The sequence below is a fragment of the Rhodococcus sp. FG69 genome (assembly GCF_057808915.1).
The window spans coordinates 57672-112941 of sequence record NZ_JBMDIX010000010.1; the positions used below are offsets into that span (position 1 = coordinate 57672).

A 55270-nucleotide genomic window follows, 5' to 3' on the forward strand; every position below is an offset into this window, starting at 1 on the left:
GTCGGCGCAGTGTTGTCGTTCGTGTTGGTGATGCTGCTTGCCACCGGCGCCGGAGGCGGTACCGATCGAGTAGTTCTCGCCGGAGTCGCGGGCACGCAGCTTTTCTCGGCGCTGACCTCGTTCATCGTGATCTCATCGGCGGATGCCGAGCAGACGCGTGGAATTCTGTTCTGGTTGCTCGGTTCGCTCGCCGGTGCAGACTGGGCCGATGTCGCAATGTGTGGATCCATCTGTGCCGTAGGCATTGTCGTGTGCTTGCTGAATTCGGCGGCGCTCGACGCCTTCACATTCGGCAACGACGCTGCAGCCACACTCGGTGTGTCCGTGAAGTGGATTCGGCTACTGCTGCTCGTGATCACGGCACTGATCACCGCGACGCTCGTCAGTGCCGCGGGTGCAATCGGATTCGTCGGCCTCGTCCTACCGCACGCGGCCAGATTCCTCGTCGGAGCCAGCCACCGTCGACTGCTGCCGACGACGGTGCTCGTCGGCGCCATCTTCATGGTGTGGGTCGATGCGGTCGCGCGCACCGTATTTCAACCGCAGGAAATTCCGGTCGGAGTGGTGACTGCGCTGGTCGGTGTACCTGCATTCGCGGCGATTCTGTATCGGATGCGGAGAAGTCGATGACTATTCGAGCTAGGGGAATTCACTGGTCGAGGGGTTCGCAGCCGATCCTCGGCGGCGTCGACTTCGAACCGGAGCCCGGCGAGACGGTAGGTCTGATCGGTCCCAACGGATCGGGGAAGTCCTCGCTGCTGCGCATTCTGGCCGGCATCGTCGCACCCGACGAGGGAATCGTGTCGCTGGCCGACACTGCGTTGACGTCGATGCGGCGTAGGCAGATAGCGCGACGGGTCGCGATGGTCGATCAGCACTCGGACACCGACGTCGACATCTCGGTGCAAGAAGTGGTGCGCTTGGGGCGGATCCCGCACCAGGGCATCTTCGGCGGTGACTCGGCGGTGGACGATCGAGCTGTTGCGCGCGCGCTCGAGCAGACCGGCATGACGTCGAGATCTCATCGGATGTGGCACACACTGTCCGGAGGTGAACGGCAGCGCGTGCAGATTGCTCGGGCTCTGGCTCAGGAGCCGACGGAGCTACTGCTGGACGAGCCGACCAATCATCTCGATATCCAACACCAACTGGACATCCTGGCGTTGGTGTCGGAACTGCCGTTGACGAGTTTCATCGCGTTGCACGACTTGAATCTGGCGGCGATGTTCTGCGACCGCATCGTGGTGCTTCGCGAAGGCACGGTCGTGGCCGTCGGGGCTCCGGCGGAGGTGATAACGGAAGGACTCGTCCAGGATGTGTACAACGTGCAGGCCGACGTCGAGCTCGACGACACCGGAACATATCCCCAGGTGACGTACAGGAGACGGCGGGTTCCACCCCCAGTGGCGCGCTCGAGTGCATCGGAACGCACTTAACCGTGCCACTGCGGCGCAGCCGCCTTAGCCGACTGCGGCGGAGCCGCCTTAGCCGACTGCGGCGGAGCCGCTGGAAGCCTTAGCTGTCCGGGTTCCGCTGGTTCCGCGCTGCCCGACGCTGTTCCTCGGCGCGAGCCCGGCACTGACGCAGGAATTCCTCGTCCGCGTCGGGGCTGGTTGCGACGGCTCGGCCGGGTTTGGCGTCGTACTCGGGAAACGCAGAGTTGCTTCTCTGTCCCGAACCGGCGCCGCCCCAGATACCGCCGTCGATCGGCCGTCCGACCAGCAGCCACACGATCGACCCGGCGAGCGGAATGAAGATCACCAGCAGTAGCCACAGCATCTTGGGAAGGTGTCGCACTCCTGAGTCGTCGGCGGTGATGACGTCGATGAGGCAGAACACCCACAGGATCATGATGATCAGGCCGAGATATGGCACGTACGTCCTCCCCAACGCGACCGGGGAGCCTGAGCGGTGCAGCCTCCCACAAGAAAGACCGGTCGGTCTTTCGCGTGGGAAACTATACATATGCGCGTTACCTTGCGCAGTTCGAATCAGACGAGTCGATGCAGACACCGCTCGATGGCGTCGACTCCTCGCGCCAAATCGGCTTCGGTCATCGTCAGCGCCGGTCGGAACCGTACGGCGCTACCGCCGCATCCGAGCGCGAGTACGTGCTCGGTATCGCGCAGGTCATCGACGAGCCGATCGCGCAGGGCGGCGTCGGGCAGCGTGAACGCACACATGAGCCCACGCCCGCGCACCTCGGTGACGATGTCGTGCCGAGAGGCCATCTCGTGCAGGCGTCGGAGAAGCGAGTCGCCTAGAACTGCGGCCCGCTCGATCAGGTTCTCCGATTCGACGACCTCGAGGATTCGACGCGCCCGCACCATGTCGGTGAGGTTGCCGCCCCACGTCGAGTTGATGCGCGACGACACTGCGAATACGTGGTCGTCGATATCGTCGACGCGTCCGCCGGCCATCACTCCGCAGACCTGCACCTTCTTCCCGAACGCCAGGACGTCCGGCACCACACCGAGTTGCTGGAAGGCCCATGCGGTTCCGGTCATGCCCGCGCCGGTCTGCACCTCGTCGACGACGAACAGGGCGTCGAACTCATGGCACAGATCGCGAAGTTGCTGCAGAAACTGCGGACGGAAGTGGTTGTCACCGCCCTCGCCCTGGATGGGCTCGACGATCGCACACGCGATGTCGTGCGGGTTGGCCTCGAAAGCGAGCCGCGCCGCAGCGAGGGCGTCGGCTTCGAGTGCATCCATGTCTGCGCCGGCGCGGATGTGCGGCGACGGAATGCGGGGCCAGTCGAACTTGGGGAATCGCGCGACCTTGTTCGGGTCGGTGTTCGTCAGCGACATCGTGTAGCCCGAACGACCGTGAAACGCGTGCTCCAGGTGCATGACCTGGGTGCCTAGTGCAGGGTCGATACCGTGCGCTTCGTTCCAGCGGCTCTTCCAGTCGAACGCGACCTTCAGAGCGTTCTCGACGGCAAGCGCCCCACCTTCGACGAAGAAGAGATGCGGTAGGCGCGGGTCACCGAGGACCCGGGCGAAAGTGTCGACGAACTGTGCCATCGCCGTTGTGTAGATGTCGGAGTTGCTCGGCTTGTTCAGTGCGGCCTGCAGCAGATCGGCCTTGAACGCCTCGTCCTCGACGAGCGCCGGATGATTCATCCCGAGCGCGTTGGAGGCGAAGAAGGTGAACAGATCGAGGTATTCGGTGCCGTCGCGGGCGTCGACGAGCGTCGATCCGCTCGACGCCTCGAGATCGAGCACCATCGCGAAGCCGTCCGCCAGCATGTGACGGCCGATCGTGGAATGCACCGCACCCGGAAGCACAACAGTGGGTTCGGTCCGGATAGCGGGAGAGTGCAATACCTGCGTCATGATTGCCAAGATACCCGTTAATATTCCGTATGCAACTGCCTATGACAGGAAATTTTACTGCCACACTGTCGTCGACTAGATTGGGAATCACTGCCGACTTGCCCTGACTCGCTCGACTGCACACGGAAGGTGGAAGTACATGTCCTCACCCGTCACCCACGATGAGTTGAGCGTTCGGACTCGTTCGATCCTGGATCGGCTCGGTGTGCATGCCGACCTGGACGTCTCGCAGTCGCATCTGCCGATCGTGGCGCGTTCGCCCATCACCGGTGGCAATCTGGGCTCGCTCGCCGCGGCGACCGTCGCGGATGTGGATGCCGTCATCGCCGACGCGAAGACCGCATTTGCCGAGTGGTCCTCGGTCCCTGCGCCGGTTCGCGGCGGACTGATCCGGGAGCTCGGGGAATTGTTGCGCGAGTACAAGGAGGATCTGGGAGCGCTTGTCTCCATCGAGGCAGGCAAGATCGTGTCCGAGGGCCTCGGTGAGGTTCAGGAAATGATCGATATCTGCGACTTCGGGGTCGGTCTGTCCCGCCAGCTCTACGGCAACACCATCGCCACCGAGCGACCTGGCCACCGAATGATGGAACAGTGGCACCCCCTCGGCGTCGTCGGCGTCATCACGGCGTTCAACTTCCCGGTCGCCGTCTGGTCGTGGAACACGGTGCTGGCCCTGGTCGCCGGAGACACCGTCATCTGGAAGCCGTCGGAGAAGACGCCGCTGACCGCGCTCGGAGTGCAGGCGTTGTTCGAACGGGCTGCCGCCAATGCAGGCGTCGATCCCAAGGTTGCTCAGCTCGTCATCGGTGATCGGGTTGCGGGTGAAGCACTCGTCGACGATTCGCGGGTGGCGTTGCTGTCGGCGACCGGTTCGACACGCATGGGCCGCGCAGTCGCTCCCCGCGTCGCCGAGCGATTCGGCCGAGTGTTGCTCGAGCTCGGTGGTAACAATGCCGCGATCGTGACGCCGTCTGCCGACCTCGACCTGACCACGCGCGGAATAGTGTTCTCCGCCGCAGGCACTGCAGGACAACGGTGTACGTCGCTGCGTAGGGTCATCGCGCACTCGTCCATCGCGGAGGAACTTGTCGAGCGCATCACACGAGCGTACGAATCGCTGTCCATCGGTTCGCCTCTGGATTCCGATACGTTGGTGGGGCCGCTGATAGATGCCCCGGCGTTCTCGGGATATGCGAAGGCTGTCGATGCGGCGGTGGGCGCCGGCGGCACCGTTCGGGTCGGCGGTCAGCGCGTCGACATCTTCGGTGAATACGCCTATTACGTGCAGCCGACTGTCATCACGATGCCTGCGCAGACCGATATCGTCAGACACGAAACGTTTGCACCGATCCTCTATGTGCTCACCTACGACACCCTCGAGGAAGCGATCGCGTTGCACAATGATGTGCCGCAGGGGCTTTCGTCGTCCATATTCACGACCGATCTTCGCGAGGCAGAGCAGTTCCTCTCGGCGGCGGGATCCGACTGCGGGATTGCCAACGTCAACATCGGTCCGTCGGGCGCGGAGATCGGCGGTGCGTTCGGTGGTGAGAAGGAAACCGGTGGCGGGCGCGAGTCCGGTTCGGACGCATGGAAAGCCTATATGCGTCGGGCGACGAATACGGTCAACTACTCCAACGAGCTGCCGCTCGCTCAGGGTGTGGAGTTCGGGTAGGTCAGTGCAGCAATCCCGCGACGAGGGAGTCCACGATGTCGTCGGTCGAGGTGTCCGGATCGATCGGGTATGTGAGTCGATCGAACAGCAGCCCGTCGATCGCGTAGTGGAAGAGCGCGACCTCGCGTGCACCGCCTGGTAGGCCGGCGGCGAGGTTGAACTCGACGTCGCTGCGAAAGTTGGATCGCTGCCAGCTACCGAGAACGTCTCGAATTTCCGGGCGCCGTGACGCTTCCAGGCGGAGTTCGAACAGAGCAAGCGTGACGTCGCGATTGCCGAGCAATCGGGCGACGATGTCGCGCATGTAGTCGGCGAACAGTTCGGGACTGGGTGTCTTCGACGCCAGCGATCGGTGGATCGTCGGGTCGGGCGCGAGACGTTCTCCGATGCGTTCGATCATGCCGGCGATGACGTCCGATCGCGATCGAAAGTAGTTGGAGCTCGTGCCTTTCGGTACCTTCGCTTCCTCGTCTATCGCACGGTGTGTGAGCCCGCGTGCGCCTTCCCGCGCAAGTATGCGTAGTCCGGCGTCGGCGAGCTCGGATCTGCGCTGAGGGTTGCGTGCCATGCGAAAAAGACTAGCTGAACCACGACAGATGTCGTAGTCTGAGTTCGCATCCACTACAGCCGTCGTGATCGGAGAACCTCATGCGTGAATTGGTCTACTACGTGGCAGTCAGTCTCGACGGATACATCGCCGCGCCCGATGACACCTTCGATGCGTTCCCACAGCAGGGCGACCACATCGACATGATCCTGGCGGACTACACCGATACGATCCCCACGATGGGCCTGCAGATGATGGGTCTCGAGCCGCCGTTGACGCGTTTCGACACCGTCGTCATGGGGTGGAACACCTACGACGTCGGACGGCCACATCCGTCGGACGGCCCGTACGGTCATCTGCGGCAGTACGTGTTCTCACGCGATCACCTCGGCGCCGACGTCGAACCTGCAGTGACCGTGACGGATCGGAATCCGGTCGAGACTGTGCGAGAGCTCAAGCAGGACAACGGCAGTGCTATCTGGCTCGCCGGAGGAGGGGTCTTGGCTTCGGCGCTGATCGACGAGATAGACCGATTGATTCTCAAGGTCAATCCGATACTGCTGGGCTCGGGAAAGAAGATCTTCGCGGAACGGGACTACGCGGTCGGTCGTGCTGACCTCGTCGCCAGCACGCCTTTCGGGTCCGGTGTCGTCGTCAACGAGTACACCATGGTCCGCTGAACCCGTCAGTCGATCGAAATACTGTGCGCACGAAGCTGTTCGACGATCCCAGCTGGTGGCCAGGTGGGGACGCGATAACGAACGGGGTCGAGCCCGTCCATCGGTCGCATGCCCGTGATCGACGATACGTCCTCGAACTGCACGTAGAACGGCGGCGATCCGTCGCGGTAGAACGCGACGAGATCGGTCTGGGGCAATGTGCAGTCGACGTCGTCGGCCCAGATCGTCACCGTCCGGGGCCCGAACGAGGTTGCCTTGACGCTCGCCGCCGCGACATCGGAGCTGATCCGATCCAGCTCGTATTGTCGTGTGAGCCAACTTTCCTGCGCTGCATACTCTTTGGCAATGTGCACGCAGCGGGCTCGACTGCTGCCCGGATCCTCGGGGCGGACCTGATCGAATGTGACGACGGTACCTTTGTCGTCGACGGTGTACGCCTGCGGAGACAGTGACCGTGACGTATGCGTGTACTGGTCCTCGATCAGTCGGAAGTGCTTGGCGAGCAATGCGGAATCGTCGCTCGGCACGACGTAGAGGGTATCGACGTCCGGTACGAAGGCGACCGGCGCACAGCCGAAGCGGCGACGGTGGGATTCGAGCCAGCCCGGATCCAGAAGCCACGAGGTGAAGTACTGTCCGCCTTTGTCGACGAGCCGTTGAGTCGCGCGACCCTTCGTCGGATCAGCGTGTTGTGTGATGGTCGCGAGATTGGATCGCGCTGCGGCGAAGACCGTGGAGGGGTCGACGCCCCACTTGCCGATCGTCTCCCACGAGACGACTTCGCGATGGGCAGGCATGTCGACCACGACGAGCTCGTCGACGAGAGGGAAGACGCGACGGGAGAGCAGCAGGCCCGACGGGGATCCGAGCGTGTACGTCGACGGCTTCAGAACCGGCCTGAGCCGCGGAAGGGCGTCGTTCCAGTTTCCGGGCCACTCGTTGGAGGACATAGTCGTCGCTACGAAGTGTGCGACGTGGGATTCCAGGTCCAGTTCGGACGCATCCGCGGTGTCCCGAAGAAGATGGTCCAGAGGGAGCACGGCATTGCCGTCGTACCGGACGGCGAACGCGGAGGTATCGAGACGCGGATCGGACCCACCCTCGTTCTGGACACGCTCTATGACCAGGCGTGCCAAACGCTCCTTCGGATTCTCGTTTCCCCCCACCTGGGTGATGGTAAGGGATGTGCGTCCCAGGTGGGCAGCTGATCCGACCGGTTTGGAGAAATCCCGATACGAAATCAGCACGCCGGGGAGTGGCGCACCCTCTACTGTCCGCCGACGTCAGCTGCGATTGCACCGACCAAGCCGTCGAATTGGTGCCCACCGGCCGGGTGCTCGACGAGCCGAGCGGACGGTAGCCGCGCTGCGTGCAGCGATAGGTGGGCGAAGTCGACTATCTCGTCGTCCCGGCAATGGTGCAGCGTCAGAGCCACCTCGGGCTCGGGCCCGAGGAACGCGTAGTCGGCCACGGCCCAGCCGTCCGGGCCCCAGTCGGGCATCGCCAGCAACGTTGCTCTCGCCGGGACATCCCACGTCGTCTCCGCCAGCACACGCAGCAGAATCGACGCCCCGAAGGAGTGCGCGACGACAATATCCTCCGGGTCCAGTTCGCGAATGTACGACCGGACTGGCCCCGCCCACGCCTCGTACGACATGTCCTCGTCGGGGAGCTGTGGCATCGTCAGAGCAGCACCGAGTGCCTCGGACAGTCCGTCGGCCAACACGCGATCTTCGACATATCCGCCGGCGCCGTGAAAGAACATCAGCCGAGCCATTGCGCTCGCTACCTCCCTACGTACGCGGCCAGGTGTTCGCCGGTGACGGTGGATCCTGCGGCGATCAGATCGGCAGGCGTCCCCTCGAACACGATCCGGCCACCGTCGTGACCTGCGCCTGGGCCGATGTCGATGATCCAATCGGCGTGCGCCATGACGGCCTGGTGGTGCTCGATCACGATGACGGACTTGCCCGAGTCGACAAGCCTGTCCAGCAGCCCCAGGAGTTGCTCGACGTCGGCGAGGTGCAAGCCCGTCGTCGGCTCGTCGAGGACGTAGATGCCGCCCTTGTCGCCCATGTGGGTTGCCAGTTTGAGGCGCTGCCGTTCACCGCCGGACAGAGTCGTCAACGGCTGCCCGATCTTGATGTAGCCGAGTCCGACGTCGACCAGTCTGGTCAGAATCTTGTGTGCTGCAGGAAGTTTCGCATCACCGTCGCGAAAGAACTCCTCGGCCTGAGCTGCGGACATCGCCAGTACCTCGCTGATGTCCTTGCCGCCGAGGTGGTAGTCCAGTACCGCGGCCTGGAAGCGCTTGCCTTCGCATTCCTCGCAGGGGATGGCGACGCCGGCCATCATGGCCAGATCGCTGTAGATGACGCCGTTGCCGTTGCATGTCGGGCAGGCGCCCTCCGAATTGGCGCTGAACAGAGCGGGTTTGACGCCGTTCTCCTTGGCGAACGCCTTGCGAATCGGTTCGAGCAGCCCCGTGTACGTTGCCGGATTACTGCGGCGTGATCCGCGTATCGCGCCCTGGTCGATCGCGACGACGTCGTCGAGGCCGGAGAGTGAGCCATGGATCAGTGAGCTCTTACCGGACCCGGCGACACCGGTCACCACGACGAGCACGCCGAGCGGGACGTCGACGTCGACGTTCTTCAGGTTGTGCGTGTCGGCTCCGCGAATCTCGACGACCTCGGTGTACTCGCGCACCGAATCCTTCACCGCGGCCCGGTCGTCGAAGTGATGTCCGGTGATGGTGTCACTCGAACGCAGGCCGTCGACGGTACCTTCGAAACATACGTTTCCGCCGTTGGTCCCCGCGCCGGGACCGAGGTCGACGATGTGGTCCGCGATGACGATGGTCTCGGGTTTGTGTTCGACGACGAGGACGGTGTTGCCTTTGTCGCGCAACTGCAGAAGCAGGTCGTTCATGTTCTCGATGTCGTGCGGGTGCAGGCCAGTGGTCGGCTCGTCGAACACGTAGGTGACGTCGGTCAGCGAACTACCCAGGTGCCGAATCATTTTCGTGCGCTGCGCCTCGCCGCCGGACAGCGTGCCTGCGGGCCGTTCGAGCGAGAGATAGCCCAGACCGATCTGCACGAACGAGTCCAACGTCTCCGACAGCGACTCCAGCAACGGGGCCACCGAAGGCTCCTTCAGGCCACTGATCCAGGTCGCGAGATCACTGATCTGCATGGCACAGGCGTCGGCGATGTTGATTCCCTTGATCTTCGACGATCGAGCCCCGTCGTTGAGGCGCGTGCCATCGCAGTCCGGACAGATGTCGAACGTGACCGCGCGTTCGACGAACGCCCTGATGTGCGGCTGCATCGCATCGACATCCTTGGACAGGAACGACTTCTGGATCTGCGGAACCAATCCGAGGTAGGTCAGGTTGATGCCCTCGACCTTGATCTTCGTCGCTTCGCGGTAGAGCAGGTCGTTCAGTTCACGCTTGGTGAACTTCGCGATCGGCTTGTCGGGGTCGAAGTAGCCGCAGCTGCGGAAGATTCGGCCGTACCAGCCCTCCATGCTGTAACCCGGGATCGTGATGGCGCTGTCGTTGAGTGACTTGCTGTCGTCGTACAGCGCCGTCAGATCGATGTCGCTGACCGAACCTCTGCCCTCGCATCGCAGGCACATTCCGCCGGTGACGCTGAACGTGCGCTTCTCTTTGCTTTCCCGACCACCCTTGTTCACCGTCACGGCGCCTGCACCGGATGCCGATGCGACATTGAACGAAAATGCCTGTGCAGTACCGATATACGGCTTACCGATCCGACTGAACAGGATGCGAAGCATCGCATTGACATCGGTGGCGGTCCCGACGGTGGAGTGCGGATTGGCGCCCATCCGCTGCTGATCGACGATGATGGCGGTGGTCAGACCGTCGAGAAGGTCGACGTCGGGCCGGGCGAGGCTTGGCATGAACCCTTGGACGAAGGCGCTGTACGTCTCGTTGATCATGCGTTGTGACTCGGCGGCGATCGTCGAGAACACCAGTGAACTCTTCCCCGAACCGGACACCCCGGTGAAGACCGTCAGCCTGCGCTTGGGGATCTCGACGCTGATGTCCTGAAGATTGTTCACCCGTGCGCCCTTGACCCGAATGAGATCGTGGCTGTCGGCAACATGGGGTTCGGGTGCTGCGGTCGACGTTCGTGCGGCCATGATCTCGTCTGTCTCCATCTTGTGGGCGGTGCTCGAGTCTGCGAGGTCTTCTACGAACGAAGTCGATCTAACCAGGACGCGGGAGCCCGGTCAGCTCAACGGACTTCCTGTATTCGGAGGAGGTTGCCCGCCGGATCTCGAACTGCGCAATCGCGCACTCCGTACGGCTGCTCGGTCGGCTCCTGGACCACGTCGGCGTCGGCTGCCTGGAGCTTGTCGAACGTGACGTCCAGGTCGGGCGTCGCGAGTAGAAGGCCCGCGTAGGTGCCTTTCGCCATCATCTCCAGGATCGTGCGGCGCTCGTCGTCGGTGATCCCTGGATCGACGGCGGGAGGCGTCAGGACGATGGAAGTGTCCGGCTGGCCAGCTGGTCCGACGGTGATCCAGCGCATGCCGTCGTACCCGACGTCGAGGCGTACCTCGAACCCGAGCAGGTCACGGTAGAACGCCAATGCGGCGTCCGCGTCGTCGTGGGGGAGAAACGAGGAGTGAATTGTGATGTCCATGCCCGAGAACGCTAGTGCCGCATCTCCGGTCCCGCTTCTCGATTCCTGATCGAACCCGAGGGCTGGCTGCTACCGAGTGGGCGTGATCGTCGTCGTGGTCGGGACTGCTGCCGTGTTCGGCGCGACCGAGGCGGCGGCCCCCGGGGTCACGGCGACCGACGCTGCGGCGGGATCCTGTACGGGCAGCTGACCGTCGACCGGGAGTGCCGGATCGACCGGGAGTGCCGGATCGAAAGGGACGACCGGGGCGATCGGTACCACGGCGCCTGGCTGGACTGCGACGCTCGCCGTGGTGGTCGGGGCTGCCGTCGCGGTCGTAGTGCTGGCCGTCGTGGTGGTGGCCGTCGTGGTCTCGGACAGCACCACGATGCGCGCCTCTTCCTGTACCTCCTTGGACTTGATCGGCTTGCCGGCCTCGGCGTCCTTGGCGAGCTGGGTCAGCCAGGCCGCTGCGTACTGGGCCGAGGTGAGGGGCTTGCCATTGGATGCGTCGGAGTCGCGCCAGTAGTCGAAGTGGGCGCCCGTTCCCGGTTCGAGGGTCTGGCCGTACGGATCGTTCATGACGACCGAAACCGTGTCGGTGTTGGATCCGATGAATCCGATGATCTCCTTGGCGACCTTCGACGGTAGGTACGCGAGGTTGACGGCCGTTTCCGCGGGAAGCGGCTCACCGTTGTCGTCGGTCTTGGCGGCAACCTTGGTGGTCGGGTCGGCCGGCGTGTAGCCGGGCTCGGACACCTTGATCAACACTTCGAGGAACGTCTCGTCACCGGCGAGCCAGTTGTCCTGGCTGCTGATGTCGGCGAACGCTGCAACGGCGATGCGGCCCAGGACCATAGCCAGGTCGGCGCCCGTCGCTGGCGTGAGGGTGTTGTCGCGCTGGATGGCGTCGACGTCCAGTTGGCGTCCCACGTTCGCTGCGAGATGCAGCAGTGACGTGTTCTGGGGCATCGCGCAGGTCAGGTCGTTCTGCGAGCAGAACGAGGCGACTTTGCCGTCGAGCGCACCGAAGCTTCCCGAGGTGGACGGCAGCGCGCCCGCCCCGTTGGGTCCACCGGTCCCGTTCTGATATTTCGTGTCGAATCCGTCGGGGTTGGTTCCGGATTCCGAACCAGGGAACGGACCTTCACCATCGGTGCGTCCGGCGTCGGCGAGAATCACGACGCCGACGACGTTGTTGGGGTCGACGATTCCGTACCGGCCGTTCTCGGGTGTCTGGTTGCCGATTTCCATCGCTGCACGGCGGGTGACGTCCGCGCCTTCGCTGTAGCCGACGATTGCGAAGCGGGTATCGGGGCACGAGGCGGCAATGGCGTTCATGACCGACTTGGTGTTCTCGACGCCGGTGTCGACGGAATCCTCGTAGCTCGCCATGTCGGCGGGGTACTCGATGTACACCGCGGCGTAGGAGCCTTCCTGGACTGCGCCGTCGGGAGCGCCGACCATCTGATCGATCCAGTCGCTCTGAAAGTCGTCGGCGAGTGCAGCCGGGAGGGACTTGCCGTCGGGCGTGGTGAGCATCTTGGTTTCACCGGTGCGAGGTGAGTCTCCGCGTCCGCCGACGGCGATACTGACCATGTCGTAGCACGTCGCAGTCGATGCGAGTTCGACCTGGGCGTCCGATGTCGACAGCTTGTCGGTCGTCAGCACGGCGGCGCCGACGGCCATTGCTCCCAGGGACACGAACGCGACAGCACTCGTGGCGAGTCGTCGACGGTTCGCCGGTCTGCGGGTCGTGAAGCGTGAAGACAATGGACCATCCCAATCAGTCGTTTCCCGTTGCGATTTCGAGCTTGCGTTTCGGGTGGTTCCGGGCTGCACACACGCATTCCCGGCACCGACACCGTGCGGTGGGTTACTTGGGATTCGCCGCAGGAACGCCGCGCGTTACACATTCGAGAGAGCCGAATTCGTCGACCGAGACCGGATCGAGACGCCGATACCCTAGGGGGGTATGGTAGACAGAGTGACGAGAAGAGGGGTGCAGAACGTGACGACGACGATCAAGCTCGCGGGCTTCGTGCTCGGAATTACAGCGGTGTTCTTTCTTGCCTATGCGATCGGTACTGCGGTCGGACCTGTGGGCGTGGAAGCGCCTGCGAGTCATGAGCATGCGCAGGTCGAGCATGCGGAGGTAGGGCACCGATGACCGAGACGGAACTGATCCTGGGCGGTATGACGTGCGCGTCGTGCGCCAACCGGATCGAACGCACACTGAACAAGCTCGACGGCGTGACCGCGACGGTCAACTACGCCACCGAGAAGGCGCGGGTGACGTCCGACGGCATCCCGACCGAGGATCTGATCAAGGCTGTCGAATCGGCGGGCTACACGGCCACGCTCCCGGCGGAAGAGCCCGAACCCGAACCTGAGACGGACCCGATGAAGCAGCGCCTGTTGGTGTCGGCGACGCTCTCGATTCCGGTGATCGCGATGGCAATGATCCCGGCGCTGCAGTTCACCAACTGGCAGTGGTTGTCGCTGACGCTCGCTGCGCCGGTCGTGGTGTGGGGCGCATGGCCGTTCCATCAAGCCGCGTGGACCAACCTCCGCCACGGCACGTCGACAATGGACACCCTTGTCTCCATGGGCACACTCGCTGCGCTCGGTTGGTCGCTCTACGCACTGTTCTTCGGCACCGCTGGGACCCCCGGCATGAAGCACCCGTTCGAACTCACGATCGCCCGGATGGACGGATCCGCCAACATCTATCTCGAGGCGGCAGCAGGGGTCACGACATTCATCCTGGCCGGCCGCTACTTCGAGCAGCGGTCGAAGCGTCGGGCGGGAGCTGCGCTGCGCGCCCTGCTCGACATGGGCGCCAAGGACGTCGCAGTGATGCGCGGTGGCGTCGAGCAGCAGATACCCGTCGGGGAACTCGCGGTCGGTGACATCTTCGTCGTCCGTCCCGGTGAGAAGATCGCGACGGACGGTGTCGTCGAATCGGGTGCGTCGGCAGTCGACGCCTCGATGCTGACCGGCGAATCCGTACCGGTGGAGGTCGGCGAGGGGGATTCGGTCGTCGGGGCGACGGTCAACGTGGGCGGACGGCTCGTCGTGAAGGCCACCCGGATCGGTTCCGACACCCAGCTCGCGCAGATGGCGAAGCTCGTCGAGGACGCGCAGACAGGTAAAGCGCAGGCACAGAAGCTGGCCGATCGCATTTCGGGCGTATTCGTCCCGATCGTCATCGCCATTGCCGTCGCGACCCTCGGGTTCTGGCTCGGCACAGGCGGATCTGTTGCCGCGGCATTCACCGCGGCAGTGGCGGTTCTCATCATCGCGTGCCCGTGTGCACTCGGTTTGGCGACCCCGACTGCGCTGATGGTCGGCACCGGCCGCGCTGCTCAACTCGGCATCCTCATCAAGGGACCCGAAATTCTCGAGTCGACGCGGCGCATCGACACCGTCGTTCTCGACAAGACCGGCACGGTCACCACCGGCGAGATGACGCTGCTGGCAGTCCATGCCACGGACGGTGAGGATTCCGACGAGGTTCTCGCGCTGGCAGGTGCACTCGAGTCCGGATCCGAGCATCCGATCGCTCGGGCGATCACCAGGGCGGCTACGGACAAGGCAGCGGTCCCCGGCGTCGAAGAATTTGCCAACCAGGCGGGGCTCGGCGTCACCGGGATCGTCGACGGTCGGGCCGTGGTCCTCGGACGTGCGACGCTGCTGGCCGATTGGTCCTCGCCGCTTCCGGCCGAACTGTCCCAGGCCATGGCCGACGCCGAACGCGACGGTCGTACCGCAGTCGCCATCGCGTGGGACGGAAAGGCTCGCGGCGTGCTTGTCGTCGCAGACGCCGTCAAGCCGACGTCGAAGCAGGCAATCGCCGAATTGCGCGCGCTCGGCCTCACTCCGGTGATGTTGACCGGGGACAACGAAGCGGCTGCGAAGAAGATCGCCGCCGACGTCGGTATCGACGAGGTCGTCGCCGGGGTCCTCCCGCAGGGCAAGGTCGAGGTGATCGAGCGGTTGCAGGCCGAGGGCAAGGTGGTGGCGATGGTCGGCGACGGCGTCAACGATGCCGCGGCATTGGCCACTGCCGACCTGGGATTGTCGATGGGAACCGGCACCGACGTCGCCATCGAGGCAAGCGACCTGACCCTCGTACGAGGTGACCTTCGGGCCGTCGGCGACGCGATCAGACTCTCGCGAAAGACGCTGACGACGATCAAGGGCAACCTGTTCTGGGCGTTCGCCTACAACGTCGCCGCTATCCCGCTCGCTGCTGCGGGCCTGCTCAATCCGATGTTGGCGGGTGCAGCGATGGCGTTCTCCTCGGTGTTCGTGGTGACCAACAGTCTGCGTTTGCGGCGGTTCGCTGCCGCATAGGTCAAGATGGAGGTATGGCTGACGCAGAGGACATACCGATCCGCGACGAGTCGATTCGGCTCGGGCAATTCTTGAAGCTGGCAAACCTCATCGAGTCCGGTGCGGAGGCGAAGAGCTTCATCGCCGACGGCCTCGTCAGCGTCAACGGTGAGGTCGACATCAGACGCGGGCGACAATTACATCAGGGTGACGTCGTCTCGATCGAGAATGGTCCCGCCGCTCGCGTCGCCAAGGAGCCGGCCCTGTGAGCGGAACTGTCGGCAGGAGCGGGCTGCCGAGGGCTCAGGTGCCCAGCGCGTTCGACCAGGATGCCACGTCCTACGACCGTCTCGTCGGAGCCAACCCCGGCTACCACGAGCATCTCGCCAAGTCGGCGGAGCGCCTGCGGCTTCCCGGGCTCGGTGACGGTCTGCGACTGCTCGACATCGGTTGTGGCACAGGTGCATCGACGGCAGCGCTGTTGAAGGCCGCGCCGCACGCGGAGATCGTCGCGGCGGACGCGTCGGCGGAAATGCTCGAGGTCGCGCGCGGTAAGAAGTGGCCGTCCAACGTGACGTTCGTGCACTCTCGCGTCGAGGACCTCCGTGACAATGGCGTCGACGGCCCGTTCGACGGCATTCTCGCGGCGTACCTGATCAGGAACGTGGACGATCCGGACACCGAGCTGAAGTCGTTGCTCTCTCTGTTGAAGCCGGGGTCGTCCATTGCGTTCCACGAGTACTCGGTCAAAGAGTCACTTCGTGCCAGGATCGTCTGGACGCTCGTGTGCTGGGCCATCATCATTCCGCTCGGCTACGCAGCCACCCGCGACCTCACTCTCTACAAGCACCTGTGGCGCAGCGTGGCCAGCTTCGACGGCGTCCGCGAGTATTCGCGCAGGATGCAGCGAGCCGGATTCACCGGCGTCAGCAACGAAACCATGACAGGTTGGCAGAACGGCGTCGTACACACGTTCCTGGGGGCGCGGCCGGAGGAGATGACATGAGTGACCGTCGGCGAGTAGTGCATACGGCTTCTCCCGGATACTCGTCCGCGGAGTCGCTGTCCGAGGTTCCGCGGGTCGCCGTGGTCGGCGGCGGCATCGCCGGACTCAGCGCGGCAACAGCTCTGGCAGAGCGTGGAGTGTCCGTGGTGGTTCTGGAACGAGAAGCGTATCTGGGTGGACGCGTCGGCGGATGGTCGACGACGTTGGACGACGGCTCCCCGGTCACGATGAGCCGCGGCTTCCACGCATTCTTCCGGCAGTACTACAACCTGCGGAACCTGTTGGAGCGCAGTGATCCTGGCCTGACGCGACTGCATGCGGTCGAGGACTACCCGCTGATCGACGGTGACGGCCGAGTCGACGGATTCAAGGGACTGCCGCCGACGCCGCCGTTGAATGCGTTTGCGTTCGTCAAGCGAAGTCCGACATTCAAGTGGCGCGATCTCGGCAACCTGAGCGGCTTGGCGGCGCTGCCGTTGATGACGGTCAGTGTGCCCGAGACGTTCGACAAGCTCGACGAGGTCTCTGCCGCCGAGTTCCTGCGTCGCATCAACTTCCCCGAAGCCGCCCGACATCTCGCGTTCGGGGTGTTCTCGCGCAGCTTCTTCGCCGATCCGGAAAAGATGTCGGCGGCCGAGCTGGCGATGATGTTCCACATCTACTTCCTCGGCTCCTCCGAAGGCCTCGTCTTCGATGTTCCGACCGGCCCCTATCCCCAGACATTGTGGGATCCGTTGGGGGAGTATCTGTCCGGGCTCGGCGTCGAGATCCGGACCGGCGTGACGGTCGAGAAGATCGAGCGTGGGTTCACCGTCGACGGGGAGAAATTCGACGCGGTCGTCCTCGCGACCGACGTCGGTGGGCTTCGCACGCTGGCCGGGAACCTGGGGACCGACGAGTGGCGTAGCGACGTCGCAGCGTTGGAGAACACGCCTCCTTTCCTCGTGCATCGCGTCTGGCTCGACAAGCCTGTGAACGCTGATCGGCCGGCGTTCATCGGAACCGGCGGAATGCCGCCCATCGACAACATCAGCATTCTCGAACGATTCGAGGACGAGGCTGCCGAATGGGCCGCCCGCACCGGCGGATCGGTCGTCGAACTGCACGCCTACGCGGCATCCGATTCCGAGGAAGTCACGCGCGAGCAACTGATCGCGCGGATGCACGAGATCTATCCGGAAACCGAGTCGGCTGCGATTGTCTCCTCGCGCTCCGAGTGGCGGGACGACTGCCCGATGTTCGGGCTCGGCCATTTTGCTCGTCGGCCCACTGTGCGGACCCCCGAGCCTGGCTTGGTCCTCGCGGGCGACGGGATCCGCATCGATCTGCCGGTGGCACTGATGGAGCGCGCCGCGACGACAGGTCTGCACGCGGCCAACACCCTGCTCGCGAGCTGGGGAGTCGCCGGGCACGACATCGTGACAGTCCCCGTCAAGGGGCGGTTCCGGATGTTCGACAAGATCGACTCGTGGACGGCCGGGTTGCAGAAGGCCTGACCGGGCCCGGGGCCCATCGAGGGGAGCTAGCACTGTTTTTGCTGACCTAGCACCCCTGCTAGCCTCCGAGCGCGTGTGCTTGCTCGGCAAAAAGGGTGCTAGGTCCCCTGCCCGGGTCGACCCGGCCGGCGCTACAGACCCCTCGACCGCAAGTCGTACCGACGCTCCGCGTAGTCGAGGTCGTCCTTCCACAACCGCGCGGCCGTCCAGCCCATCGCGGGGCGTAGCAGCGGCGCAATCTTGCGTGCCATCTTGAACCCCGGGCGGTCCGAGCTGGCGACCGTTGCTTCGATGACCGCGGTGCGTGGCTTGCCATCGGGACCGGGAGCCAGGGGTGTCGCGTGCGTCTCGACGACGCTTCCCGCGCCCTCGCCTTCAAGAATCCGCATCACGATGGTTCGTGGACCGGGGCACACGAATTCGGCGCGCACCGGTACACCGATTCCGCGGCTGACGCGGAACGTGACGTCGACGAGGAACCGGTCGTCCTCGTCTGGGACATCGATGTCCGTCGGCGCCTCGATGACCTTCAACCTCGCGAACGAATACGGATGGAACCAGGCGCCGTGCCACGGATCGAGGCGATTGGCGACGACGTCGTCGGGCTCGCAGATGCCGGTCAGGGTGACTACTGCGTCCACGCTCGTCGACGACGGCGGTCTGATCGGGACCACGGGCACGGGCGTCGGCTCCTCACCGCCGAGTTCGTCGAGACGCACCCACACCAGGATGCCGTCGTCGAATGCCGGTAGAGGCCGCCACCCTGGACGACCTTTCGGCCCGAGCGGCATGCCGTGCCATAGGCAGATCAGGGTGTCGCACTCGATCTTTGCCTTGTCCAGGGGTGCGCCAAGGTGTGGGCACGCGCCGGGGGCGATGTGGATGCCGCCGGTCTCGTCGCGCCACGCCACGAGCTCGGTGGTGCCGATGCTGCGGCCGAACGGTTCTTTGGTGCCGATGTCGCGGCTCGCGGCGAAGACGAACCAGTTTCCCGACGGTCTGGTCTTCGCCCGTTTGAGGGCAGATTCGATGACTTGGGGGTTGGCGCCCTTCCAGGTGGGCTCTTGCTTCGCCCACGCTTCGGAGGGCAGCGGCTGCAGCGGTAGGTTCTTGGGCCACCGGTTACGGAGTGCGTCGAGTGCGACCATGCCTCCAGTATGCGGAACGAGCGGCTGGGGCGCCCGTGAACAGGAGGCTTCGATGCAGTAAGGATTGCCTAATTCTTGCAGGTATGCTGCCGGAATGACCGCAGCCTGCTTCCCGTCGCGAGACGTGCCGATGGGTAGACTCGTACCGCTTCCGTTCTCGATGACGACATCGCCGATACGCCGCGACGACGCCCGCACCTACGGATCGCATTCCCACGAGGAGCATTGCCTGCTGTGGGGTGCAACGGGCGACCTCCGTGCGGTGGTCGACGGGGTCCGTTGGTCGGTGCCCCCGACAGTAGGGCTGTGGATCCCCGCGCGTTCTATGCATGAGGTGACGGCTGGGCCGAGCACCGAGTTCCATGCGACCTACTTCCGTCCCGAAGTGTTCCCGCACTCTTGGAAGGACACGGGCTTCCTGGCCGTCAGCGGAGTCCTGCGTGAAGTGATCCTGCATCTGCACCGACGCGATATGCCGGAGGATGCTCGACTGCGCGCCGAGAGGGTCGTCTTCGACACCTTGACGCCGCTCGACGTGGTGGCTATCGACATACCCATGCCCGAGGATCCCCGTGCCCTCGTCATCGCCCGCGCACTCGTCGCGAATCCGGCCGACCCGCGCAGTCTGGGCGAATGGGCGCAGTCCGTCGGCGGTAGCGTCCGAACGCTCACCAGGGTGTTCGCGCAGGGTACTGGAATGTCGTTCGCGCAGTATCGAATTCACGTGCGGGTGCGAGCCGCGATGACGTACCTCGCTGCCGGTGTGCCCGTCGCGGTGGTGAGCAGGCGCGTCGGCTACGACGCTCCGAGCGCATTCGTCGCGGTCTTTCGCCGGGTCACCGGTCGCACGCCGGCGAGCTACTTCGCGGTTGTGCCGGATCTGGCCGACCCGGACTGGTCGCTCACCGACTCTGCATGACTCGGCTGGCCGACCACGCATCCCACAGTGCGGCATAGTTCCCGCCGCGCTCGAGCAGGGCGTCGTGGGGCCCCTGTTCGACGATCTTGCCGTCGTCCATCACGACTACGACATCCGACTGCTCGGCCTGTGAGAGCCGATGGGCGATCGTCAACGTGGTGCGTCCGACCGCCACACGTGCCGCAGCGTCGTCCAGTTCTTGGGCACCTGCGCTGCCCGCCTCCGCTGTCGCCTCGTCGAGGATCACTATTGCGGGATCGAGCAGCGCAACCCGAGCGAGCGCAAGCTGTTGAGCAGCAGTCGAAGTCAGTGCCCGACCGCCGGAGCCGACCGTCGTGTCGAGCCCGTCGGGCAGGGCACCGACCCAGTCGAGCGCGCCCGCGATCTCCAGGACTTCGTGCAACCGGGAGTCGTCGGCGTTCGGATCCACCAGGTGTAGATCCTGACGAATAGTGCCGGCGAACACGTGCAGCTCCTGCGTGACGAGCGCGATTGATCGAGTGGCGTCTCGGCCGATTGCTCGACGGTCGACGCCCCCGATGTCGATCCGCCCCGCATCGGGAACATGCACGCCCGAAATGAGCCTCGCAAGAGTCGATTTGCCAGCGCCGCTTGCGCCGACGACAGCGACATGGGTGCCATCCGGAATCGACAAGGATACGTTCTCGAGTGCAGACTTCGGCGAGCCACTGTATCGAAAAGTGACGTTGTCGAACGTGATCGAGCTATCGATCGGAGTGCGAGCATTCACCGGCTCCAGCGGCAGTGGAATCTGGGTGACCCCGACGAGTCGCGCCAACGCGATGCCGCCCTCCTGCAATTCGTCGAACGTACCCAAAGCTGCTCCGATAGGGTCGAACAGGCGAAAGAAGTACAGCGCCGCCGCGGTGGCCGCTCCGAGAGAGATGGTGCCCCGTCCAACGAGCACGAACGCGACTGCGAGCACCGCGGAAAGCCCGAGAAACTCGGCGAGGTTCAGTCTGCCGACGAAGCGCGTGCGTAGTCGAGTTGCCAACAGTGACAGTGATACTGCGGCAAGCGATCGTTCCTCGATCCGCGCAAGATGCGTCGTGCTCAGCTGGAATGCGAACACGGTGTCGGTATTGCTCAGCGAGTCGAGCATCTGCTGAGCGCGCTCACCCTCGGCCTCGCGTTCCCGCCTGTAGACCGGTTCGGACTTCTTCAGGTACCACTGCAGTGCGCGAATCTGGATCGGTGCCGCGACGAGGGCAGCCACAGCGAACCTCCAATCCAGACTGCCGAGAGTCACCACCGTCAGAACGATCGTCAGTCCGGCGCCGGCGAATGCTGGAACCGCGCTACTGACTGCGCGCGTCACGAGCCTGACATCGCTGGTCACCCGGGACACGATGTCGCCACGGCCGGACCGCTCCAGCACACTCTGCGGGAGTTCGAGACTGCGGTGCATGACCTGTTCTCGGAGGTCGGCAACCGTTCCCTCTCCTACCTTTGCGATCAGGAAGTCGCTGGCTGCACCGAGCACGGATTGACCTACCGCGATCGCAACCAGCAGCATGGTCAGCACGGTGATGTTGCGCTGCATGGCGTCACCGCCCTCGGTGACCACATCGACCATGAGGCCGAGCATGGCCGGGGTGGCAAGTCCGACGACGGTCGTCGCCACGAGCGCCAGCGAGGCCCCTGCCGCCCCGTACTTGCGGGTCCGCAGAAGCGCGAACGCCGCGCGTCGGGTATAGCGCCAGTCGGCGGTCGGGAGTAGCTCGGTAGTCATTCGAAGGCGCCAGCGGTCAGAGTCACCACGGAGTCGCAGACAGCAAGGAGAGCAGGCGAGGACGTGATGATCAGGGTGAGACGGTCGCGTCGCACCGCGGCGAGTCCGTCGGCGATGGATGCTTCTGTCACCGAGTCGACGGCTGTGGTCGGATCGTGCAGAACGAGGACTTCGGGGTCGGTTGCGATAGCTCGCGCCAGTGCGAGCCGCTGACGCTGACCACCGGACAGCGAAAGCCCGTCCTCGGTGACGTGTGTATCGAGGCCGTGAGGGAGTGTCGCGACCACGTCGTCGGCAGCGCTGGCGGCTATTGCCGTTGCAATGACTGTGCAGTCGCTGCCGGGAAGGTTGTCACGCACCGAGCCGACGAACAGCACGCTCTCGTGTGGGACGGCCAGTACGACGCGGCGAAGCTCGTCGAGGGCGAGTGCGTCGATATCGATTCCGTCGAGAAAGATGCTGCCACCAGCGGGCTTCCGACCGGAGAGTCGGTCCATCAGCTCGGCGGATTGGGCGGGGTTCGAGGTGCGGACTCCGACGATGTCACCGCGCCTGACTGCGATGGGAGGTTGCGTTCCGATGTCGAGGGCCGTCGGCCCCAGTGGCACGGTTGAGTGTCCTGGGGCGCGCTCAGCCGTGCCACTGTTCATGAATGCCGCGATCCGCCCACCCGACGCCCGGGCCCATGCGAGACCTTCGCCGAAGTAGACGATGTCGATCAGCGGCCCGCTGAGGAATTGGGCAAGACCGACGACGGCGATGAATTCGCCGACGGTGATGGACCCGCGCACGGCGAAGGTGGCTCCGACGAAGGCGATGACGGCAAGGAAGCCCCGCGTCATCAGGACGTTGAGCGCCGAATAGAGAACTTGGTAGCGCTCGGCACGCATCGTCGCATCGAGGGAGACCCGGCTGGCGCTGGCATAGCGCTTCTGCGCATTGACCTCTCCGCCGATGCCGCCGAGAACACGAAGGCCGGTCAGGAGATCGGTGGCCAGGGCGCCCGCCAGTGCAGCCTGATGCTGATCTTGTTCTCGACGGCGTTCGAGCGGGCGCCCGAGCGCGAGCATGATCGCGAGAACGGGCGGTGTGCCGAACACGACGAGTAGGCCGAGTGGAACGGAGATGACGAACAGCGCAGTGGCAGCTGTGCATACGCCGAACACTGCAGCGAGTTTGGTGGAGATGGTGCGGGCGAAATTCGCGACGCCGGCAGCATCCGACGTCGCGATCGAATACAACTCGCCGGGCATGCGTCGTCCAGCGGCGCCGGTGGGATCCAATGCCAGGCGGGCGACGGACATCCGCAGCGAATGCGCGCTGTATTCCATCACCGATGCGCAGAGGCGCGCGCCTACTCGCCAGCTCAGTAGCAGCCCGGTGAAGACGAGTCCGAGTACGAGCAACCATCGGCCGAGAGCTGCCGAGTCGCCCGTGGCGACGGCGCGGTCGATGACGGCGCCGATGACGACGGGGACCAGCGCCTCGCCTATCTGATGGCCTGTGAATCCGACCGAGGCTCCGAACAGACGTGTGCCGCGTCCGTCGGACGTGATCGCGGAGCGGATGACGGACGTCGTCGTCGCCGATGAGGTAGTCACCCCATGACCGTATGGCTCGGACATCTCCTGCGAGAGGCCGACTTCGGCCAGATCGTATGGCGTTCGAGCCATGGCCGGATAGGTGTATCGGTTGGCCGGATCGAACACTGTTCGCGGCACCGCAGCCGGTAGAGTCAGGTGAGGCTTGCCTACATCGGGTGCGCAAGGATTGGAGACGGAACCATGACCACAACCTCGGCCCCGTACGACGCTGCCTTTACTGCGATCGTCGGCAACCTGAATCGTCGACGATTCGGCTTCGGTCTGGCCGCAGCGGGTCTCGGCGCAGCCCTAGCCGCGTGCTCGACCGACGAGGCCAGGTCCGCGGCCGAACTATCCGATGCCTTCCCGTTCGCCTACAGTGCCGACACGGTCGACGTTCCGCGCGATCCGCAGCGCGTCGTCTCGATCCAGGGGCGAGCCGACCTCGAGTTCGGTCTACTCGCCGGCTACCCGATGGTGGCCAGCGGTGCCTCGTTCCTTCCCGACGAACCCGTCGGTGCACAGTTCGGTTCGTTGGTGCCGAACGAGTTGCCACGCCTCGGACTCGGGGATGGCACCGATGTCGACTACGAGCAACTGCTGAGTCTGGAACCGGATCTGATTCTCGTCCCGAGCTACGGGTACCAGGTCGACTGGTACGGCAACGACCGGCTTCGTCAGATCGCGCCCGTGGCTCCCATTTCCGACAATTTCATCGGTTGGCGTGAGGACTTGACCGCTCAGCTCGCCACCCTCGGTCGACCGGGCGTCGGGCCGGAGTTGTTCAGCGAGTACAACCGCGCGCTTGCCTCGATCCGGACCGACCTCGGTGACACTCTGAGTGGAAAGAGAGTCGCCATTGCCGCTGCGGGCAACGGGTTCCTCGGTGTTCAACACAACGGAATACAGGTCAGCACTGCGATGGATGCAGGGCTTGTCGTACCGAACTTCGACCCGACAGTCGACGGCGGGCTCGAACTGGCCCCGGAGAACTTCGACCGACTGCAGGACATCGACCTGATGATTCTGCAGGTCAACGACGGTAGTGGCCAGGCGCCCGATTTCGGGCCGACCTGGACGTTGCTTCCGTTTGTCCAAGAGGGTCGAGTGCACGTTGTCGACGGTCGGTTCAATCAGGGTTTCGTCGTCACCGCTACCAACTTCATATCCGAAATCAGAACTGCAACAGCACTGTTGTCCTAGAAAGGCGGGTAATGAGCACCGCGATCGACATGGAGATCTCCCGCCGCAACTTCGGCATCGGCATCGGCGCCGTCGGGATTGCGACGTTTCTCGCAAGTTGCAGTACCGGGAGCACAGGGTCTGCAGACGTCGCCACCAAGACGGTCACCACCCCGCTCGGCACATACGACATTCCAGTCGAACCCAAGCGTGTCGTCGCGATCGATTCACGGCTCGACTTGGAACCTGCAGTCGCACTGGAGCTTCCTGTGATCGGATACAACTACGCCCCGGCGACTCCGTGGGTGCCGGTGGGACCTGACGCGAAGTACCTGACGGAGATTCCGAATCGCGAGCAGATTCTGGGACTCGAACCGGATCTCATCATCTGCCTCAACAGCGACAGTGAGTGGTGGCCCGTGAGCGAACTGTCGTCCATCGCGCCGGTCCTGACCACCGAATTCGACGAGACGTGGCGTACCAACCTCGACAACCTGGCTGGCTGGCTCGGTCGCTCAGCCACGATGGACAAGTTGATTCTCGACTACGACGGGCTCGTCGAGGACATCAGAGCACGTCACGCGGCGAAGATCGCGTCGAGGGTCGTCGCGAGTGTGTCGTTCCTGCCCGACACGAACATGCTGTACGTCAGCAGTATTCGAAGTTCGAAGACCGGCGACAAACCGTCGGACATGACGTTGACCGACATCGGCGGGATGACGCCGTCGATGGATGGGCTCGACGGGGAGGGCGGAATTGCCATCGAGAAAGTCGACGTGCTCTCGGGCGTCGACGGGTTCATGGTGACGGACGAACCGGGCAGTGCGGAATTCGAAGCGCTGTCGGCGAGCACGCTGTGGCAACGGCTTCCCGCGGTGCAGGCGGGGAACGTCACCACCCTCGGCGGTTCGACGTACTACGGGTCGATGTACACGGTGTCGTACGTGGCCAAGGGCTGGGATGCCCTCTATTCGGCGATGACCTGACCGTATTGACAGTGTGCTGTCAAATTTCTAGACTGACAGCACACTGTCAACCACGGAGGTAGCTATGAAGACCATCGCGCTCTACGCAACGGACACCATGGCCGATTGGGAGTACAGCTACATCGTGGCCGGGATTGCGATGGCGCGGGAGCAGGGTTCGGATCGGTATCGACTTCAGGTTCTGTCCGACGGCGGGGGTCCGGTGACCACTCTCGGTGGCATACGGATCCTGCCCGACGGTGATCTCGCGGATCTGACCGATGTAGCGGCTCTGGTTCTTCCGGGCGGCGCCTCGTGGGGGCAGGGTCATGCGAAGGTTCTCGATCTCGCCGTGGATCTACTCGCGAAGGGCGTTCCCGTCGGCGCCATCTGCGGTGCGACGCTGGGGCTGGCTCGTGTCGGTGCGCTCAATTCCATCCCGCATACGAGCAACGCTCCCGAATTCCTTGCTGCGGCAGACGAATACACAGGTAGCGAGCTATATCGAGACGAGCGAACTGTCGTGGGCGGCAATCTCGTCACCGCACCGGGAACGGCGCCACTCGAATTCGCGAAGGCGCTGTTCGAGATCCTCGAGCTCTTCCCGCAGCCCATCATCGATGCCTGGTACGGGCTGTACACCACAGGTGAGAAGAAGTACTACGAGCAACTGCAAGGCGCCCAATGAGAACGCCTGCCGGGGATGCCTTGACGTCCATCGTCCTGCCCGCCTTCGAGCTCAACGGTGAATTCCTCGCGGCAGCAAAGGATATCGCCGAACCTGCCGGTCTGACACCCGCGTGGTGGCAGGTGCTCGGTGCGACGCTCGACGAGCCGATACCGGTGGCCGAGATCGCGCGTCGAGTAGGACTCGGCCTTGCCCGGCAGAGTGTGCAGCGGACCGCGGACATTCTCGTCGAGAAGGGTTGGGCGGAGTACGTCGAGAATCCGAACCACGCCCGCGCCAAGCTGGTGCAACCCACGCCGGAAGGACATGACACGCTCGCGAAGCTGCGGAAGAATCAGCATGCCTATGCCGATGCTGTGGGCAACGAGGTGGGTGAGGACGAAATTCTTAGGGTGCTCGAGGGTATGCAGAGGATCATCGCCGCGTCGAGGCGCTACCGAGGCAAGAGTGACGAGTAGTACTCCTGCTGGGAGGGGTAGTAGTCGTCGAAGTTCGGCAACGTGAGGCCGTCCCGGGACGCGATCAGCATGTCGAGGTAGTACTCCCACCCGGGTCCGATCTCGCCCAGCCCTTCGGCGTCGCGCATGTGCTGGATCAAAGTGACGGTAGTGCGGTCTCCGTCTTCGGCGAGCACTGCCTCCAAATCCCAGCCATCGGAGGTCACGGCCAACCGGCGCGGCGACTCACAGGCCTCGACGTGCATGTCCATCCACGGTGAGCCTTCCTCGAAGACCATCCGAGTCCGAATGTCATTGTCGGAAACCCGTTCCCACGGACCGAACCACAGCGCGGTGCGGTCGGATTCGGTGAGGCTGGCCCACACGTCCTCGCGGGTTGCGGCGATAACTCTGGTGATCTCGAGGTCGATACCGGTGTCGGTGGTGCGAAGACTGCCGCTCGGAGTTGGGCTCATGGGGTGCATTATGCAACTCCGGCGAACCGAAGCGCAGCCGTTACCCCGGCAGCGGCAACGACGATTACCACGAACGGCGCCTTCTTCCATGCGAGCACCGCTGCGACGAGGACTCCGGCGGGGCACGCGAACCCTGCGAAGCCGTTGTCGACGACGAGCGCGGACGTGGCGACCAGGGCAACGAAGATGACGGCGACACCGATGGACGCGAGTTGCTCGACGCGGGGCGAGAGGGCAGTCCGGGTTCGGAGCAGCGGGCCGGCAACTCGAAAAGCCATCGTGCCCACGGCGAGAGCGACAATGGGGAGGACGAGATTCATGCGTTCACCTTCGTTGCGACGTAGGCCGGTATCACTCCGAGAAGCGCGAGCAGGACCGGGAGGCCCGGTGGGAGGACGAGCGCTGCGGCCACTGCGATCGCCGCGCCGATCAACGCGGCGTTCCTGGTGAGAGCGTCGCGCAGGGCGGGCATGACAAGGGCGATCAGCACGGCGGGGAACGCGGCGTCGAGTCCGAGGGCGGCAGTGTCGGTGATCTGGCCGCCGAGAACGGAGCCGATCAGCACGCCGAAGTTCCAGGCCACGAACAGTCCGATTCCGCACAACCAGAACGCCGCGCGCCGCCGGGTGCGCTCGCCTTCCATCGCTGTGAACGCCACGGCTTCGTCGGTGATCAGGTGTGATCCGAGGAGCTTGCGGGGCCAGGACGTGCCGTCGAACGTGTCGCTGATGGAGAAGCCGAGTGGAACGAGTCGAGTGTTGACCAGCAACGCGCTGGCTACCGCAGCCAGTGGATTACCGCCTGCGGCAAGCACTCCTACGAGAATGAACTGTGCTGCACCGGCGAACACGAACACCGACATGGCGACGGGAACCCAGATCGGCAAGCCCGCACTCACCGCAATAGCGCCGAACGACGCACCGACGAGACCGTCGGCGAGACAGACGAGCGCGATGTCGCGAGACAGAGACGAGGGCGGTGTTCGCCAGATCGAACGCATGGACGTAATAATGAACGAAACACTGGTCGTTCGTCAAGGCGAACGATCGACCGATAGAGTGGACTCATGACTCAGCCCAGTGCTCCTATCGCTGCGATTGCGGCCTCGCTGCAGCGTGAGCGCAAGCGTGTCGGGCTCTCCCTGGCGGAGGTCGCTCGCCGAGCGGGAATCGCCAAGTCGACGTTGTCGCAGCTCGAAGCCGGCACCGGGAACCCCAGTGTGGAGACCCTGTGGGCGTTGAGCGTGACGCTCGATGTGCCGTTCGCTCACCTGGTCGAGCCGGCCAAGCCTCGAGTTCAGTTGATTCGCGCCGGTGAGGGTCCCGGAATCGCCTCGGACACCGCGGACTACGTCGCGACTCTATTGGCGTCGTGTCCACCGAATGCGCGTCGAGACATCTACCTCATCAACGCGCAGGTGGGGGAGCCGAGAAGGGCAGATCCGCATTCGCCCGGCGTTGTCGAGCACGTGGTTCTGTCCGCAGGCCGCGCACTGGTCGGGCCGACCGACGAACCCGTCGAACTGCACCCGGGGGACTACATCAGCTACCCGGGGGACCTCCCGCACACCTTCGAGGCGCTGGATCCGAACACTGCGGCGGTGCTGGTGTCGGAGCATGTGTAGGGGCGGAGCCCCCACTAATCCCGGGCGACCAGCTGCCGACGCCACTTTCCGAACGACCGTGGGGACGACACGGCGAGCACGGCCACCGGATGCCCGTCCCTCCGATAGACCGCCACGAACGGACCCAGCTCCGGATCCCCCTCGACGATGTCGGCCGAGCAGTCGAGACCGTGGTGACCCGCGAACTGGATGCGCGACTGGTACTGATCGGACCACACATACGGAACCCCGGAGAACGTTTCCACTCCTGACCCCAGCAGCGCTTTCATAGCCACCGATGGCCTCGTCGCCGCTGCCGTCCAGTGTTCGTCGCGGATCGTGCCACCGGTCGTAGGATCCCGGACGGCCGCGCAATCGCCGACAGCTACGACGCCTGGAATCGAGGTCACCCCTCGCTTGTCGGTGACGACGCCACCGGACAGTTCGATCCCGCTGCCGTCGAGCCACCGAGTGTTGGGCCGAGAACCGACGCCGACCACCACGACATCGGCCGGCAGCAACCGCCCGTCCCGTAGTTCGACGGCGGTGACGCGTCCGCTCGACGTCGCGAACCCGGACACGGTCACCCCGGTGATCAAGTGGGCGCCGCCGCGGTTGTGCCAGGCCGCGACGAGTGCGCCGATCTGTGTCCCGAACACCCGTTCCAGCGGCGAGGCGGACGCCTCGACGACGGTGACGTCGCATCCCAGTTCGACTGCGGTGGAGGCTACTTCGCTACCGATGAACCCTGCGCCGACGACTACGACCCGGGCGCCGGGAGTCAACTCCGCGCGCAACGCCAACGCATCGTCGAGTGAACGCAGCACGTGTACGCCGTCTGCGGACCCGGCCAAGCGGATGGCCGACGCCCCGGTGGCCACCACCACGGCGTCGGAAAGCACTTCGGTGCCGTCGGCCAGCAGAACTGCCCGGCCCGACGGATCCAGCCCCACCGCTGCGTTCCCCAACCGATAGTCCAACTCGAGCGCGGAGTCCTCCTCGGTCTCGAGGGACATACCGTCGTCGATGCCTTTGAGGAACTGCTTGGACAGCGGAGGTCGGTCGTACGGACGGTGAATCTCGTCGCCGATCATCGTGATGCGGCCGTCGAAACCCTGCTCACGTAGTGCGCGCGCGGACGACAGGCCGGCGAGCGACGCGCCGACGATCGTCACGGACCTCACGGGGAGACCGCGACGCGGATGACACCGTCCTCGACGTGCACAGCATGGGTTCGAACGGGGATCTTGGCCGGAGCACCTAGTGCGGCTCCCGTGCGAAGGTCGAAGCACGCGGTATGAAGTGGGCATTCGACGGCGCAGTGCTCGACCCATCCCTCGGACAGAGATGCGTCCTGGTGGGTGCAGGTGTCGTCGATCGCGAAGTACTCACCCTCGACGTTGAAGATCGCGATGGGGGCAGTTCCCTGCGGCGTGATGCGGAGTGCTTCGCCCTCGGGGAGGTCGTCGACTCGCCCGGCGTCGAGGAGTGTGGGGGTGGGGAACGTCGCGGTCATGGTGGCCTCGCAGTCGAATGCGGCGTCGGTGGTGGATCTTCTCTCGACTCACAGCATGGAGGCCCTCCGTTGCAGCGGTGGGAACACTCCATGTCGATTGTGTGAATCTGTTGCGTTATACGAATCGCAGTTCGTATTGTGCAACTAAATCGTTCTCACGTACAGCCCCCAGGAGCAAGTAATGGCATCGAATTCGCCCAGGGTGGTGATCGTCGGCGCAGGCATAGTCGGCTGTAGCCTCGCCGAGGAACTCACCTCACGCGGTTGGACCGACGTCACCGTGCTCGACAAAGGGCCCATCGAACTGCCGGGCGGGTCCACCTCGCACGCACCCGGCCTCGTCTTCGCGACCAACGCTTCGCGCTCGATGTCTCGTTTCGCGGCGTATACGGCTGCCAAGTTCAAGGACCTCGGATGTTTCCTGAGTGTCGGCGGTCTGGAGGTCGCAACCACCCCGGAGCGCGTCGACGAGCTGTATCGGCGGCACGGGTTCGCGACGTCGTGGGGACTGCCGTCGGAGGTCGTCGACACCGAGCGATGCCTCGAGCTCTACCCGTTGTTGGACTGCGAGTTGATCCTTGCCGGCCTCCACACCCCTGACGACGGGCTGGCCAAGGCGGTCCTCGCCAGCCGCGCGCAAGCCGCATCGGCAACCGAACGCGGCGCCCGGTTCATCGGCTCCATGGAGGTCACAGCCATCGAGGAGGTGTCCGGGCGGGTCACCGCGGTGAAAGCCGGCGGAGAGACCTTCCCGGCCGACGTCGTCGTATGCTGCGCCGGGTTCTGGGGGCCGGAGCTGGGGGACATGCTCGGCATCACCGTGCCGCTGTTGCCGCTTGCGCATCAGTACGCCCACACCACGGGGTTGGACCTCCCAGCGAAGGCGGCAGGGAAGGAGGCCGTCCTGCCGATCCTTCGCCACCAGGACCGCAGCCTCTACTACCGCGAACACGGCGACCACCTCGGGATCGGCTCCTACCACCACCGACCGATGCCCGTCGACTCACGGACGCTCCCGGGCAGCGAGAACGTCACCGAAGCGGACATGCCGTCGTCGATGGCTTTCACCGAAGACGATTTCGCCGACGCGTGGCGCTACAGCACCGAGCTCATCCCCTCACTCCGCGGCGGTGGCCTCGAGCGCGCGTTCAACGGGATCTTCTCCTTCACTCCCGACGGCGCTCCGCTGGTCGGTGAGTCCCGGGAGGTCGCAGGCCTGTGGACGTGCGAGGCCATCTGGGTGACGCACAGCGCTGGCGTCGCGAAATCACTGGCGGAAACTCTCGTCGACGGGACGAGCGAGATCGACATGCACGAGTGCGATCTGTACCGCTTCGAGAAGACGGACCTCGTTCCCTCGAACGTCGCCCGGACGAGCGCGCAGAACTTCGCCGAGGTCTACGACATCATGCACCCACTCCAGCCCAAGGAAGAGCCGAGACCGCTACGAGTGACGCCGTTCTACGGCAGGCAATGCGAGCTCGGCGCGGTGTTCCTCGAAGGGGCCGGTTGGGAGCGGCCGCACTGGTACGAGTCGAATGCTTCTCTGTTGGAGCAGCTTCCGGAGCAGTGGCAGGCCCAGAAGCGGGAACCGTGGTCGTCCAAGTTCTGGTCGCCCGTGGTAGCCGTCGAGGCCTGGAAGACGCGAGAAGCCGTCGCGATGTACGACATGACCCCGCTACGACGCCTCGAAGTGGGCGGCCCGGGAGCCCTCGCCCTGCTGCAGAAACTCACGACGAACCAGCTCGACAAGAAGGTCGGGAGCGTCACGTACGCGCTGATGCTCGACGCGAGTGGCGGGGTTCGTAGCGATATCACGGTCGCGAGGGTCGCGCACGACCGCTTCCAGGTCGGAGTCAACGGTCCGCTCGACGAGGATTGGATGCGGCGTCACGCGGGGCCCGACGCCTATGTCCGCGACATCACCGGGGGCACAGCGTGTATCGGACTGTGGGGACCGCACGCTCGGGACGTGCTCGCGCCGCTCACGAATGCCGATATCTCGCACACCGGCCTGAAGTACTTCAACGGACGGGCCATCCACGTCGCCGGCATCGATGTTCTGGCACTGAGACTGTCATACGTCGGCGAACTCGGCTGGGAGTTGTACACCGACGCCGATACCGCTCTGAGGCTATGGGATTCACTGTGGGAGTCGGGACAGGAATTCGGGGTCGTGGCTGCCGGACGCAGCGCGTTCAACAGCCTGCGACTCGAGAAGGGGTACCGGTCCTGGGGAGCCGACGTGACCGCCGAACACGACCCCTATTCCGCGGGATTAGGTTTCGCGGTACGAAAGACCGAAGGGTTCATCGGGGCCGAGATGTTGGGCGCTGAATCCTCGACAAGGCTGGTGTGTCTGACCCTCGACGACCCGTCGCACGTGGTGATGGGCAAGGAACCGGTGCTGATCGACGGCACAGTGTCGGGCTACGTGACGAGCGCCGCCTACGGGTACACGATCGGGAAGACGATCGCCTACGCGTGGTTGCCGTCGTCGACGAAATCGGGTGATCACGTTGCAGTGCAGTACTTCCGCGATCTTCTACCAGCGACGGTGATGGCCGAACCGCTGTTCGATCCCGAGATGACAAGGATCAGGCGATGACGATCGTGGAGCCGACACGCACACTGCTCAACACCCTCGGTGGACACACCTACGTCGACCCGGCGTACTTCGAGAGAGAGCAGGAGAAGATCTTCGAGGAGATGTGGATCTGTGCGATCCGGTCCGACGACATCCCGCTTGCAGGTGACTTCCGAACCGTGCAGGTGGGACGTGAATCGGTGCTCATCAGCCGAAATCGTAAGGGCGGCATCCGGGCGTTCTTCAACGTCTGTCGGCACCGTGGTGCGCTGGTGTGCACGGAGGCGGCGGGAACCGTCAAACGCAATTTCCAGTGTCCATATCACGCGTGGACCTATGATCTCGACGGAAAGCTCATTGCGGCACCGAATTTGATCAACATGCCTGACATCGACCGCACCGAGTACGGTCTGCGCGGCGTACACGTCAGAGAATGGCTCGGCTACGTCTGGGTGTGTGTCGCCGACGAACCACCGTCGTTCGAGGAGAGCGTGCAGGGCGAGGTCCGCGAACGACTCGGCGAACTCGGCAAGATCGACAGCTACGGCACCGAGAAGCTCGCACTGGGGCGCCGGATCACCTACGACGTCAGGGCCAATTGGAAGCTCATCGTCGAGAACTTCATGGAGTGCTATCACTGCGCGACGATCCATCCCGAGCTCACCGAGGTCCTTCCCGAATTCGCCGACGGTTATGCCGCGCAGACGTACGTCGGGCACGGCGCCGAGTTCGGGGCCGAGATCGAAGGGTTCACCGTCGACGGTTCGGCCGGGTTCGATGCGCTCGGCGGCGTTGGAGAGGATCAGGACCGCAGGTACTACGCGATCACGATCAGGCCGACGGTCTTCGTCAACCTCGTGCCCGATCACGTGATCATCCATCGCATGTTTCCGATGGCAGTCGATCGCACTGTCGTCGAATGTGACTGGCTCTATGCGCCGGGTGTCGTCGCGGATCCGGCGAACACCGAGACGATGAACCGCTCGGTCGAGTTGTTCCATCGCGTCAACGAGCAGGATTTCGACGCCTGCGAGCGGTGCCAGCCGGCGATGTCGTCACGGATGTACCGCAACGGTGGCGTTCTGGTGCCGTCGGAGCATCACATCACGCAGTTTCACGAATGGGTGTCGCGCTTCGTGACCGGCGGAGTTGCCTAGACCGCTTCTTACCACGGCGACGATTGCCTATTCCTTCCTGAACGTGCGACTTCCCTCCCTGCCGGGTACTTCCGTCGCATCTCGAGCACAGAGCGTCATCGAACTCAGGGGCGCAGAGTCAATCCCGTTTTCGTCGAGAAATAGTGCACTGACTCGGCGCGGGGCGCGAGCTTGATGACGTCACCTTGTGCCGGCGTGGCGATGTCGGGGATCCGCGCGACGATCTGGGCGCCTGAATTGCCGTCGGCTCCGATATCGCCGAGGGCGTGGCCGTAGATGTAGGAATCCGCGCCGAGTTCTTCGACGACGTCGACCTGCACGTCGGTGCCGGTGTCGGCGACGGTCCACGACTCGGGCCGCACACCCATCGTCACCCGCGTGCCGTCGATCCGGTCGGCGACCGCGCGCTCGATGGGGACGGACAGTGAACCGAGTCGAGCAGAACCTGCGCTGACGTCGACGTCGAACAGGTTCATGGCAGGGGAGCCGATGAATCCGGCAACGAAGGCATTGACCGGGTTCTCGTAGAGCTCCTTCGGGCTGGCGCACTGCTGCAGCACACCAGCTTTCATGATTGCAACCCGGTCGCCCATCGTCATCGCCTCGACCTGGTCATGCGTGACGTACACCGTGGTGGTGCCGAGTCGGCGCTGCAGCAGGGAGATCTGCGTGCGGGTCTGCACTCGGAGCTTGGCGTCGAGGTTGGACAGCGGCTCGTCCATGAGGAACACCTGCGGGTTGCGGACGATGGCTCGTCCCATCGCAACGCGCTGACGCTGACCGCCGGAGAGCGCCTTGGGTTTACGAGAGAGGTAGTCCGTCAGATCGAGGATCTTCGCGGCCTCCTCGACGCGTCGGCCGACCTCTGCTTTGTCCATGCCGGCGATCTGCAGCGCGAAGCCCATGTTCTTGGCGACGGTCATATGCGGGTACAGCGCGTAGTTCTGGAACACCATCGCGATATCGCGTTCCTTCGGTGCGAGCGAGGTGACGTCGCGGTCACCGATCTTGATGGCGCCGTAGTCGACGTCCTCCAAACCGGCGAGCATGCGCAGCGACGTCGATTTTCCGCAACCCGACGGGCCGACCAGGACCAGGAACTCGCCGTCCTCGATGGCCAGATCCAACGACTCGACCGCAGCGACGTCCGAACCCGGGTAGAGCTTGGTGGCGCCTTCGTAGGTGACCTGTGCCATGAGAATGCTCCTTGTTTGTGTGTCTAGAGTCGGTGCGCCGAGCGGGAAGGCTCAGCGGTGAGGAAGGTGGGGACCGGAAGTGCTGATTCCATTGCACGCGTGACGATCTTGTCGGCCACTGCTTCGGCGCGCTCGGTCGGGACCAAAGCAATGGCGGATCCGCCGAATCCACCGCCGGTCATACGCGCTCCGTACGCACCGGCGGCCAGGGCCGCGTCGACCGCGCTGTCGAGCTCGACCGAGCTGACCTCGAAGTCGTCTCGCAACGACCGGTGCGAGGCAGTGAGGAGCTCGCCGAGCTCGGGACCGGCCGCACCGTGGTCCAGCAGATCCGCGGCACGCTCGACGCGTCGAATTTCGCTGGTAACGTGCCGAACTCGTGATCGCAGCGTGGAATCGGCGAACGACGCCGTGGCAGTCTCTGGGTCGAGCCCGCGAAGGGTGGTGACGCCGAGTTCGGCGCATGCCTTCTCGATCGACGCTCGACGCTGACCGTACTGGCCGTCGACCAGGCGGTGGGGTGCGTTGGTGTCGATGATGAGCAGGGTGATTCCCGCCGCCGCCAGGTCGAGGGGGATCTGCCGCGTCGACCCATCTCGGCAGTCGAGCAGCACGGCGTTGCCGGCCTCGGCGAGCATTGCGACGGACTGATCCATACCGCCTGTCGACGCACCGGCGATCTCGTTCTCGGCGCGAATGCAGGCATCGATCAGAGTCTTCCGACCGCCCGGGAGATCAAGAAGCTCCTGAAGGGCAAGGGCGAAAGCGCATTCCAACGCCGCAGAGCTGGACAGACCCGAACCGACCGGAACCGACGAATGCACTGCAACATCGACACCGTCAGTCACGCCGAGTGCCCAGGAGACTCCGGCGACGTAGGCCGCCCACCCTGCCGGGTACCGCGGTGCAACGGTTCCGAGATCTCCGGTCCACGAATCGTCGGTGTGAGTGGACACCGCGCGCATCGTCGAATCCGGCCGCAGACGCACGGCGACGGCAGTCACGTACGGCAACGCGAACGGAAGTACGAGTCCCCCTGCGTAATCGACGTGTTCGCCGATCAGGTTGACACGCCCGGGTGCGATCCACACACCGTCCGGCTCGCCGCCGAACGACTGTCGGAACTGTCCGATCGCCCCGTCGGCGAGTTCACCCTCGGCGACGATGGGCAACCACGTAGCGGCGCTCATGCGATGACCTCGCGCAGTCGGTCGGCGATCCGCTCCGGCGTCGTGTCGTTGACCCAGGCACCCATGGCGGACTCCGAGCCGGCCAGGAACTTCATTCGACCGGGCGAGCGCATCATCGAAAACAGTTGTAGGTGCAGCCGTCCCAGCTTTCGATCGCCGCCCACCGGTGCCTGATGCCACGCAGCGATGTACGGCACCGCATCGACGCCGTCGAAGAAACTGTCCACCGCGCGCAGCAGATCTCGGTAGACCACTGCCAGTTCGTCACGTTCGCTGTCGGCCAGATCAGCCAGGTCTGCCACGTCACGACGCGGCGCGAGGTGCACCTCGAGCGGCCAGCGCGACGCGGCAGGCACGTACGCGACCCAGTGTTCCGCGTCGACGACGATACGTCGCCCGGACCGCAGTTCGGCCGCGAGAACATCTGCCAACAGCACTCGACCGGTCCGCTCGAAGTGACCGCGGGACTGACGCATCATCGCGTCGGTCCGGGGCGGCAGGTACGGGTACGCATAGATCTGTCCGTGCGGATGCGTGAGCGTGACGCCGATTTCCTTGCCCCGATTCTCGAAGCAGAACACCTGCTGCACTCCGTCTATCGCGGACAGTTCCGCGGTTCGATCTGCCCAGACGTCCACGATGGTCCGAACCCGGTGTAGGTCGAGGGAGGCGAACGAAGCGTCGGGGTCACTGGCGAAGCAGACCACCTCGCACCGGCCGGTGCCCGCTGCCAGCGGCCACAGTGCGTCACCATCGACCCCGGTCGGAAGATTCTGCTGCGCAGCAGTTTCCGACAGCGACGGAAACCGGTTCTCGAACACCACCACGTCGTAGTCCGACGCCGGAATCTCGGTTGCCGGTCGATCCGGCCGCGACGGGGCCAGGGGGGACGCGTCGGCGGGCGGGAGGAAAGTGCGATCCATCCGTTGGGCTGCGATGACCACCCAGTCGCCGGTCAGCACGTCGAATCGCATCTGTGACTCGGATACCGACGGCGGCAGTGACCGCGTGTCCACCAACTCCCGTGTTTCCGAGCCGGATACGTAGGGCTCGGAGTCGTCGTAGTAGATCAGCTCGCGGCCGTCGGCCATTGTGGTCGAAGTCTTGCGTACAGCGTGTCGGGAGATCGCGGCGGCGTCATGCGCGGTCATCGAGTTCTCGTTCCTGCGTGACGTCGAGCGCCTGCGTAATCTCGTGGGCCGGTTCGCCGGCGATGACGACGTCGTCCACAGCTTCGACGAGCGCGTCACGGGCGCCGGCGTCGAGGCCGGAGTCGGTGACGAACACGTCGACGCGCGAGAGGGGAATGGTGTTCGCGAGAGCTCGGAGCCCCCACTTGGTGTGGTCGGCCACCACGATGATGCGTCGCGACGAGGCGACCAGCGCCTGATTGGTCTGTGCCTCCATCAGATTGGGGCACGTCAGCCCGGTCTCGACATCGACACCGTGCGTGCCGAGGAACAGCAGATCCAGGTGAATGCCCTGCAGAGCGCCGACGGTCAACGGACCGACCAGAGCGTAGGACGGAGTCCGCTGGCCTCCGGTGAGCAGAATCGTCTGATCCGTCCGGCCCTCGGTGTTGAACAGATCCGCTACCGGCAGCGAGTTGGTGACGACGGTGATGTCGGGGACGTCGAGGAGTTCCTGAGCAAGCGCGTGCGTCGTCGTTCCACCGGAGATCCCGATGGACGTCCCCGGTCGGACGAACCGCGCCGCAGCCCGTGCGATGGCAGTCTTGGCCTCTTGATCGAGCCCGGACTTCGCGGAGAACCCGGGCTCGAACACGCTGGCGGACCGGGGCAGGGTGACCCCCCCGTGCACTCGCTCGACCAGGCCGCGCTCGACCAATTCGTTGATGTCGCGTCGAATGGTCATGTCGGAGACGGACAGCGACGTACCCAGATCGGCGACCTTCACAGCGCCCATGGCAGTGACCTGATCGAGGATGCGCTGCTGCCGCTGATGAGCCAGCATCAGCCGGCCTGTTCGGCGATGACGGCACTGCCGCCCGCGTGGACGATGACCTGGCCGTCGACGCTCTCACCGGTGATCAGTTCGGTACCGAAGGCAGGGACGGTGATCTTGTCGACACCGTGGTTGAGGACGAACAACCACGATCTGTCGCCGGAAGACCGGCGCACGACCTCGACGTCGCCACCAAGGTCGCGTCGAACGTCGATTTCTGCAGCGGTACAGACCGTATCGGCGATCTTCTCCCACCCGGCGGCGTCAGGGACGGTGGCCAGATACCAGGCGTCACCACTGCCCACCGGCCGCTTCGTCACAGCGGGTACTCCGCCAAGATGACCCTCCGTGTGCCGTGCGAGAACATCGACGTCATCGGCCACCGTGAGGTATTCGGTCCAGATCTCGGCAACTGTGCCGTCGTCGAGATGCCTGATTTCGTTTTCGGCCAACGGGAAGAACTCCTCGACACGAATGCCGAGCAGATCACGGAATGCGCCGGGGTAGCCGCCGAGCTGCACGTGGTCGTCCTCATCCGCGATGCCAGAGAACGCGGTGATCAGCACCCGCGCTCCCGCGTGGGCCGCGTCGGCGATCCGTGTGGCCGTGTCAGCGCTGCACAGGTACAGCGCCGGGACGACGATGACGGCGTATCGGGTGAGATCGGTCGAAGACGGAATTACATCGCAGGTCACTCCGCCCGAGGTAAATCCGCGGTGCGCACGGCGCGCGATCTCCATGGGCTGCATGGCCTTCGACGGATGGCCCTCCTGCTCGCACGCCCACTGGGACTCCCAGTCGAACAGCACCGCGACGCGCGCGTCGACCTTGCTGCCGGCAACCGGCGCGAGGCGACGTAGTGCCGAGCCCAGTTCGACGACCTCCCGCCAGCGTGCGGACTCCTCACCGGCGTGCGGGACGAGAGCGGAATGGAATTTCTCGGCGCCTGCGCGCGATGCTCGAAACTGGAAGTAGGCGATTCCGTCTGCGCCGCGAGCCATGTGCTGGAGGGAGTTTCGCATCATCTCGCCTGGCGCCTTCGCGCGGTTGATGTGCTGCCAGTTGACGGCACTGGTGGAGTGCTCCATCAGCAGCCACGGCCGACGGCCCGCAACACCACGAGTGAGGTCAGCAGAGAAGGACAGGAGGTGGTGCGCGGCAGCATCGCCGGTCTCGGGGCCGACGAGGTAGTGATCGGTGGAAACGATGTCCTGCTCGGGCGCCCACGACGCGTAATCCATGTTCCCCGCCAGGGCCGACCCCTGTCCCATGCCGACCATGAAGTTGGTCGTGATCGGAATGTTCGGGGTGATGCGGGCGAGTACGGCCTTCTCCGCGCGATACTGCTCGAGTAGAGCGTTCGAGGAGAAACGTCGCCAATCCAGCTGATGGGTGGGGTTACCGAACGTGGTGCTCACCGACGGCGGGACGATTTCCTCCCAGGCACTGTAGCGCTGGCTCCAGAAGTCGGTGCCCCACGCGACGTTCAGTCGCTCGAGGTCGGAATACCTGGCGCGCAACCACTGCCGGAAGGCGTGGGCACTGTCGTCGGAGTAGCAGAGTGCGTTGTGGCACCCGAGTTCGTTCGAGATATGCCACATCGCCAGCGCCGGATGATCGCCGTATCGCTGAGCCATCTTCTCGACCAGCACCAGGGAATGTTCCCGGTAGACCGATGAATGTGGGCTCCAGGTCTGGCGGCTACCGATGGCATAGCGGTAGCCCCGCTCGTCGACGGGTCGTATCTGCGGGTAGGCGGTGGACAACCACGGCGGCGGCGACGCGGTGGCGGTGGCAAGGTCGACGCGGATTCCGCCGTCGTGCAGTAGATCGAGAACGCGGTCGAGCCACTCGAAGTCCCATGTGGTGGCCGTGGGCTGCAGCCGTGCCCAGGAGAACACTCCGACCGTCGCGAAGTCGACGCCGGCTTCGTTCATGAGCTCTATGTCATGGCGCCAGACGTCTTCGGACCACTGTTCAGGGTTGTAGTCACCACCGAAGGAGATGCCATCGGTGGGCCACGTCGTGGGTCGCGCTGTGTCCATGCTCACAAATATGGGTCACCGGCGCCGTAAAGTCAACAGGAATGAACATTTCTCAACTTCCGCTGCTTGAGGGGCTACGAAGGCCTTGACATTCCACTGCGGGACATGTTTGTGTAACCTGCATCACTCCATTCGGTCAGATAGTCATCATGAACGAACACAATCTCTGTTCAGTTCTGATCGTTATCGTGCAGCTTTCGCCAAAGGACTCCCATGAATCCACACGAGTGGCCGCGTATGTGGCAGCCGTCTCGGCGCGACTTCCTCAGATCCGCGCTCGTCGCCGCAGGCGCGGTCACGGCCGGCGGCCTCCTGTCGTCGTGTTCGAGCGGGGTCGATCCGAACGTGGTCACCCTCGGTTCCCGGTTGTCGGACAAGAACTCGAAGGTCGGCGTCGAGGACGTCGTCGCGATGTATCAGCGCGAGTCCGGCCGGAACGTCCGCGTCAACACCGTCGACTCGACGTCGTTCCAGGAGAACGTCAACAACTACCTCCAGGGCACGCCGGACGACGTGTTCACGTGGATGGGCGGCTACCGCATGAAGTACTTCGCCGACAAGGGGCTGGTGGACGACGTCTCGTCGATCTGGACCGCCAACGGCGGCGGCTTCAGCGACAGCTTCGAAGAGAACTCCACCGCGTCAGACGGCAATCAATACCTGATTCCGTTCTTCTACTACCCGTGGGCCGTGTTCTACCGGCCGAGCCTGTGGGCCGAGAAGGGCTACGAGCCCCCCGCAACGTTCGACCAGTGGGTCACCCTCAACAAGCAGATGCAGTCCGACGGCATCACCCCGATCGGCTTCGGAGCGCGCGACGGTTGGCCGCCGTTCGGCACCTTCGACTATCTCAATCTGCGCCTCAACGGAGTCGACTTCCACCGCGAATTGCTCGCCGGTGACGTCAGTTGGACCGACAACCGAGTGCGCGCCGTCTTCGACACCTGGCGCGAAGTTCTCCCGTTCCACCAGGAACAGCCGTTGGGCCGCAAGATGTCCGAGGCCCAGCAGGCGCTCCTCAACAAGAGCGTCGGATCGCTGGTTGCAGGCATGTTCGTCGCCCAGAGCTTCCCCGCCGGACCGGACCGCGACGACCTCGACTTCTTCCCGTTTCCGGAACTCGATTCGGCCATCGGCAGCTCCGCGGTGGAAGCACCCATGGATGGCTTCATGATGCGCGCCGATCCGCGCAACCGCGAGAGTGCCGAGGCCTTCCTCACCTACCTCACCGGACCCGAGCCGGCCGTCGCCTACGCGAAGCAGGATCCGCAGGCCATCCCCGCCCACCGCGACGCCGATCTCACGGCATTCCCCGCCCTGGTGCAGAAGTCGGCTGCACTGGTTCAGAACGCAGGATCCATCACACAGTTCCTCGATCGGGACACACGACCGGACTTCGCGTCGATCGTGCTGATCCCCGCCATCCAGCAGTTCATCGGCAACCCGAACGACGTCGACGGGTTGGTCCGCAGTATCGAGCGTCAGAAGGCAGCGGTGTTCGGAACATGAGTTGTACATCCGTTATGTCCCAGCAACTTCGAGATCAGGTACTGCAATGACCGCACCCGAACGGGTCAAGTCGCCGAAGATCCGGCGCAGTGTTCGCGACAAGTGGACCATCGCTCTCATGCTCGGCGTGCCAGCTCTGATCGTCGTCGGGCTCGTCTGGATTCCCACTTTCTTCACCGTCGTCCTGTCGTTCAGCCGGTGGGACGGTATCGGCGGCACCTCCAGCATCGAATGGATCGGTACGCAGAACTATGTAGATGCGGTGCAGGCGTATCCACCGTTCCAGAAGGCGTTGCAGAACAATGTTCTATGGCTCGCCTTCCTGTTCCTGGTACCCACCGTCATCGGGATCCTGCTGGCGATAGTGCTCGACAAGAACCTCAAGGGTTCACGCCTGTACCAGTCGATCTTCTACATTCCTGTCGTGTTGTCGATGGCGCTCATCGGGTTCATCTGGCAGCTCATCTACTCCACCGAGGGTGGCGTACTCAACAGCGTTCTCGGCACCGACGTCGACTGGCTCGGCGATCCGGACATCAACATCTGGGCGGTCATGGTGGCCGCGGGATGGCGTCATACCGGCTACATCATGCTGCTGTACTTGGCCGGACTCAAAGCGATCGACCCGTCGGTGCGAGAAGCCGCGGTCATGGACGGCGCCGGACCTATCCGCACGTTCTTCAGCGTCGTCTTCCCGCTGATGAAAAATACGAACCTTCTCATCATTGTCATCACCGTGATCGAAGCACTGCGCGCATTCGACCTGGTATGGGTGATCAACAAGGGCCGCAACGGACTCGAACTGATCTCTGCTCTCGTCACGGCCAACGTCGTCGGTGAAGCGGGCCGCATCGGTTTCGGATCTGCACTCGCCACGATCATGCTCGTCATCTCGCTCGTCTTCATCGCCCTCTATCTCTCCATCGTTCTTCGGAGCAAAGACTGATGACCATCACCTCGCCCATCGCACCGCCGCAGCGCGACCCCCTTACCCGGAACCGCGCGGCGGTCGCCAATCGCCGACGCGCAAGTACCGCTCAGATCGCTGTCTACGTCCTACTGACGGTCCTGGCTCTGGTCTGGCTCTTCCCGCTGGTCTGGGCGGTCTACAACTCGTTCCGCGACTACGACTACGTCCTGCTCAACGGCTATCTGTCCGTCGGCGGATTCACGTTCAGCAACTACATCGACTCGTGGAACATCGGCGGGATCCCGCACTACTTCCTGAACTCGCTGATCATCACGGTTCCGTCGGTGCTGCTGATCCTGTTCTTCGGCTCGATGGCGGCGTTCATCCTGGCGCGGTTCAGCTGGAAGTTCAACATCTTCATGCTGGCAGTCTTCATCGCCGGAAACCTCCTCCCTCAGCAGACTCTCCTCACCCCACTGTTCAGGCTGTACAACGCAATTCCCGTTCCGTACTGGCTCAGCTCGTCCGGATCGTTGTACGACAGCTACTGGGGACTGATCATCGTGCACGTCGCGTTCCAGACCGGCTTCTGTGTATTCGTCCTCAGCAATTACATGAAGACGGTGCCGCACGAACTGCTGGAGGCGGCGACCGTCGACGGTGCCGGCTTGTTCCGCCAGTACTGGCAAGTCGTCATGCCTCTGTGTCGTCCCGCATTGGCGGCACTCGCGACGCTTCTGGTCACGTGGATCTACAACGATTTCTTCTGGGCATTGGCGCTCATGGTCAGTGGTGACAAACTTCCCGTCACAACGGCTCTGCAGAACCTGCAGGGCAGCTTCTTCACCGATACCAACCTGCTCGCCGCAGGTTCAGTACTGGTCGCGCTGCCTACCGTGCTGGTGTTCGTTGCGCTACAGCGCCACTTCGTGTCCGGACTGACGATGGGTGCCAACAAGTGAGTTTCACCGTTCTTCGCCGTGACGGTGTCATGGTTATCCTCGGTCCGTCGTCGACGGACCTACCAGCGGTACTGCACTGGGGTGCCGATCTCGGCACGCTCTCGGATGCGGACCTGTCGGGACTGCGTTGCGCAGCCATTCCCGCTGTTCCGCATTCGAGCGCCGACGTACCCCGCTGGCTCACCGTCGCTCCTGGCGGACACGATGCGTGGCAGGGCACTCCAGCTCTGGCACTGCATCGCAGCGGGGTTGTTCAATACCCTCGGTGGTCCCAGGTTTCGGTCGACTCCACCGAGTTCGGCGCAGTCGTCAGCGCATCCGACTCCGAGCTCGGCATCTCCTGGTCGACCGAGCTGCGCCTCGAGATCGGCGGATCGCTTCGGGTACGGCAGAGCGTGCACAACGCCGTGGACTCGCCGTTGACTGTCGACGCAGTCATGACGCTGATGCCGCTGCCCGACACGGCAACCGAACTACTCGACACCACCGGTCGTCACTGCCGCGAACGAACCCCGCAGCGACGACGGTTCGACCACGGCTCAGTCGTGCGTTCGTCTCGACGTGGACGCACCGGGCACGACGCAACCCTGGTCCTCACCGCGGGCAGCGACGGTTTCGGCTTCCGCCGTGGCGAGGTGTGGGGTGTACACACCGCGTGGAGCGGGGATCACGTGCACCTCGCCGAGCGTCTACCCGAGCGGGCCGGTCAAGCCTCCGCCGTCATCGGGGGAGGAGAGCTGCTGGCACCGGGTGAGACTGTGTTGGCGGCGGGCGAGTTCTACGTGTCACCCTGGGTGCACTTCGTGTATTCCGCAGCCGGACTGGATGGTTCGGCCCACTCGCTGCATCGGTGGTTGCGCTCACGCTCCTCCCACCCGACGTCGCCGCGTCCCGTCGTGCTGAATGTCTGGGAAGGCGTGTATTTCGATCATGATCTCGATCGGCTTCGCGGTATCGCCGACATCGCTGCCCAGGTGGGTGTCGAGCGGTTCGTGCTCGACGACGGCTGGTTTCGCCATCGCCGTGACGACACCGCCGGTCTCGGTGATTGGCAGGTCGACTCCGACGTCTGGCCGAACGGTCTGGCGCCGCTGTTCGACCATGTTCGCACTCTGGGCATGAGCCCCGGCCTGTGGTTCGAACCGGAAATGGTCAACCTCGACTCCGACATTGCCCGTACACATCCCGATTGGCTGCTGGCCGCACCCGGCCGCATCCCGCTCGAGTGGCGACACCAGCACGTGCTCGACCTCACCCGGAACGACGTGTTCGACTACCTTCTCTCTGCCATCGACACGGTGCTGTCGAACGAGGGGCCGGACTACGTCAAGTGGGATCACAACCGTGATCTGATACTCGCCGTCGACACGGCCGGGCACGCCGCAGTGCACTCGCAGACCGTTGCGTTCTACCGACTGCTCGACGAGCTCCGATCACGACACCCGGCCGTCGAGTTCGAGTCATGCGCCTCTGGCGGCGCGCGAATCGATCTCGAAGTACTCGAGCACACGGACCGCGTGTGGGCGTCGGACACCAACGATCCCTTGGAGCGCCAGCGTATTCAGCGATGGACCACCCAGTTGATTCCACCGGAACTGATCGGCTCCCATGTGGGACCACAGATCGCACATACATCGGGTCGCTGGTCGACACTTCAGTTTCGCTGCCTCACTGCACTGTTCGGGCACGCAGGTCTGGAGATGGACATCGCCGAGTTGGCCGCCGACGACCTGGCGTACCTGACCTCGTGGACGACAATCTACAAGGAACTGCGACCACTTCTGCACACCGGCGATGTGGTCCGCGCCGATCACCCCGACCCGAGCGTCTGGGTACACGGTGTCGTTGCATCCGATGGGTCCGCCGCCGCATACTCCGTCGTCCGGATGGACACTTCGCCGGAAGACCGCACCGATCGAGTCAGGCTCCCCGGACTCGACGCTACTGGCCGTTACCGAGTCGAGTTCGAGCACGCCCTCAGCGATCTCGGGCATGGCATCGAGCTACCCCAGTGGATCTCGGCCAGGGGTGTGCTGGAACTGACTGGTTCGGCCCTCGCCCACGCCGGGGTGGCCCTACCGGTGCTGTTCCCGCAGACCGGTGTTCTGCTCCGAGTGCAGGCCGTCTGATCGAGGCCGAGTTATCGGCGCCGACACGAGTGTTCGAGCTATCGCGATCGCGAACAGAGTCTTCGTCTCACTTAGGCGCCCATCAGCGACGACACCGTCCGGGCAGCGGCGAGAACCGCTTCACCGGCAGCGACGAGGTTCTCCTCGTCGAGGCGGTAAGCCGGTCCCGACACCGTGATGGCGCCGAGGGCTCGCCCGTCGTAGCCGAAGATTGCGGCCGCTGTTGCGTTGAGCCCGATCTCCAGCTCTTCACGGGCGTAGGCGATCCCGCTGGCACGGACGGTTTCGATCTCGTCGAGTAGGTCCTGCCGGTCGGTGATGGTGTTCTCGGTGAACAGCTCCAACACGCCGTCGACTCCAGCTTTCAGCAGCGCGTCGTCGTAGGCCATCAGGACTTTGCCGCTCGACGTCGCGTGCAGGGCCGAGCGTTCACCCATCCAGTTGTGGCTGATGATCGACGATCCGCCGCGAACCTGGTCGATGTTGACGGTGACGGTGCCGTCGGGGACTGCGATGTTCACCGTCTCGCCGATCGTGTCGGCCAGGTCGTGGAGAATCGGCCGAGCGAGTCGAGTGATATCCATCTGGCTGGACACCGAGGTGGCGAGCCGAATCAGGCCGATGCCCAGGCGGTACTTGCCGCGTTCACCTGGTTGTTCGACGAGGCGTCGGGCCTCGAGAGCACCAAGGAGCCGAAAGGCGGTCGACTTGTGCACATCGAGATGCGTCGCAACCTCCTGAACACCCGATTCGCCGTGGTCCGCGAGGAACTCGAGAACCTCGATAGCGCGGTCCACGGACTGAATCGGAGAAGTCGGTCGGGAGGGGGGCACACCCCCAGTCTTGCACTAGTGGCTCCGTCGCCAGGCGCTGAAGGTGTGGAAACGGCGAGCGCGATCGGAACTTCTTTGGCAAGGTGGAGCGCATGCAGTGGCGCACGGGCGAGTGTCGGTCCGCGCGACCGATCTCAGGGGCAACCCCTGGGTGGGAAAGAAGAACTGGGCACTGCGTCCGACGCCGGTCCGCACGCTCCGCGTGCACGGCGGCGCCGAGTACGAAAGATTCAGGTCGCCCGTCGCCGCTGCACCCTGGATCGCGATGACGGAACGCCAGTTCAACGGGCAATTGGCGGCGTTCCTGGCGCAACTCGCGGCCGATGTGCCGTGGACCCGCGAACGTCTGGAAGAAGCGTTCATGCCGATCCTGGGGGAGAGGGCACCCCGGCTCGCCGACCGGTTGATCGATCTGTACCCGTCGCCGCCGTTCGATCAAGAGTCCGTGCACCGGCTCATCGCGGAACTCCCGCGTATCCCCGAGGCGACATCTCATGAACCTGTGCGTCGAAGCCACAGCCCGAAACCGTGGCGCTTCGACGTACCCCGCTACTTCACCACCGGCGACCTTGCCGAATCGTTGAATCTCACGATCCCCGAGATCGAGTGGTTCGCCGACGCCCACTCGCGACTCACCACTGCGTCGCCGCCGCTGCGACACTATCGAACCACCGCGATTCCCAAACGTGTCGGAGCTCGACTGCTCGAGATTCCGAAACCACGTCTACGCGAAATTCAGCGAAAGATACTGCGACGCATCCTCGATCACGTTCCGGCGCACGGCGCGGCTCATGGATTCGTCAAGGGCCGCAGCCCGCGGACGTTCGGGATTCCGCATGCAGGCAAAGAAGTGGTGATCTCGGTCGACCTGAAGAACTTCTTCCCCTCCATCGGGATCAGCCGTGTGATCGCGATTTTCGATGCGCTCGGCTATCCCCGTAGTGTGGCATGGAATCTCGCCTACCTGTGCACGACGAGCACTCCTGCCGGCCAGTTGAACGGATTGCCCTATGCCACAGCGTCGTTGCTCCGGACCAGGCATCTTCCTCAGGGTGCGCCGACGTCCCCGGCGCTGGCGAACCTCGCCGCACGAATGCTCGATATCCGGCTGACGGGGTTTGCCCGGTCGATGGGCTTGCGGTACAGCAGATATGCCGATGATCTCGCATTGTCCGGTGATGCAGACGTCGACAAGGTTCTGTGGGTTGCACGGCGGATCGTCACCGATGAGGGCTTCGTCCTGAATCCGCTCAAGACTCGGGTGCGTCGCGCACACGAACGCCAACAGCTGACCGGCCTGGTCGTCAACGACTGGCCCGCAGTGCAGCGGCGTGAATACGACGAGCTCAGAGCAATCCTGCACAACTGCGCACGTACCGGACCGACGAGCCAAAATCGCTCCGATATGGAGGATTTCCGGGCACACCTGTACGGGCGGATCGCTCGCATCGGCGAGACGAGCCCGACAAGGCGTCGTACCCTGCTCGAGATGGCGGAACGGGTGGACTGGACCTGACTCTTGACCCGCACGCTGTGTGAGGCGGAGCCTTGGAGAAGTTTGTGTTCGCTGCTCGCCGCCAGCAGGAAGAAGGAGCTGCCACAATGGTCACAGTCGAATTGAAGTCACTGCCAGTCCAGCGCATCGCACAGGTCAGCGCTCAGGTTGCCGGGCCCGAGAATATTGCCCCCGTCATCGGTCCCTTGTACGGCTCTCTCGCGCAGCACCTGTCGACGGTGGGCATCGAGTTCGGTCCGTTCGCGCTCGCAACCTACGAGATGCTCGATTCGGGGATCAACATCAGCGCGGCCTTCCCCGTCTCGACGGACGTCGTCGAGGGCGACGGATTCGATATCGTCGAATTGCCGTCGATCGATCTGGCGGCCACGACGGTTCATCACGGGTCGATGGCGACCATCGGTGAGACGTGGGAATCGATGATGCTGTGGGTGTCCGAGAACGGATACGAGCCTGTCGGTATCAGCCGCGAGGTCTACCTGGTCTCCGACCCGAAACCCGAGGACGAGTGGGTGACCGAGATCCAGCAGCCCATCGTGCGGGCCTGACGCGTGCGAGCCTGACGCACTCAGGACGCGCGGATCAACTCGACCTCGCCGACGCATCGGCATCCGCCGGTAATCTCCTCACAATCGAGAACGAGCAGGTGACGGACGTACTCGAGGTCCACGCAGGCCGGCTCGGTGCATTCCGCGTCGCCGGCCGCGTGGATCACGAGGGTTCCTTCGCAGCTGTCTTCGCTGGTGTGCATGAACACTCCTTTCCGTGTCTCCTCATTCCTATCACCGGCCTACGACAAGTCCGGGAGAAGACCTGCGTGTTCGACGCCTGAGCTGGGGTGTCGCCGGTCGCCGCCGGTAACATCACCGCATGGCTAACCCACACGGCAAGGTGTTCTTCGGCGACAGCATCATCGACAGCCGCGAGGCGACGCTGGGAGTAGCAACGTCGGCGGTGCTGTACGGCCTGAGCGTCTACACGGTCTTCCCGGTTCACGTTTCCGGTTCTTCGCGTACCGCATTCCGGTTGAGTGACCACTATCAGCGCCTGCTCGAGTCGTGCAAGATCATCGGTATCGACAGCTTTGCGCCGCAGTGGACGTTCGATCGGTTCGTGAGTGTGGTGCGCGAGGTCGTCGCGGCAAACGATCTCCAGCACGAGGTGTATGTGCGCGCGACCGTGCACGTCGACGAATCGATACCGGGAACACGGGTTCGCGGGCTGAGCACGACGATGTCGATATTTCTCTACGACGCCGTCCCGATCGTCCCGCAGGACGGCATGCGGCTCAAAACCAGTGTGTGGCGTCGTATTCCGGACAATGCGATTCCGTCACGCGCGAAGGTGAACGGGGCATACGTCAACTCCGTTCTGGCAAAGCAGGATGCGATCGACAGCGGATTCGACGACTGCATCTTCCTCGATATCAACGGCCACGTGTGCGAGCTCAGCGCGGCCAACATCTTCCTGGTGCGCAGCGGAGTATTGATCACGCCCGATGTCACCAGCGACATCCTCGACGGCATCAACCGTCGAACCATCCTCACGCTCGCACGTGAAGAAGGGATCGAGGTGCACGAGAGGACCGTCGATCTCACCGAGCTCTACATCGCGGACGAGGTATTCGTATCCGGTACTTCCGCTGGAGTGGCGCCGGTCCACCAGATCGACGGCAGGGCGATCGGCGATTCACCCGCATTGGGTCCAGTTACGTCGACGCTGCGTAAGCGGCATCAGGCAGCGCTGACCAGCGACGAGATTCACGGCTGGGTCACTGCACTGTGATCTCGGGTGACACCGGGTCGTACCGGTAGGCGTCAGGCGGGGCAGGTCGCGGCAAGTCCGGTGACGAGGCCGTTCAGCGCGGTCTGTTCGAGCGGGTCGGCGGCCGGGTCTATCGACGACGCCGTCCAGGCGAGGGTCACCTGGCGTTCTGCGTCGGGGCTCGAGAACGACAGGGTTCGGTACCCGAAGCCGTTGCCGCGTTGCCCGTAGACGAGTTCGGCTGCACCTGGGTTGCACGCATCGCCGCCGACCAGTAGCCCGAGACCGTAACCCGATGGGGTCAATACCTGCATCTGCTCGACGAGTGTCCGCGGCAGGAGCGTCTCGTCGAACAGAGCCCGGAAGAAGGTGTTGATGTCGCCGACTGTGGAAATCACCGCGGCGCTCGTAGACCACACCGATGGATCGAAGTCCGTGATGTCGACGTAGTTGTCGGCTTCGAGGATGTAGCCGTGCAGCGAGCCGGCGGGCATCTGCGGCTGGGTGGGGTAGCTGGTCGAATCCAGCGACAGCGGTTCGAAGATGCGCTGTCGCAGCGATTCGGCGATGCCGACGCCGTCGAGTTCGTCGACCACCATCCCGAGTACGACGTAATTCGTGTTCGAGTACTCGAATTCGGCGCCCGGTTCGAGTGTCCACGGCTTGGCCAAGGCCGTCTGCAGCAATCGGTCGTCGGTGTACTCGGTGGTCGCAGCGTCGAGCAAGCCCCGGGCGTCGGGCGGAACCAGGGAGTCGAGGTAATTCGGCAGGCCACTGGTGTGATCGAGCAGCTGGCGGATGGTGACAGGCTTGGGCAGCAAACCGGGAAGCACCTCGTCGATGTTGGTGTCCAGCTCGAGCGTGCCCTCGGAGACCAGTTGAAGCACGACCGCCGCAACCATCGACTTGGTGATGCTGGCAATGCGGATCGGGTCGTTCGCCGACGCCTGTTCTGTTGATCCACGCTCGACGACACCTGCCGCGCCCTGCCACTCGCTCGTACCGTCGCGGAGTTCGATGATGGCAGCAGGAGCGCCTTCGGCTACCAACGTGTCGACGACGGTCTGCGCGTCCACGGTTCGGATGGTGCTCACAGTGCTCGTCGTTGGCTGTGGAGCGGGTGGTGTGCTTTCCGCGGCGCACGACACGAGCACGAGAATGGCTGCAAGGGGTAGTGCGGTCGATCGCAGGTTCACCTGTTCACGATGCAACAGTTTCGGAAGATCTCCAACCTGGTGCTGGAGGCTCCACTCACAGTTCGGCCACGGCCGCCGCGACCAGATCGGCGTTGCCGGCCGCGAGGGAGCCGTCGGGCAGGGTGAGGCTGTCCTCCAGGCCGATTCGCGTCGAGAGGTCGAGGCCGACGGCCAGCCGAAGGGTGTTCCGGCAGGTAGCGCCCTCGCCGTGCAACAGGATGGGTACACCGGCGTCGACGGTTACCGCCACGAGGTCGTCGGCCGCGGTCGGGGGGTCGTTCGGTTGCACCTCGAGGAGTGCTCGCATGCAGTGTTTTCGCAGATCGGAGTCCAGCCACGCGCGAGCTGCACGGACGCTCCACAACCCTGCTTCGACCCCGACCCCTCGATCGAGCAGAACGCGCGCAACCTCGTACGCGCCCTCCTCGTGCCAGTTGACCGATGCGAAATCCGGCAACGTCGTCCACGACGCGATCGCCTTCAACCGGGACGCGGGGTCCGGTGCACTCCACGCACCCGTCGTGACGCCCACCGGTACTACTGCCATACGCGCTGCCCGCACTGCCGCCTCGACGTGATCCGCGGCGAGAGAGTCTGTGCCGTCGGGGTTCTTGGGGTGAACATGGATCGCCTCGGCACCAGCGCGCACCGCAGCAATCGACTCTGCGGAGATCTGCTCCGCTGTGACGGGTACCGCCGGATGCTCTCTGGGCGTCCGGGGACCGTTGATGCACGCCTTCAGCTTCATGCGCGTGCGGCGACGTCGAGGAGGACCTCGGCTGCTTGCCGGGCCGCTGTTGCGGATTCGGGAGATTCCGAGATTGCTGCAGTGGTCTGGGCACCCTCCGCGAGCAGGGCGATCTGCAACCCGAGGCTCGCGGGACACCCCGCTTCGACGACCAAATCGGTGACATATTCGACGAATTCGCGTTTGTGCTGGTGTGCTGCATCTGCGACGGCGGGCATCGTAGCACCGAGTTCCCCGAACGAATTGATGAACGCGCAGCCGCGAAAGTTGTCCTCACGGAACCACGCGTCGAGGAAGTCGAAAATCGAGAGCACTTTGTCGCGCGGCGAGTCGTGCCGGTCGGCTTCGGCGAGGATGCGCTCGTTCCAGACGGCTGTGCGTCCGGCCAGTACCTGCGCGACGATGTCCGACTTGGACGGGAAGAGCGCATACATCCGCTTGAGCGAAATCCCGGCCGCGGTGCGCAGTTCGTCCATGCCGACGGCCTGGACGCCACGCGCGTAGAAGAGTTCGTCGGCGGCGTCGAGCACTGCCGCCCGCGCGCTGTCCATCTCCATTTCTCACCAACTCCTTGCGCAGAGAACCAACGTTCTCTACGGTAGACCATAGTGCGAGAACGTACGTTCTCCACCAGACCACGACGAAGGGCAACAGCAATGGCTTTCATCAATGTCGGAACAGAGAACAGCACCCCGGTCGACGTCTACTACGAAGATCACGGCAGCGGCCAGGCCGTCGTCCTGATCCACGGCTACCCGCTCGACGGCAACTCCTGGGAACGTCAGTCACGAGCACTCCTCGACGCCGGCTACCGCGTCATCACCTACGACCGCCGCGGCTTCGGCCAGTCCAGCAAGCCCACCGTCGGCTACGACTACGACACTTTCGCATCCGATCTCAACGCAGTCCTCACCGAACTCGATCTCAACGACGTCGTCCTCGTCGGCTTCTCGATGGGCACAGGTGAATTGGCGCGCTACGCCGCGAAGTACGGGACCGACCGTGTCGCGAAGTTCGCCTTCCTTGCCTCACTCGAGCCATTCCTGCTGCAAACCGACGACAATCCGACCGGAGTTCCGCAGTCGGTGTTCGACGGTATCGACGCGGCGGCGCGCGAGGACCGCTTCGCCTGGTTCGACAACTTCTATCGTGACTTCTACAACCTCGACGAGAACCTCGGCACCCGAATCAGCGAGGCAACCGTACGCGCGAGCTGGAACACTGCGGTCGGGAGCGCACCGGTAGCGGCGTATGCGGTGGTGCCCAGTTGGATCGAGGACTTCAGGGGTGACGTGCAGAAGGTGCGTGAATCCGGCAAGCCCACGCTCATCCTGCACGGCACCAAGGACAACATCCTGCCGATCGACTCGACAGGGCGCGAGTTCACCAAGGCATTCCCCGAAGCGAAGTACGTCGAGGTCGAGGGTGCCCCGCACGGTCTACTGTGGACGCACTTCCAAGAGGTGAACGACGCGCTACTCTCGTTCGTTCGCTAAGCCGCTCACGGAATTACTCTGCGGCGTCGAAGATCCGAGAAGATGTCGGTGAACATCTTCTCGGTCTCGACGTAACGGTGAAATCCCAGACGCCTGGCCTTCGAACCGTCGGCGAAGAAGTCGTAGTCCCACCCGAATACGAAGTCTCCGAACGGCCACGCTGCGACGTCTGCATACGCGGTCGGTGCGAGGTCGTATCTATCGACCATGGAATTCCACAGCGGTTCCTTGTCCGCCATCGTCTCGGTGAGCGACATCTGCAGTGGTGCGGCGACGTCGATCTCGAAGAATTCTGCGATACGCGGCCACAGGGTCTCCCAGCGGAACACGTCGCCGTTGGTGATGTTGAATGCTTGGTTCTGGCATTCGGGAGTCGTTGCGGCCCATACGGTTGCTTCGGCCAGCAGCCCTGCGTCGGTCACCTCCATGATGGTTCCGTAGGCGCCGCGCTTTCCCGGAAACCTCAGTGGTACACCGAGTTCCTTCGACATCGCGGCGTACATGGCGATGACGGTCGCGAGATTCATCGGGTTCCCGAGCCCGAAGCCGCAGACGACTGATGGCCGAATCGCCGTCCATGTCCACGCGCCCCGAGCACTGCGGTCCTTGAGTAACTTCTGTTGCTCGGTGTTGAACTCGGGTGTCATGTGCCCGGCATCGGATTCCTTCGCAGGCGTCGAGAACGGTCCCAAGTGTGCGCCGTACACCTTGTATCCCTGCATCAGGCTGATGTGCCGCAGGTCATCCGATGTGGCCTCGACCGCATCGACGACGTTTCGCAGCATCGTCACGTTCGGTTCGACGAGTTCTGCCCATGTCGGTCGGTCCTGATACGCGGCATAGAAGACATGGGTCGCGTCGTGGACCGATGCCAATGCGTTCCTGGTGCCGGTGGCATCGAGAAGATCGAGGGCGATGTGTCGCACCCCCGGTTCGTCGACGCCACCTCGTCTGGACAGGCCGACGACGTCCCAGTCACCCTGCTGTTTCAGATGCTCGACGAGGTTGCCCCCGATCACACCGCGTGCACCCACGACAACCGCCACCTGTCTGCCCTGCATAAGTCCTCCTAATCGATATATCGCAATGTTGCGATGAACAAAGTGAACCATACGTATCGGGAATTTGCGATATGACGGTATGATGCTCGAGTGTCCAAGAATCCCGTCGAGGACGATCTCGCCCTGGCCTTCAAAGCGCTGTCCAATCCCACGCGCGTGGCGATATTGCGATGGCTGAAGGACCCGTCCGACTTTCCTCCGCAACTCGAGCCCACCGAGGAAGTAGGAGTGTGCCTCAAGCACATTCAGGCCCGAGCCGGTGTGTCCCAATCAACCGCGTCCCAGTACATGGCAACCCTGCAGAACGCCGGATTGGTCACCAGCACGCGTGTGGGGCAGTGGACGCACTACAAGCGAAGCGAAAAACGAATCCAGGAACTGGCTGCGGACGTATCGAGCGAGTTGTGATGACGCAGGCGCCGGATCCACGCAACGTGGTGGTGACCTCGGAGTCGGTTCGTCTCGGAGTGCTGCTCGCCGCGGTCGGTGGATTCTTGGACGTCTACACGTTCATGACTCGCGACGGCGTGTTCGCGAATGCGCAGACCGCCAACGTGGTGTTGTTCGGAATCGACATCGCGTCGGGCCAGTGGCGGTCGGCGATGGGGTACCTGCCTCCGCTGGTTGCGTTCGTCCTCGGCGTCTTCACAGCGGAGTTCGTCTCGAGGCCGGCTGTCGCACGGATCGTGAAGCGACCGGTCCGCGCAGTGCTCGTGATCGAGATCGTTGTGATCGCAGTAGTCGGCTTCGTCCCGTTGTCGGTACCCAATGCTGTTGTCACGATCTCTATTTCGTTCGTCGCAGCCTTGCAGGTAACGACGTTCCGAGTGCTGGTGGACCAGGCGTTCAGTACAACGATGACGACCGGCAATTTACGCAGCTTGTCGCAGGCGCTGTTTCATCGGGTCACGGACGGCGACAAGGCGGCGGGGATGCGGGCAATCAATTTCGGATCTGTCATCGCGGGGTTCCTCGGCGGTGCAGTGCTCGGAGCCGTGATG

54 protein-coding genes (2 of these 54 only partly in view) are annotated in these 55270 nt (G+C 64.0%); 27 read left to right on the plus strand and 27 right to left on the minus strand.

The genetic code is table 11. From position 1 onward, the window contains the following. Both ACODSO_RS09995 and ACODSO_RS10000 read left to right on the plus strand, forming a co-directional pair. Window positions 1-630, plus strand: the 3' portion of a protein-coding gene (locus ACODSO_RS09995; protein ID WP_489036784.1) for a FecCD family ABC transporter permease. The gene continues 393 nt to the left of window position 1, outside the view; the window shows 630 of its 1023 coding nt (coding positions 394-1023); its start codon lies beyond the left edge, outside the window; the stop codon is at window positions 628-630. Further along, window positions 627-1436, plus strand: a complete 810-nt coding sequence (locus ACODSO_RS10000) for an ABC transporter ATP-binding protein (RefSeq protein WP_489036786.1) — start codon at window positions 627-629, stop codon at window positions 1434-1436. Before ACODSO_RS09995 ends, ACODSO_RS10000 begins: the two co-directional genes overlap by 4 nt. Window positions 1437-1515: 79 nt before the next feature. Here ACODSO_RS10000 and ACODSO_RS10005 read toward each other — a convergent pair whose 3' ends face one another. Next, complete coding sequence (locus ACODSO_RS10005; protein WP_489036788.1) at window positions 1516-1875, minus strand: PLD nuclease N-terminal domain-containing protein; 360 nt, start codon at window positions 1873-1875, stop codon at window positions 1516-1518. Between the two features lie 116 nt (window positions 1876-1991). Next, window positions 1992-3290 carry an L-lysine 6-transaminase gene (lat, locus tag ACODSO_RS10010; RefSeq protein ID WP_489036920.1) on the minus strand — a complete coding sequence of 433 codons (1299 nt, stop codon included), beginning with the start codon at window positions 3288-3290 and terminating at the stop codon, window positions 1992-1994. 187 nt (window positions 3291-3477) lie between these two features. On the opposite strand from lat, the gene amaB reads away from it, so the two are divergent. Further along, complete coding sequence (amaB, locus tag ACODSO_RS10015) at window positions 3478-5013, plus strand: L-piperidine-6-carboxylate dehydrogenase (RefSeq protein WP_489036789.1); 1536 nt, start codon at window positions 3478-3480, stop codon at window positions 5011-5013. Window position 5014: 1 nt separating this feature from the next. Here amaB and ACODSO_RS10020 read toward each other — a convergent pair whose 3' ends face one another. Further along, a complete protein-coding gene (locus ACODSO_RS10020; RefSeq protein ID WP_489036791.1) occupies window positions 5015-5581 on the minus strand; it encodes a TetR/AcrR family transcriptional regulator in 567 nt (188 codons plus the stop codon). 80 nt (window positions 5582-5661) lie between these two features. Here ACODSO_RS10020 and ACODSO_RS10025 point away from each other — a divergent pair, with 80 nt between their 5' ends. Next, window positions 5662-6240, plus strand: a complete 579-nt coding sequence (locus ACODSO_RS10025; RefSeq protein WP_489036792.1) for a dihydrofolate reductase family protein — start codon at window positions 5662-5664, stop codon at window positions 6238-6240. Between the two features lie 5 nt (window positions 6241-6245). Here the strand turns inward: ACODSO_RS10025 and ACODSO_RS10030 are convergent, their stop codons facing one another. The 5 genes from ACODSO_RS10030 to ACODSO_RS10050 all read right to left on the minus strand — a co-directional run bounded on the left by ACODSO_RS10030 (window position 6246) and on the right by ACODSO_RS10050 (window position 12668). After that, window positions 6246-7406, minus strand: coding sequence for a DUF1444 domain-containing protein (locus ACODSO_RS10030; RefSeq protein ID WP_489036793.1), 1161 nt, complete (start codon window positions 7404-7406; stop codon window positions 6246-6248). Window positions 7407-7507: 101 nt separating this feature from the next. Beyond that, on the minus strand, window positions 7508-8017 hold the full coding sequence (locus ACODSO_RS10035) for an alpha/beta hydrolase (protein ID WP_489036795.1): 510 nt from the start codon (window positions 8015-8017) through the stop codon (window positions 7508-7510). A gap of 8 nt (window positions 8018-8025) precedes the next feature. Beyond that, the gene (locus ACODSO_RS10040; protein ID WP_489036796.1) at window positions 8026-10428 is read right to left on the minus strand and encodes an ATP-binding cassette domain-containing protein; all 2403 of its coding nucleotides are present in this window, start codon (window positions 10426-10428) and stop codon (window positions 8026-8028) included. A 77-nt stretch (window positions 10429-10505) separates the two neighbouring features. Then, a complete protein-coding gene (locus ACODSO_RS10045) occupies window positions 10506-10916 on the minus strand; it encodes a VOC family protein (RefSeq protein ID WP_489036797.1) in 411 nt (136 codons plus the stop codon). Window positions 10917-10985: 69 nt separating this feature from the next. Beyond that, window positions 10986-12668, minus strand: coding sequence for a cutinase family protein (locus tag ACODSO_RS10050; protein WP_489036798.1), 1683 nt, complete (start codon window positions 12666-12668; stop codon window positions 10986-10988). Between the two features lie 214 nt (window positions 12669-12882). Here ACODSO_RS10050 and ACODSO_RS10055 point away from each other — a divergent pair, with 214 nt between their 5' ends. From ACODSO_RS10055 to ACODSO_RS10075, 5 genes are read left to right on the plus strand one after another with little or no spacing between them, the layout of a single operon-like run. Then, window positions 12883-13065 (plus strand): hypothetical protein, encoded by a 183-nt coding sequence (locus tag ACODSO_RS10055; protein ID WP_489036799.1) that lies wholly within the window; start codon window positions 12883-12885, stop codon window positions 13063-13065. Then, window positions 13062-15254, plus strand: coding sequence for a heavy metal translocating P-type ATPase (locus ACODSO_RS10060; protein ID WP_489036800.1), 2193 nt, complete (start codon window positions 13062-13064; stop codon window positions 15252-15254). The genes ACODSO_RS10055 and ACODSO_RS10060 overlap by 4 nt, the downstream gene beginning before the upstream one ends. Window positions 15255-15268: 14 nt before the next feature. Next, on the plus strand, window positions 15269-15502 hold the full coding sequence (locus ACODSO_RS10065; RefSeq protein ID WP_489036801.1) for an RNA-binding S4 domain-containing protein: 234 nt from the start codon (window positions 15269-15271) through the stop codon (window positions 15500-15502). Then, entirely contained in the window at window positions 15499-16239 is a 741-nt protein-coding gene (locus ACODSO_RS10070) for a class I SAM-dependent methyltransferase (protein WP_489036802.1), read from the plus strand. Before ACODSO_RS10065 ends, ACODSO_RS10070 begins: the two co-directional genes overlap by 4 nt. Further along, window positions 16236-17735 carry a hydroxysqualene dehydroxylase gene (locus ACODSO_RS10075; protein ID WP_489036804.1) on the plus strand — a complete coding sequence of 500 codons (1500 nt, stop codon included), beginning with the start codon at window positions 16236-16238 and terminating at the stop codon, window positions 17733-17735. Before ACODSO_RS10070 ends, ACODSO_RS10075 begins: the two co-directional genes overlap by 4 nt. A 131-nt stretch (window positions 17736-17866) precedes the next feature. Here ACODSO_RS10075 and ACODSO_RS10080 read toward each other — a convergent pair whose 3' ends face one another. Then, window positions 17867-18883 carry a Rieske (2Fe-2S) protein gene (locus ACODSO_RS10080; RefSeq protein WP_489036806.1) on the minus strand — a complete coding sequence of 339 codons (1017 nt, stop codon included), beginning with the start codon at window positions 18881-18883 and terminating at the stop codon, window positions 17867-17869. A gap of 94 nt (window positions 18884-18977) precedes the next feature. Here ACODSO_RS10080 and ACODSO_RS10085 point away from each other — a divergent pair, with 94 nt between their 5' ends. Then, window positions 18978-19802 (plus strand): helix-turn-helix domain-containing protein, encoded by an 825-nt coding sequence (locus tag ACODSO_RS10085; RefSeq protein WP_489036807.1) that lies wholly within the window; start codon window positions 18978-18980, stop codon window positions 19800-19802. Here the strand turns inward: ACODSO_RS10085 and ACODSO_RS10090 are convergent. Both ACODSO_RS10090 and ACODSO_RS10095 read right to left on the minus strand, forming a co-directional pair. After that, window positions 19786-21555: an ABC transporter ATP-binding protein gene (locus ACODSO_RS10090; protein ID WP_489036808.1), complete on the minus strand. Its 1770-nt coding sequence runs from the start codon at window positions 21553-21555 to the stop codon at window positions 19786-19788. The genes ACODSO_RS10085 and ACODSO_RS10090 overlap by 17 nt on opposite strands. Continuing rightward, window positions 21552-23156 (minus strand): ABC transporter transmembrane domain-containing protein, encoded by a 1605-nt coding sequence (locus ACODSO_RS10095; protein ID WP_489036810.1) that lies wholly within the window; start codon window positions 23154-23156, stop codon window positions 21552-21554. The genes ACODSO_RS10090 and ACODSO_RS10095 overlap by 4 nt, the downstream gene beginning before the upstream one ends. A gap of 183 nt (window positions 23157-23339) precedes the next feature. Here ACODSO_RS10095 and ACODSO_RS10100 point away from each other — a divergent pair, with 183 nt between their 5' ends. The 4 genes from ACODSO_RS10100 (at window position 23340) to ACODSO_RS10115 (ending at window position 26431) form a co-directional block, all read left to right on the plus strand. Beyond that, window positions 23340-24341 carry an ABC transporter substrate-binding protein gene (locus tag ACODSO_RS10100; RefSeq protein ID WP_489036812.1) on the plus strand — a complete coding sequence of 334 codons (1002 nt, stop codon included), beginning with the start codon at window positions 23340-23342 and terminating at the stop codon, window positions 24339-24341. Window positions 24342-24352: 11 nt separating this feature from the next. Further along, window positions 24353-25306 carry an ABC transporter substrate-binding protein gene (locus tag ACODSO_RS10105; protein WP_489036813.1) on the plus strand — a complete coding sequence of 318 codons (954 nt, stop codon included), beginning with the start codon at window positions 24353-24355 and terminating at the stop codon, window positions 25304-25306. A 64-nt stretch (window positions 25307-25370) separates the two neighbouring features. Continuing rightward, window positions 25371-25973: a DJ-1/PfpI family protein gene (locus ACODSO_RS10110; RefSeq protein ID WP_489036814.1), complete on the plus strand. Its 603-nt coding sequence runs from the start codon at window positions 25371-25373 to the stop codon at window positions 25971-25973. Beyond that, window positions 25970-26431, plus strand: a complete 462-nt coding sequence (locus ACODSO_RS10115; protein WP_489036815.1) for a MarR family winged helix-turn-helix transcriptional regulator — start codon at window positions 25970-25972, stop codon at window positions 26429-26431. Before ACODSO_RS10110 ends, ACODSO_RS10115 begins: the two co-directional genes overlap by 4 nt. Here ACODSO_RS10115 and ACODSO_RS10120 read toward each other — a convergent pair. From ACODSO_RS10120 to ACODSO_RS10130, 3 genes are read right to left on the minus strand one after another with little or no spacing between them, the layout of a single operon-like run. Then, window positions 26407-26886 carry an SRPBCC domain-containing protein gene (locus ACODSO_RS10120; RefSeq protein ID WP_489036816.1) on the minus strand — a complete coding sequence of 160 codons (480 nt, stop codon included), beginning with the start codon at window positions 26884-26886 and terminating at the stop codon, window positions 26407-26409. The two genes, ACODSO_RS10115 and ACODSO_RS10120, sit on opposite strands and share 25 nt — an antisense overlap. A gap of 8 nt (window positions 26887-26894) precedes the next feature. Continuing rightward, window positions 26895-27206: an AzlD domain-containing protein gene (locus tag ACODSO_RS10125; protein ID WP_489036817.1), complete on the minus strand. Its 312-nt coding sequence runs from the start codon at window positions 27204-27206 to the stop codon at window positions 26895-26897. Beyond that, complete coding sequence (locus tag ACODSO_RS10130; protein WP_489036819.1) at window positions 27203-27886, minus strand: AzlC family ABC transporter permease; 684 nt, start codon at window positions 27884-27886, stop codon at window positions 27203-27205. Before ACODSO_RS10130 ends, ACODSO_RS10125 begins: the two co-directional genes overlap by 4 nt. Window positions 27887-27952: 66 nt before the next feature. Between ACODSO_RS10130 and ACODSO_RS10135 the strand changes: the two genes are divergently transcribed. Further along, the gene (locus ACODSO_RS10135; protein ID WP_489036820.1) at window positions 27953-28510 is read left to right on the plus strand and encodes a helix-turn-helix domain-containing protein; all 558 of its coding nucleotides are present in this window, start codon (window positions 27953-27955) and stop codon (window positions 28508-28510) included. Window positions 28511-28524: 14 nt separating this feature from the next. Here ACODSO_RS10135 and ACODSO_RS10140 read toward each other — a convergent pair whose 3' ends face one another. Both ACODSO_RS10140 and ACODSO_RS10145 read right to left on the minus strand, forming a co-directional pair. Further along, window positions 28525-29673: an NAD(P)/FAD-dependent oxidoreductase gene (locus ACODSO_RS10140; protein WP_489036821.1), complete on the minus strand. Its 1149-nt coding sequence runs from the start codon at window positions 29671-29673 to the stop codon at window positions 28525-28527. Continuing rightward, a complete protein-coding gene (locus ACODSO_RS10145; RefSeq protein WP_489036822.1) occupies window positions 29670-30005 on the minus strand; it encodes a bifunctional 3-phenylpropionate/cinnamic acid dioxygenase ferredoxin subunit in 336 nt (111 codons plus the stop codon). The genes ACODSO_RS10140 and ACODSO_RS10145 overlap by 4 nt, the downstream gene beginning before the upstream one ends. 181 nt (window positions 30006-30186) lie before the next feature. On the opposite strand from ACODSO_RS10145, the gene ACODSO_RS10150 reads away from it, so the two are divergent. Both ACODSO_RS10150 and ACODSO_RS10155 read left to right on the plus strand, forming a co-directional pair. Further along, window positions 30187-32613 carry a GcvT family protein gene (locus ACODSO_RS10150; RefSeq protein ID WP_489036823.1) on the plus strand — a complete coding sequence of 809 codons (2427 nt, stop codon included), beginning with the start codon at window positions 30187-30189 and terminating at the stop codon, window positions 32611-32613. Further along, window positions 32610-33749, plus strand: coding sequence for an aromatic ring-hydroxylating oxygenase subunit alpha (locus tag ACODSO_RS10155; protein ID WP_489036824.1), 1140 nt, complete (start codon window positions 32610-32612; stop codon window positions 33747-33749). Before ACODSO_RS10150 ends, ACODSO_RS10155 begins: the two co-directional genes overlap by 4 nt. A gap of 104 nt (window positions 33750-33853) precedes the next feature. On the opposite strand, the gene ACODSO_RS10160 is transcribed toward ACODSO_RS10155, so the two are convergent. The 5 genes from ACODSO_RS10160 to ACODSO_RS10180 are packed head-to-tail and all read right to left on the minus strand — an operon-like array spanning window position 33854 to window position 40145. Continuing rightward, entirely contained in the window at window positions 33854-34945 is a 1092-nt protein-coding gene (locus tag ACODSO_RS10160) for an ABC transporter ATP-binding protein (RefSeq protein WP_489036825.1), read from the minus strand. 23 nt (window positions 34946-34968) lie between these two features. Next, window positions 34969-36135: a galactokinase gene (gene galK / locus ACODSO_RS10165; protein ID WP_489036826.1), complete on the minus strand. Its 1167-nt coding sequence runs from the start codon at window positions 36133-36135 to the stop codon at window positions 34969-34971. Next, complete coding sequence (gene galT, locus ACODSO_RS10170; RefSeq protein ID WP_489036827.1) at window positions 36132-37286, minus strand: galactose-1-phosphate uridylyltransferase; 1155 nt, start codon at window positions 37284-37286, stop codon at window positions 36132-36134. Before galT ends, galK begins: the two co-directional genes overlap by 4 nt. Beyond that, a complete protein-coding gene (locus tag ACODSO_RS10175; protein ID WP_489036828.1) occupies window positions 37273-38109 on the minus strand; it encodes a DeoR/GlpR family DNA-binding transcription regulator in 837 nt (278 codons plus the stop codon). The genes galT and ACODSO_RS10175 overlap by 14 nt, the downstream gene beginning before the upstream one ends. Further along, window positions 38109-40145 carry a beta-galactosidase gene (locus ACODSO_RS10180; RefSeq protein WP_489036829.1) on the minus strand — a complete coding sequence of 679 codons (2037 nt, stop codon included), beginning with the start codon at window positions 40143-40145 and terminating at the stop codon, window positions 38109-38111. The genes ACODSO_RS10175 and ACODSO_RS10180 overlap by 1 nt, the downstream gene beginning before the upstream one ends. Window positions 40146-40358: 213 nt before the next feature. Here ACODSO_RS10180 and ACODSO_RS10185 point away from each other — a divergent pair, with 213 nt between their 5' ends. The 4 genes from ACODSO_RS10185 to ACODSO_RS10200 are packed head-to-tail and all read left to right on the plus strand — an operon-like array spanning window position 40359 to window position 45655. Beyond that, window positions 40359-41654 (plus strand): ABC transporter substrate-binding protein, encoded by a 1296-nt coding sequence (locus ACODSO_RS10185; protein WP_489036830.1) that lies wholly within the window; start codon window positions 40359-40361, stop codon window positions 41652-41654. 46 nt (window positions 41655-41700) lie between these two features. After that, complete coding sequence (locus ACODSO_RS10190) at window positions 41701-42600, plus strand: carbohydrate ABC transporter permease (protein WP_489036831.1); 900 nt, start codon at window positions 41701-41703, stop codon at window positions 42598-42600. Beyond that, entirely contained in the window at window positions 42600-43526 is a 927-nt protein-coding gene (locus ACODSO_RS10195; RefSeq protein ID WP_489036832.1) for a carbohydrate ABC transporter permease, read from the plus strand. The genes ACODSO_RS10190 and ACODSO_RS10195 overlap by 1 nt, the downstream gene beginning before the upstream one ends. Further along, window positions 43523-45655 (plus strand): alpha-galactosidase, encoded by a 2133-nt coding sequence (locus ACODSO_RS10200; protein ID WP_489036833.1) that lies wholly within the window; start codon window positions 43523-43525, stop codon window positions 45653-45655. The genes ACODSO_RS10195 and ACODSO_RS10200 overlap by 4 nt, the downstream gene beginning before the upstream one ends. A 71-nt stretch (window positions 45656-45726) precedes the next feature. Here the strand turns inward: ACODSO_RS10200 and ACODSO_RS10205 are convergent, their stop codons facing one another. Further along, a complete protein-coding gene (locus tag ACODSO_RS10205; RefSeq protein WP_489036835.1) occupies window positions 45727-46452 on the minus strand; it encodes an IclR family transcriptional regulator in 726 nt (241 codons plus the stop codon). A gap of 133 nt (window positions 46453-46585) precedes the next feature. Between ACODSO_RS10205 and ACODSO_RS10210 the strand changes: the two genes are divergently transcribed. Both ACODSO_RS10210 and ACODSO_RS10215 read left to right on the plus strand, forming a co-directional pair. Continuing rightward, complete coding sequence (locus ACODSO_RS10210) at window positions 46586-48004, plus strand: reverse transcriptase family protein (RefSeq protein ID WP_489036836.1); 1419 nt, start codon at window positions 46586-46588, stop codon at window positions 48002-48004. Window positions 48005-48090: 86 nt separating this feature from the next. Then, window positions 48091-48552 carry a GyrI-like domain-containing protein gene (locus ACODSO_RS10215; protein WP_489036838.1) on the plus strand — a complete coding sequence of 154 codons (462 nt, stop codon included), beginning with the start codon at window positions 48091-48093 and terminating at the stop codon, window positions 48550-48552. A gap of 20 nt (window positions 48553-48572) precedes the next feature. Here ACODSO_RS10215 and ACODSO_RS10220 read toward each other — a convergent pair whose 3' ends face one another. Next, window positions 48573-48755 carry a hypothetical protein gene (locus ACODSO_RS10220; RefSeq protein ID WP_068376972.1) on the minus strand — a complete coding sequence of 61 codons (183 nt, stop codon included), beginning with the start codon at window positions 48753-48755 and terminating at the stop codon, window positions 48573-48575. Window positions 48756-48874: 119 nt separating this feature from the next. Between ACODSO_RS10220 and ACODSO_RS10225 the strand changes: the two genes are divergently transcribed. After that, the gene (locus ACODSO_RS10225; protein ID WP_489036839.1) at window positions 48875-49789 is read left to right on the plus strand and encodes an aminotransferase class IV; all 915 of its coding nucleotides are present in this window, start codon (window positions 48875-48877) and stop codon (window positions 49787-49789) included. 32 nt (window positions 49790-49821) lie between these two features. Here ACODSO_RS10225 and ACODSO_RS10230 read toward each other — a convergent pair whose 3' ends face one another. The 3 genes from ACODSO_RS10230 to ACODSO_RS10240 all read right to left on the minus strand — a co-directional run bounded on the left by ACODSO_RS10230 (window position 49822) and on the right by ACODSO_RS10240 (window position 52269). Then, entirely contained in the window at window positions 49822-50862 is a 1041-nt protein-coding gene (locus ACODSO_RS10230) for a serine hydrolase domain-containing protein (RefSeq protein WP_489036841.1), read from the minus strand. A gap of 157 nt (window positions 50863-51019) precedes the next feature. Continuing rightward, on the minus strand, window positions 51020-51712 hold the full coding sequence (locus ACODSO_RS10235) for a 3-keto-5-aminohexanoate cleavage protein (protein ID WP_489036842.1): 693 nt from the start codon (window positions 51710-51712) through the stop codon (window positions 51020-51022). Then, window positions 51709-52269, minus strand: a complete 561-nt coding sequence (locus ACODSO_RS10240) for a TetR/AcrR family transcriptional regulator (RefSeq protein WP_068376883.1) — start codon at window positions 52267-52269, stop codon at window positions 51709-51711. The genes ACODSO_RS10235 and ACODSO_RS10240 overlap by 4 nt, the downstream gene beginning before the upstream one ends. A gap of 99 nt (window positions 52270-52368) precedes the next feature. Between ACODSO_RS10240 and ACODSO_RS10245 the strand changes: the two genes are divergently transcribed. Then, window positions 52369-53208, plus strand: a complete 840-nt coding sequence (locus ACODSO_RS10245; protein WP_489036844.1) for an alpha/beta fold hydrolase — start codon at window positions 52369-52371, stop codon at window positions 53206-53208. A 5-nt stretch (window positions 53209-53213) separates the two neighbouring features. On the opposite strand, the gene ACODSO_RS10250 is transcribed toward ACODSO_RS10245, so the two are convergent. Continuing rightward, window positions 53214-54269: an SDR family oxidoreductase gene (locus ACODSO_RS10250; protein WP_489036846.1), complete on the minus strand. Its 1056-nt coding sequence runs from the start codon at window positions 54267-54269 to the stop codon at window positions 53214-53216. A gap of 90 nt (window positions 54270-54359) precedes the next feature. Between ACODSO_RS10250 and ACODSO_RS10255 the strand changes: the two genes are divergently transcribed. Beyond that, the gene (locus tag ACODSO_RS10255; RefSeq protein WP_489036847.1) at window positions 54360-54677 is read left to right on the plus strand and encodes an ArsR/SmtB family transcription factor; all 318 of its coding nucleotides are present in this window, start codon (window positions 54360-54362) and stop codon (window positions 54675-54677) included. Beyond that, window positions 54677-55270: the 5' portion of a YoaK family protein gene (locus ACODSO_RS10260; protein ID WP_489036849.1), read on the plus strand. 120 nt of this gene lie beyond the right edge of the window; 594 of the gene's 714 nt are visible here — the first part of the coding sequence; it begins with the start codon at window positions 54677-54679; its stop codon lies off the right edge, out of view. Before ACODSO_RS10255 ends, ACODSO_RS10260 begins: the two co-directional genes overlap by 1 nt.

Excerpts from the sequence above, each read along its gene's own strand:
- ACODSO_RS10150 (WP_489036823.1), top strand. The coding sequence starts at position 30,187 with ATGGCATCGAATTCGCCCAGGGTGGTGATCGTCGGCGCAGGCATAGTC.
- ACODSO_RS10190 (WP_489036831.1), top strand. The coding sequence starts at position 41,701 with ATGACCGCACCCGAACGGGTCAAGTCGCCGAAGATCCGGCGCAGTGTT.
- ACODSO_RS10175 (WP_489036828.1), bottom strand. The coding sequence starts at position 38,109 with ATGCTGGCTCATCAGCGGCAGCAGCGCATCCTCGATCAGGTCACTGCC.
- ACODSO_RS10180 (WP_489036829.1), bottom strand. The coding sequence starts at position 40,145 with ATGGACACAGCGCGACCCACGACGTGGCCCACCGATGGCATCTCCTTC.
- ACODSO_RS10220 (WP_068376972.1), bottom strand. The coding sequence starts at position 48,755 with ATGCACACCAGCGAAGACAGCTGCGAAGGAACCCTCGTGATCCACGCG.
- ACODSO_RS10090 (WP_489036808.1), bottom strand. The coding sequence starts at position 21,555 with ATGACTACCGAGCTACTCCCGACCGCCGACTGGCGCTATACCCGACGC.
- ACODSO_RS10085 (WP_489036807.1), top strand. The coding sequence starts at position 18,978 with ATGACCGCAGCCTGCTTCCCGTCGCGAGACGTGCCGATGGGTAGACTC.
- ACODSO_RS10245 (WP_489036844.1), top strand. The coding sequence starts at position 52,369 with ATGGCTTTCATCAATGTCGGAACAGAGAACAGCACCCCGGTCGACGTC.
- ACODSO_RS10125 (WP_489036817.1), bottom strand. The coding sequence starts at position 27,206 with ATGAATCTCGTCCTCCCCATTGTCGCTCTCGCCGTGGGCACGATGGCT.
- ACODSO_RS10135 (WP_489036820.1), top strand. The coding sequence starts at position 27,953 with ATGACTCAGCCCAGTGCTCCTATCGCTGCGATTGCGGCCTCGCTGCAG.
- ACODSO_RS10195 (WP_489036832.1), top strand. The coding sequence starts at position 42,600 with ATGACCATCACCTCGCCCATCGCACCGCCGCAGCGCGACCCCCTTACC.
- ACODSO_RS10035 (WP_489036795.1), bottom strand. The coding sequence starts at position 8,017 with ATGGCTCGGCTGATGTTCTTTCACGGCGCCGGCGGATATGTCGAAGAT.
- galK (WP_489036826.1), bottom strand. The coding sequence starts at position 36,135 with ATGAGCGCCGCTACGTGGTTGCCCATCGTCGCCGAGGGTGAACTCGCC.
- ACODSO_RS10060 (WP_489036800.1), top strand. The coding sequence starts at position 13,062 with ATGACCGAGACGGAACTGATCCTGGGCGGTATGACGTGCGCGTCGTGC.
- ACODSO_RS10235 (WP_489036842.1), bottom strand. The coding sequence starts at position 51,712 with ATGAAGCTGAAGGCGTGCATCAACGGTCCCCGGACGCCCAGAGAGCAT.
- ACODSO_RS10145 (WP_489036822.1), bottom strand. The coding sequence starts at position 30,005 with ATGACCGCGACGTTCCCCACCCCCACACTCCTCGACGCCGGGCGAGTC.
- ACODSO_RS10110 (WP_489036814.1), top strand. The coding sequence starts at position 25,371 with ATGAAGACCATCGCGCTCTACGCAACGGACACCATGGCCGATTGGGAG.
- ACODSO_RS10250 (WP_489036846.1), bottom strand. The coding sequence starts at position 54,269 with ATGCAGGGCAGACAGGTGGCGGTTGTCGTGGGTGCACGCGGTGTGATC.
- ACODSO_RS10000 (WP_489036786.1), top strand. The coding sequence starts at position 627 with ATGACTATTCGAGCTAGGGGAATTCACTGGTCGAGGGGTTCGCAGCCG.
- ACODSO_RS10130 (WP_489036819.1), bottom strand. The coding sequence starts at position 27,886 with ATGCGTTCGATCTGGCGAACACCGCCCTCGTCTCTGTCTCGCGACATC.
- ACODSO_RS10020 (WP_489036791.1), bottom strand. The coding sequence starts at position 5,581 with ATGGCACGCAACCCTCAGCGCAGATCCGAGCTCGCCGACGCCGGACTA.
- ACODSO_RS10065 (WP_489036801.1), top strand. The coding sequence starts at position 15,269 with ATGGCTGACGCAGAGGACATACCGATCCGCGACGAGTCGATTCGGCTC.
- ACODSO_RS10215 (WP_489036838.1), top strand. The coding sequence starts at position 48,091 with ATGGTCACAGTCGAATTGAAGTCACTGCCAGTCCAGCGCATCGCACAG.
- ACODSO_RS10240 (WP_068376883.1), bottom strand. The coding sequence starts at position 52,269 with ATGGAGATGGACAGCGCGCGGGCGGCAGTGCTCGACGCCGCCGACGAA.
- ACODSO_RS10185 (WP_489036830.1), top strand. The coding sequence starts at position 40,359 with ATGAATCCACACGAGTGGCCGCGTATGTGGCAGCCGTCTCGGCGCGAC.
- ACODSO_RS10025 (WP_489036792.1), top strand. The coding sequence starts at position 5,662 with ATGCGTGAATTGGTCTACTACGTGGCAGTCAGTCTCGACGGATACATC.
- amaB (WP_489036789.1), top strand. The coding sequence starts at position 3,478 with ATGTCCTCACCCGTCACCCACGATGAGTTGAGCGTTCGGACTCGTTCG.
- ACODSO_RS10040 (WP_489036796.1), bottom strand. The coding sequence starts at position 10,428 with ATGGAGACAGACGAGATCATGGCCGCACGAACGTCGACCGCAGCACCC.
- ACODSO_RS10100 (WP_489036812.1), top strand. The coding sequence starts at position 23,340 with ATGACCACAACCTCGGCCCCGTACGACGCTGCCTTTACTGCGATCGTC.
- ACODSO_RS10120 (WP_489036816.1), bottom strand. The coding sequence starts at position 26,886 with ATGAGCCCAACTCCGAGCGGCAGTCTTCGCACCACCGACACCGGTATC.
- ACODSO_RS10045 (WP_489036797.1), bottom strand. The coding sequence starts at position 10,916 with ATGGACATCACAATTCACTCCTCGTTTCTCCCCCACGACGACGCGGAC.
- ACODSO_RS10160 (WP_489036825.1), bottom strand. The coding sequence starts at position 34,945 with ATGGCACAGGTCACCTACGAAGGCGCCACCAAGCTCTACCCGGGTTCG.
- ACODSO_RS10115 (WP_489036815.1), top strand. The coding sequence starts at position 25,970 with ATGAGAACGCCTGCCGGGGATGCCTTGACGTCCATCGTCCTGCCCGCC.
- ACODSO_RS10225 (WP_489036839.1), top strand. The coding sequence starts at position 48,875 with ATGGCTAACCCACACGGCAAGGTGTTCTTCGGCGACAGCATCATCGAC.
- ACODSO_RS10105 (WP_489036813.1), top strand. The coding sequence starts at position 24,353 with ATGAGCACCGCGATCGACATGGAGATCTCCCGCCGCAACTTCGGCATC.
- ACODSO_RS10075 (WP_489036804.1), top strand. The coding sequence starts at position 16,236 with ATGAGTGACCGTCGGCGAGTAGTGCATACGGCTTCTCCCGGATACTCG.
- galT (WP_489036827.1), bottom strand. The coding sequence starts at position 37,286 with ATGACCGCGCATGACGCCGCCGCGATCTCCCGACACGCTGTACGCAAG.
- ACODSO_RS10155 (WP_489036824.1), top strand. The coding sequence starts at position 32,610 with ATGACGATCGTGGAGCCGACACGCACACTGCTCAACACCCTCGGTGGA.
- ACODSO_RS10080 (WP_489036806.1), bottom strand. The coding sequence starts at position 18,883 with ATGGTCGCACTCGACGCACTCCGTAACCGGTGGCCCAAGAACCTACCG.